The sequence below is a fragment of the Micromonospora sp. NPDC049900 genome (genome assembly GCF_044461025.1).
Classification (GTDB): domain Bacteria; phylum Actinomycetota; class Actinomycetes; order Mycobacteriales; family Micromonosporaceae; genus Micromonospora.
This window is the reverse complement of sequence record NZ_JBITKM010000002.1, coordinates 282106-337251: the sequence shown is the minus strand read 5'-3', so window position 1 is coordinate 337251 and position 55146 is coordinate 282106. Positions and strand designations below refer to the sequence as shown.

The 55146-nt window shown below is 71.5% G+C and carries 54 protein-coding genes and 1 tRNA gene (2 of these 55 cut by a window edge); 27 read left to right on the top strand and 28 right to left on the bottom strand.

Annotation, left to right across the window (positions count from 1 at the left end):
- Positions 1-275, bottom strand: partial view of a glycoside hydrolase family 43 protein gene (locus ACIBMZ_RS06020; RefSeq protein WP_396691474.1) — the beginning only. 1348 nt of this gene lie to the left of the window's left edge; 275 of the gene's 1623 nt are visible here — the first part of the coding sequence; it begins with the start codon at positions 273-275; its stop codon lies beyond the left edge, outside the window.
- Between the two features lie 253 nt (positions 276-528).
- Here ACIBMZ_RS06020 and ACIBMZ_RS06015 point away from each other — a divergent pair, with 253 nt between their 5' ends.
- From ACIBMZ_RS06015 to ACIBMZ_RS06000, 4 genes are all read left to right on the top strand, one after another.
- Complete coding sequence (locus tag ACIBMZ_RS06015) at positions 529-1824, top strand: extracellular solute-binding protein (RefSeq protein ID WP_396691473.1); 1296 nt, start codon at positions 529-531, stop codon at positions 1822-1824.
- Positions 1825-1870: 46 nt separating this feature from the next.
- A complete protein-coding gene (locus ACIBMZ_RS06010) occupies positions 1871-2890 on the top strand; it encodes a LacI family DNA-binding transcriptional regulator (protein WP_396691472.1) in 1020 nt (339 codons plus the stop codon).
- 124 nt (positions 2891-3014) lie between these two features.
- Positions 3015-4040: a LacI family DNA-binding transcriptional regulator gene (locus tag ACIBMZ_RS06005; protein ID WP_396691471.1), complete on the top strand. Its 1026-nt coding sequence runs from the start codon at positions 3015-3017 to the stop codon at positions 4038-4040.
- Positions 4041-4288: 248 nt separating this feature from the next.
- Positions 4289-5314: an NAD-dependent epimerase/dehydratase family protein gene (locus ACIBMZ_RS06000; RefSeq protein WP_396691470.1), complete on the top strand. Its 1026-nt coding sequence runs from the start codon at positions 4289-4291 to the stop codon at positions 5312-5314.
- A gap of 30 nt (positions 5315-5344) precedes the next feature.
- Here ACIBMZ_RS06000 and ACIBMZ_RS05995 read toward each other — a convergent pair whose 3' ends face one another.
- Positions 5345-6319, bottom strand: coding sequence for an Acg family FMN-binding oxidoreductase (locus ACIBMZ_RS05995; protein ID WP_396691469.1), 975 nt, complete (start codon positions 6317-6319; stop codon positions 5345-5347).
- 208 nt (positions 6320-6527) lie between these two features.
- Between ACIBMZ_RS05995 and ACIBMZ_RS05990 the strand changes: the two genes are divergently transcribed.
- Complete coding sequence (locus ACIBMZ_RS05990) at positions 6528-7166, top strand: response regulator transcription factor (RefSeq protein ID WP_117226524.1); 639 nt, start codon at positions 6528-6530, stop codon at positions 7164-7166.
- Between the two features lie 22 nt (positions 7167-7188).
- Here the strand turns inward: ACIBMZ_RS05990 and ACIBMZ_RS05985 are convergent, their stop codons facing one another.
- Both ACIBMZ_RS05985 and ACIBMZ_RS05980 read right to left on the bottom strand, forming a co-directional pair.
- Positions 7189-8817, bottom strand: a complete 1629-nt coding sequence (locus ACIBMZ_RS05985) for a GAF domain-containing protein (protein WP_396691885.1) — start codon at positions 8815-8817, stop codon at positions 7189-7191.
- Positions 8818-8942: 125 nt separating this feature from the next.
- Positions 8943-9950: an Acg family FMN-binding oxidoreductase gene (locus ACIBMZ_RS05980; protein WP_396691468.1), complete on the bottom strand. Its 1008-nt coding sequence runs from the start codon at positions 9948-9950 to the stop codon at positions 8943-8945.
- Between the two features lie 187 nt (positions 9951-10137).
- On the opposite strand from ACIBMZ_RS05980, the gene ACIBMZ_RS05975 reads away from it, so the two are divergent.
- Entirely contained in the window at positions 10138-12048 is a 1911-nt protein-coding gene (locus ACIBMZ_RS05975) for a heavy metal translocating P-type ATPase (RefSeq protein WP_396691467.1), read from the top strand.
- 21 nt (positions 12049-12069) lie between these two features.
- Here ACIBMZ_RS05975 and ACIBMZ_RS05970 read toward each other — a convergent pair whose 3' ends face one another.
- The 3 genes from ACIBMZ_RS05970 to ACIBMZ_RS05960 form a co-directional block, all read right to left on the bottom strand.
- Positions 12070-12957 carry a universal stress protein gene (locus ACIBMZ_RS05970; protein WP_396691466.1) on the bottom strand — a complete coding sequence of 296 codons (888 nt, stop codon included), beginning with the start codon at positions 12955-12957 and terminating at the stop codon, positions 12070-12072.
- A gap of 13 nt (positions 12958-12970) precedes the next feature.
- A complete protein-coding gene (locus tag ACIBMZ_RS05965) occupies positions 12971-15364 on the bottom strand; it encodes a phosphoketolase (RefSeq protein WP_396691465.1) in 2394 nt (797 codons plus the stop codon).
- Between the two features lie 87 nt (positions 15365-15451).
- Entirely contained in the window at positions 15452-16312 is an 861-nt protein-coding gene (locus tag ACIBMZ_RS05960) for a universal stress protein (RefSeq protein WP_396691464.1), read from the bottom strand.
- A gap of 202 nt (positions 16313-16514) precedes the next feature.
- Between ACIBMZ_RS05960 and ACIBMZ_RS05955 the strand changes: the two genes are divergently transcribed.
- From ACIBMZ_RS05955 to ACIBMZ_RS05925, 7 genes are all read left to right on the top strand, one after another.
- Positions 16515-16751 (top strand): HTH domain-containing protein, encoded by a 237-nt coding sequence (locus tag ACIBMZ_RS05955; protein ID WP_357212447.1) that lies wholly within the window; start codon positions 16515-16517, stop codon positions 16749-16751.
- A complete protein-coding gene (locus ACIBMZ_RS05950; RefSeq protein ID WP_396691463.1) occupies positions 16751-17332 on the top strand; it encodes a Clp protease N-terminal domain-containing protein in 582 nt (193 codons plus the stop codon). The genes ACIBMZ_RS05955 and ACIBMZ_RS05950 overlap by 1 nt, the downstream gene beginning before the upstream one ends.
- Before the next feature lie 99 nt (positions 17333-17431).
- Positions 17432-18418, top strand: coding sequence for a diacylglycerol/lipid kinase family protein (locus ACIBMZ_RS05945; protein ID WP_396691462.1), 987 nt, complete (start codon positions 17432-17434; stop codon positions 18416-18418).
- Positions 18411-19421 (top strand): YihY/virulence factor BrkB family protein, encoded by a 1011-nt coding sequence (locus tag ACIBMZ_RS05940; RefSeq protein WP_396691461.1) that lies wholly within the window; start codon positions 18411-18413, stop codon positions 19419-19421. Before ACIBMZ_RS05945 ends, ACIBMZ_RS05940 begins: the two co-directional genes overlap by 8 nt.
- A gap of 101 nt (positions 19422-19522) precedes the next feature.
- A complete protein-coding gene (locus ACIBMZ_RS05935; RefSeq protein ID WP_396691460.1) occupies positions 19523-21013 on the top strand; it encodes a phosphatase PAP2 family protein in 1491 nt (496 codons plus the stop codon).
- Position 21014: 1 nt separating this feature from the next.
- Positions 21015-21863 (top strand): endonuclease/exonuclease/phosphatase family protein, encoded by an 849-nt coding sequence (locus tag ACIBMZ_RS05930; protein ID WP_396691459.1) that lies wholly within the window; start codon positions 21015-21017, stop codon positions 21861-21863.
- A gap of 170 nt (positions 21864-22033) precedes the next feature.
- Positions 22034-22315, top strand: a complete 282-nt coding sequence (locus ACIBMZ_RS05925; RefSeq protein ID WP_396691458.1) for a hypothetical protein — start codon at positions 22034-22036, stop codon at positions 22313-22315.
- A gap of 284 nt (positions 22316-22599) precedes the next feature.
- Here the strand turns inward: ACIBMZ_RS05925 and ACIBMZ_RS05920 are convergent, their stop codons facing one another.
- Positions 22600-23562: a TIGR03557 family F420-dependent LLM class oxidoreductase gene (locus tag ACIBMZ_RS05920; protein WP_396691457.1), complete on the bottom strand. Its 963-nt coding sequence runs from the start codon at positions 23560-23562 to the stop codon at positions 22600-22602.
- Between the two features lie 365 nt (positions 23563-23927).
- Between ACIBMZ_RS05920 and ACIBMZ_RS05915 the strand changes: the two genes are divergently transcribed.
- Positions 23928-25319 carry a cellulase family glycosylhydrolase gene (locus ACIBMZ_RS05915; RefSeq protein ID WP_396691456.1) on the top strand — a complete coding sequence of 464 codons (1392 nt, stop codon included), beginning with the start codon at positions 23928-23930 and terminating at the stop codon, positions 25317-25319.
- 120 nt (positions 25320-25439) lie between these two features.
- Here the strand turns inward: ACIBMZ_RS05915 and ACIBMZ_RS05910 are convergent, their stop codons facing one another.
- A complete protein-coding gene (locus ACIBMZ_RS05910) occupies positions 25440-26645 on the bottom strand; it encodes an RNA polymerase sigma factor (RefSeq protein ID WP_396691455.1) in 1206 nt (401 codons plus the stop codon).
- Positions 26642-27034 (bottom strand): YciI family protein, encoded by a 393-nt coding sequence (locus ACIBMZ_RS05905; RefSeq protein ID WP_396691884.1) that lies wholly within the window; start codon positions 27032-27034, stop codon positions 26642-26644. Before ACIBMZ_RS05905 ends, ACIBMZ_RS05910 begins: the two co-directional genes overlap by 4 nt.
- Before the next feature lie 209 nt (positions 27035-27243).
- Here ACIBMZ_RS05905 and ACIBMZ_RS05900 point away from each other — a divergent pair, with 209 nt between their 5' ends.
- Positions 27244-28341 carry a sporulation protein gene (locus ACIBMZ_RS05900; RefSeq protein ID WP_396691454.1) on the top strand — a complete coding sequence of 366 codons (1098 nt, stop codon included), beginning with the start codon at positions 27244-27246 and terminating at the stop codon, positions 28339-28341.
- Positions 28342-28434: 93 nt separating this feature from the next.
- Here ACIBMZ_RS05900 and ACIBMZ_RS05895 read toward each other — a convergent pair whose 3' ends face one another.
- Positions 28435-28818: a hypothetical protein gene (locus ACIBMZ_RS05895; protein WP_396691453.1), complete on the bottom strand. Its 384-nt coding sequence runs from the start codon at positions 28816-28818 to the stop codon at positions 28435-28437.
- A 382-nt stretch (positions 28819-29200) separates the two neighbouring features.
- On the opposite strand from ACIBMZ_RS05895, the gene ACIBMZ_RS05890 reads away from it, so the two are divergent.
- Complete coding sequence (locus ACIBMZ_RS05890) at positions 29201-29602, top strand: hypothetical protein (protein ID WP_396691452.1); 402 nt, start codon at positions 29201-29203, stop codon at positions 29600-29602.
- A gap of 61 nt (positions 29603-29663) precedes the next feature.
- On the opposite strand, the gene ACIBMZ_RS05885 is transcribed toward ACIBMZ_RS05890, so the two are convergent.
- The 3 genes from ACIBMZ_RS05885 to ACIBMZ_RS05875 form a co-directional block, all read right to left on the bottom strand.
- A complete protein-coding gene (locus ACIBMZ_RS05885; protein WP_396691883.1) occupies positions 29664-31886 on the bottom strand; it encodes a HelD family protein in 2223 nt (740 codons plus the stop codon).
- A gap of 231 nt (positions 31887-32117) precedes the next feature.
- Positions 32118-34277 (bottom strand): tetratricopeptide repeat protein, encoded by a 2160-nt coding sequence (locus ACIBMZ_RS05880; protein ID WP_396691451.1) that lies wholly within the window; start codon positions 34275-34277, stop codon positions 32118-32120.
- 68 nt (positions 34278-34345) lie between these two features.
- Complete coding sequence (locus ACIBMZ_RS05875) at positions 34346-34807, bottom strand: MarR family winged helix-turn-helix transcriptional regulator (protein ID WP_396691450.1); 462 nt, start codon at positions 34805-34807, stop codon at positions 34346-34348.
- Positions 34808-34857: 50 nt separating this feature from the next.
- Between ACIBMZ_RS05875 and ACIBMZ_RS05870 the strand changes: the two genes are divergently transcribed.
- Positions 34858-35391, top strand: coding sequence for a VOC family protein (locus tag ACIBMZ_RS05870; RefSeq protein ID WP_396691449.1), 534 nt, complete (start codon positions 34858-34860; stop codon positions 35389-35391).
- Between the two features lie 63 nt (positions 35392-35454).
- Positions 35455-36267 (top strand): hypothetical protein, encoded by an 813-nt coding sequence (locus ACIBMZ_RS05865; RefSeq protein ID WP_396691448.1) that lies wholly within the window; start codon positions 35455-35457, stop codon positions 36265-36267.
- A 72-nt stretch (positions 36268-36339) separates the two neighbouring features.
- On the opposite strand, the gene ACIBMZ_RS05860 is transcribed toward ACIBMZ_RS05865, so the two are convergent.
- On the bottom strand, positions 36340-36519 hold the full coding sequence (locus tag ACIBMZ_RS05860; RefSeq protein ID WP_131056659.1) for a DUF4236 domain-containing protein: 180 nt from the start codon (positions 36517-36519) through the stop codon (positions 36340-36342).
- 315 nt (positions 36520-36834) lie between these two features.
- Between ACIBMZ_RS05860 and ACIBMZ_RS05855 the strand changes: the two genes are divergently transcribed.
- Complete coding sequence (locus tag ACIBMZ_RS05855) at positions 36835-37383, top strand: flavin reductase family protein (protein ID WP_396691447.1); 549 nt, start codon at positions 36835-36837, stop codon at positions 37381-37383.
- Positions 37384-37411: 28 nt separating this feature from the next.
- Here the strand turns inward: ACIBMZ_RS05855 and ACIBMZ_RS05850 are convergent, their stop codons facing one another.
- Positions 37412-37867 carry an Rrf2 family transcriptional regulator gene (locus tag ACIBMZ_RS05850; RefSeq protein ID WP_131056663.1) on the bottom strand — a complete coding sequence of 152 codons (456 nt, stop codon included), beginning with the start codon at positions 37865-37867 and terminating at the stop codon, positions 37412-37414.
- Positions 37868-37940: 73 nt separating this feature from the next.
- A complete protein-coding gene (locus ACIBMZ_RS05845) occupies positions 37941-38864 on the bottom strand; it encodes a helix-turn-helix transcriptional regulator (RefSeq protein WP_396691446.1) in 924 nt (307 codons plus the stop codon).
- Positions 38865-39091: 227 nt separating this feature from the next.
- On the opposite strand from ACIBMZ_RS05845, the gene ACIBMZ_RS05840 reads away from it, so the two are divergent.
- The gene (locus tag ACIBMZ_RS05840; RefSeq protein ID WP_396691445.1) at positions 39092-39868 is read left to right on the top strand and encodes an SDR family oxidoreductase; all 777 of its coding nucleotides are present in this window, start codon (positions 39092-39094) and stop codon (positions 39866-39868) included.
- A gap of 153 nt (positions 39869-40021) precedes the next feature.
- On the opposite strand, the gene ACIBMZ_RS05835 is transcribed toward ACIBMZ_RS05840, so the two are convergent.
- The gene (locus ACIBMZ_RS05835; protein ID WP_007457244.1) at positions 40022-40453 is read right to left on the bottom strand and encodes an SsgA family sporulation/cell division regulator; all 432 of its coding nucleotides are present in this window, start codon (positions 40451-40453) and stop codon (positions 40022-40024) included.
- Between the two features lie 499 nt (positions 40454-40952).
- Between ACIBMZ_RS05835 and ACIBMZ_RS05830 the strand changes: the two genes are divergently transcribed.
- Positions 40953-41417, top strand: a complete 465-nt coding sequence (locus ACIBMZ_RS05830; protein WP_396691444.1) for a TIGR02611 family protein — start codon at positions 40953-40955, stop codon at positions 41415-41417.
- A gap of 50 nt (positions 41418-41467) precedes the next feature.
- Positions 41468-41539: transfer RNA gene (locus ACIBMZ_RS05825), tRNA-Val, on the top strand.
- 446 nt (positions 41540-41985) lie between these two features.
- Here ACIBMZ_RS05825 and ACIBMZ_RS05820 read toward each other — a convergent pair.
- The 5 genes from ACIBMZ_RS05820 to ACIBMZ_RS05800 all read right to left on the bottom strand — a co-directional run bounded on the left by ACIBMZ_RS05820 (position 41986) and on the right by ACIBMZ_RS05800 (position 46866).
- Entirely contained in the window at positions 41986-43110 is a 1125-nt protein-coding gene (locus tag ACIBMZ_RS05820; RefSeq protein ID WP_396691443.1) for a hypothetical protein, read from the bottom strand.
- A 242-nt stretch (positions 43111-43352) separates the two neighbouring features.
- Complete coding sequence (locus ACIBMZ_RS05815; RefSeq protein ID WP_396691442.1) at positions 43353-44240, bottom strand: hypothetical protein; 888 nt, start codon at positions 44238-44240, stop codon at positions 43353-43355.
- A gap of 144 nt (positions 44241-44384) precedes the next feature.
- The gene (locus ACIBMZ_RS05810) at positions 44385-44978 is read right to left on the bottom strand and encodes a hypothetical protein (RefSeq protein WP_396691441.1); all 594 of its coding nucleotides are present in this window, start codon (positions 44976-44978) and stop codon (positions 44385-44387) included.
- 179 nt (positions 44979-45157) lie between these two features.
- A complete protein-coding gene (locus ACIBMZ_RS05805) occupies positions 45158-45739 on the bottom strand; it encodes an HD family hydrolase (protein WP_396691440.1) in 582 nt (193 codons plus the stop codon).
- Entirely contained in the window at positions 45736-46866 is a 1131-nt protein-coding gene (locus ACIBMZ_RS05800; protein ID WP_396691439.1) for a helix-turn-helix domain-containing protein, read from the bottom strand. Before ACIBMZ_RS05800 ends, ACIBMZ_RS05805 begins: the two co-directional genes overlap by 4 nt.
- Before the next feature lie 259 nt (positions 46867-47125).
- Here ACIBMZ_RS05800 and ACIBMZ_RS05795 point away from each other — a divergent pair, with 259 nt between their 5' ends.
- On the top strand, positions 47126-48334 hold the full coding sequence (locus ACIBMZ_RS05795) for a helix-turn-helix domain-containing protein (protein WP_396691882.1): 1209 nt from the start codon (positions 47126-47128) through the stop codon (positions 48332-48334).
- 449 nt (positions 48335-48783) lie between these two features.
- On the opposite strand, the gene ACIBMZ_RS05790 is transcribed toward ACIBMZ_RS05795, so the two are convergent.
- Positions 48784-49833 (bottom strand): aldo/keto reductase, encoded by a 1050-nt coding sequence (locus ACIBMZ_RS05790; RefSeq protein WP_396691438.1) that lies wholly within the window; start codon positions 49831-49833, stop codon positions 48784-48786.
- A gap of 110 nt (positions 49834-49943) precedes the next feature.
- Here ACIBMZ_RS05790 and ACIBMZ_RS05785 point away from each other — a divergent pair, with 110 nt between their 5' ends.
- Both ACIBMZ_RS05785 and ACIBMZ_RS05780 read left to right on the top strand, forming a co-directional pair.
- Positions 49944-50363 carry a MerR family transcriptional regulator gene (locus ACIBMZ_RS05785; RefSeq protein ID WP_396691437.1) on the top strand — a complete coding sequence of 140 codons (420 nt, stop codon included), beginning with the start codon at positions 49944-49946 and terminating at the stop codon, positions 50361-50363.
- Between the two features lie 152 nt (positions 50364-50515).
- Entirely contained in the window at positions 50516-50695 is a 180-nt protein-coding gene (locus ACIBMZ_RS05780) for a hypothetical protein (protein ID WP_396691436.1), read from the top strand.
- A 98-nt stretch (positions 50696-50793) separates the two neighbouring features.
- On the opposite strand, the gene ACIBMZ_RS05775 is transcribed toward ACIBMZ_RS05780, so the two are convergent.
- A complete protein-coding gene (locus ACIBMZ_RS05775) occupies positions 50794-51363 on the bottom strand; it encodes a TetR/AcrR family transcriptional regulator (RefSeq protein ID WP_396691435.1) in 570 nt (189 codons plus the stop codon).
- 84 nt (positions 51364-51447) lie between these two features.
- On the opposite strand from ACIBMZ_RS05775, the gene ACIBMZ_RS05770 reads away from it, so the two are divergent.
- On the top strand, positions 51448-52401 hold the full coding sequence (locus tag ACIBMZ_RS05770) for a ketopantoate reductase family protein (RefSeq protein ID WP_396691434.1): 954 nt from the start codon (positions 51448-51450) through the stop codon (positions 52399-52401).
- A 105-nt stretch (positions 52402-52506) separates the two neighbouring features.
- Here ACIBMZ_RS05770 and ACIBMZ_RS05765 read toward each other — a convergent pair whose 3' ends face one another.
- A complete protein-coding gene (locus tag ACIBMZ_RS05765) occupies positions 52507-53226 on the bottom strand; it encodes a hypothetical protein (RefSeq protein ID WP_396691433.1) in 720 nt (239 codons plus the stop codon).
- Positions 53227-53260: 34 nt separating this feature from the next.
- The gene (locus ACIBMZ_RS05760; RefSeq protein WP_396691432.1) at positions 53261-53926 is read right to left on the bottom strand and encodes a TetR/AcrR family transcriptional regulator; all 666 of its coding nucleotides are present in this window, start codon (positions 53924-53926) and stop codon (positions 53261-53263) included.
- 110 nt (positions 53927-54036) lie between these two features.
- Between ACIBMZ_RS05760 and ACIBMZ_RS05755 the strand changes: the two genes are divergently transcribed.
- Complete coding sequence (locus ACIBMZ_RS05755) at positions 54037-54981, top strand: SDR family NAD(P)-dependent oxidoreductase (RefSeq protein ID WP_396691431.1); 945 nt, start codon at positions 54037-54039, stop codon at positions 54979-54981.
- A 16-nt stretch (positions 54982-54997) separates the two neighbouring features.
- Here the strand turns inward: ACIBMZ_RS05755 and ACIBMZ_RS05750 are convergent, their stop codons facing one another.
- A protein-coding gene (locus ACIBMZ_RS05750; RefSeq protein WP_396691430.1) for an AAA family ATPase crosses the window boundary here: on the bottom strand, positions 54998-55146 show its 3' portion. Its footprint extends 2329 nt past the window's final position; only the last 149 of its 2478 coding nucleotides appear in the window; its start codon lies beyond the right edge, outside the window — the gene reads right to left on this strand; it ends in the stop codon at positions 54998-55000.

Below are 55146 nucleotides of genomic sequence, written 5' to 3'. Positions count from 1 at the left end.
TCGTGGTAGGTCAGGTCGGGCGCCCAGATCCCGGCGGCGTCGTCGCAGCCACGCAGGTCGAGCAGGCGGCGGTCGGTGACGATCCCGCCCAGGTCACGCCAGTGCACCAGGTCCGTGGAATGGTGCACGCGCACGCCCGGATACCACTCGAAGGTCGAGGTGGCCAGGTAGTAGTCGTCGCCGACACGCAGGATGGACGGATCGGGGTGGAAGCCGGCGAGGACCGGGTTCCGGATCGACCGGGTGGTGTCCACGTCCGCGGTCTCGGCCGACATGCGCTGCTCCTTCAGGCTTCGATCCCGGTGGATTTCCGGAAGTGGGCTGCGGGAACCCCTCGAGATTCGGATCACCGTAGCGGGTAGTGTCTGCTTGCGACAGCCTCTTGACCGGGTACGTCGACGCGTCGTAACGTGCCGGCCATCACGTCGAAAATGCCGGCAACGGGTTGAAACTTTCGAACTGCCATTCGCGGCCTGTCGCCGATCGCGGTGCCCTATGCGTACGTCACCGGTTGTCGAAGGGATACAGATGACAGCGCCCGTCTCCCGCAGGTCACTGCTCGGCCTGGCCGGCCTCGGCGCCGGTTCCTTCCTGCTCGGAGGATGTGGTGGGGGCGAGTCCGAGAGCCCCGGCGCGCCGCAGACGATCAAGTGGTGGCACATCCAGAACACCGAGCCGATGCTTCCGGTCTGGGCCGACCTGGCGCGGGTGTACTCGGGCCGGCACCCGAACGTGACGTTCGAGATCGAGCCGCTGGAGAACGAGATCTTCAAGGGCGAGCTGGCCGAGATCACCAAGAAGGGCACGCCACCGGACCTGTTCCAGTCGTGGGGCGGCGGCCTGTTGCAGCAGCAGGTGGAAGCGGGCCTGGTCAAGGACATCACCGCCGAGGTGGAACCGTGGATCGGGCAGTTGCTCCCGGCGGCGTTGCAGCCCTACACGATCAACGGACGGATCTACGGCATCCCGTTCGACGTGGGCATGACCGGCTTCTGGTACAACCGCGACCACTTCTCCGACGCCGGCATCACCTCGCCGCCGACCACCTGGGCCGGGCTGCTGGAGGCGGTCGGCAAGCTCAAGGCGCGCGGCATCACCCCCATCGCCCTCGCCGGCAAGGACAAGTGGCCGGGGCACTTCTACTGGGCGTACCTGGCGATGCGCGTCGGTGGTGTGGACGCCCTGCGCCGCGCGGGCGAGACCGGGAACTTCGACACCCCGGAGTTCGTGGCCGCCGGTGAGCGCCTGAAGGAACTGGTCGATCTCAAGCCGTTCCAGCGCAACTGGCGCTCCGCCGAGTACGGCACGGCGGACGGCCAGGGCGCGACGATGGGCAACGGTGAGGCCGCCATGGAGCTGATGGGCCAGTGGGCGCCCTCGATCCAGGCGTCGTCGTCGAACAGCAAGCGCGGCATCGGCAACCAGCTCGGGTTCTTCACCTTCCCGACGGTGGAGGGCGGCAAGGGCGCGGCCACCGACGCGTTCGGCGGCGGCAACGGTTTCGCGGTGGGCCGCGACGCACCGCCCGCGACGGTGGACTTCCTGCGCCTGCTGCTGCGGTCGGAGAACCAGCGCCGGGCGGCCGAGACCGGGGCCGTGCTCCCCACCAACCTGGCCGCCGTCGGGCGGATCAAGGACCCGAACAACCAGGTGGTGGCGGCGCACCTGGCTGTCGCGACCGGTTTCCAGCTCTACCTCGACCAGGCGTACCCGCCGGCGGTCGGTCAGCAGGTCAACGACAGCGTCGCCGAGCTGATGATCGGTCGTAAGCGGCCGGATCAGATCCTCAAGGACATCACCGCGGTGGCGAAGAGCCAGCAGTGACGTCCCCGTCGGCGGCGTCCCTCGAGCGAGGAGATGGAGGCGCCGCGTGGCTGCCAACGACAACCGCACAGTGACCATCGCGGCGATCGCCCGACTGGCCGGCGTGTCCGTGCCGACGGTCTCTCGGGTGATCAACGGGCGTTCGGACGTGGCTCCCCAGACGCGTCAGCGGGTGGAGGAGTTACTGACCCGGCACGGGTATCGACGGCGTCCGCCGAGTATGCGGGCGAGTTCGGGGTTGGTGGACCTGGTCTTCAACGACCTGGACAGCCCGTGGGCGGTGGAGATCATCCGGGGTGTGGAGGACGTGGCGCACGCCGCCGGGGTGGGCACCGTGGTCTCCGCCATCCACCGCCGCACCTCCTCGGCCAAGCAGTGGCTGGACAACATCCGCACCCGCTCCACCGAGGGCGTCATCTTCGTCACCTCGACGCTGGAGGGGCCGCAGCAGGCCGAGCTGCGTCGTCTCAACATCCCGGTGGTGATCGTCGACCCGGCCGGCGTACCCGCCCAGGACGCGCCGACGATCGGTGCCACCAACTGGGCCGGCAGCCTGCGGGCCACCGAGTACCTGATCGGGCTGGGACACCGGCGGATCGGGTTCATCGCCGGACTACCGCAGTTGATGTGCAGCCGGGCCCGGATGGACGGTTACCGGGCGGCGCTGGAGACGGCCGGCATCCCCATCGACGACCGGCTGATCCAGGTCGGCAACTTCTATCACGAGGCCGGCTTCTCCGGCGGTGTGCGGTTGCTCGGGTTGGCCGATCCGCCGACGGCGATCTTCGCGTCGAGTGACCAGATGGCGTTGGGGGTGTACGAGGCGGTCCGGCAGCGGGGTCTGCGGGTGCCCGACGACGTCAGCGTGGTGGGCTTCGACGACCTGCCGGAGGTCCGCTGGTCCTCGCCCCCGTTGACGACGGTGCGTCAGCCGTTGGCCGAGATGGGCATGTTGGCGGCGCGGACGGTGCTGCGGCTGGCCAAGGGGGAGAAGGTGGAGAGCCCCCGGATCGAGTTGGCCACCGAATTGGTCATCCGGGACAGCGCGGCGGCGCCGAGGAGCTGACCGCCCGACGGGCCGAGGGATCTGCCCCACCTCCCGGTATGCGCGTGAAATTTCCGGCACTAGGGTGGGTGTTGTCGGCTGCCTCGCCGGGTGGGTCGCCGTACCGGGTTGGGTGGGTGGAGCTGTGGTTGCCAGAGAGACCCGCAGGGTCACGATTTCGGCGATCGCCGATCTGGCCGGCGTTTCCGTGCCGACCGTGTCGCGGGTGATCAACGGGCGTTCGGACGTGGCTCCCCAGACGCGTCAGCGGGTGGAGGAGCTGTTGACCCGGTACGGGTACCAGCGCCGTCCGCCGAGTATGCGGGCGAGTTCGGGGTTGGTGGACCTGGTCTTCAACGACCTGGACAGCCCGTGGGCGGTGGAGATCATCCGGGGTGTGGAGGACGTGGCGCACGCCGCCGGGGTGGGCACCGTGGTCTCCGCCATCCACCGGCAGACCGCCCCCGCCGAGCAGTGGTTGACCGGCCTGCGCGGGCGGGGCACCGAGGGCGTCATCTTCGTGACGTCCATGGTCGAGGCGCCCATGCGGGCCGAGTTGCGCCGGATGGACGTCCCGGTGGTGATCGTGGACGCCGACGGTCTGCCGCCGCAGGACGCGCCGACGGTCGGCGCGACCAACTGGGCGGGGGGCCTGCGGGCCACCGAGTATCTGATCGGGCTGGGGCACCGGCGGATCGGGTTCATCGCCGGTCCGCCGCAGTTGATGTGCAGCCGGGCCCGGATGGACGGCTACCGGGCCGCGCTGGAGGCCGCCGGGCTGGGCTTCGACGACTCGCTGGTCTGCCCGGGCGACTTCTATCACGAGTCCGGGTTCGTGGGCGGCACCCGCCTGCTGGGGTTGGCCGATCCGCCGACGGCGATCTTCGCGTCGAGTGACCAGATGGCGTTGGGGGTGTACGAGGCGGTCCGGCAGCGGGGTCTGCGGGTGCCCGACGACGTCAGCGTGGTGGGCTTCGACGACCTGCCGGAGGTCCGCTGGTCCTCGCCGCCGATGACGACGGTGCGTCAGCCGTTGGCCGAGATGGGCATGTTGGCGGCGCGGACGGTGCTGCGGCTGGCCAAGGGGGAGAAGGTGGAGAGCCCCCGGATCGAGTTGGCCACCGAACTGGTGGTCCGGGACAGCGCCGCCGCCCGGTCGACCACCGGTTGAACTACCGATAATTTCCGGAAGTTGTTGACGCCCGTCTCGGTCGAGACGACGATTTAGCGTGCCAACCTTCGATGAAGGAGCCGGCCAGGAGTGCCCGCCGTGCCCGCGGCACCGCCCTGCCGAAGCCCGTGCCCGGCGCACGCCTGAGGCGTCCGCCGGGCACGGCACTCAGCGCTTCTGCCGAGGGCAGATCCGCTGACGGTGAACGAGGTGCCTCGCCGAGCCCGACACGCGGCAGGGTGGACCGCATGAGAATGCTCATGCTGGGCGGTAGCGGATTCGTGGGCCGGGCGACCGTCGCCGAGGGCGTCCGTCGTGGATGGACGGTGGCGGTGTTCAACCGGGGGCGGCACGGGGCTCCTCCGGACGGCGTACGGCAGTTGGTCGGCGACCGCACCACCTCGGACGGGCTGGCCGCACTGGCCGACGGCGAGTGGGACGTGGTGGTCGACACCTGGGACGGCGCGCCCCGGGACGCCCTGGCCGGTGCGCGGATGCTCGCCGGGCGGGTCGGGCACTACGTCTACGTCTCCTCCGGTTCGGTCTACGCGCCGCCGGTGCCCGCCGGGGTGACCGAGGACGGCGCCGTGGTCGACGCCGACCCGGCCGCCGCCGACGGCGACTACCCGACGCTCAAGCGCGGTAGCGAACGGGCGGTGCAGGCGGTCCTCGGCGACCGGGTGCTGCTGGCCCGGGCCGGGCTGATCCTCGGCCCAGGCGAGGACATCGGCCGGCTGCCGTGGTGGCTGACGCGCATCGCCCGGGGTGGGGACGTGCTCGCACCCGGCCCCGCCGACCTTCCGTTGCAGTACGTCGACGTGCGCGACCTGGCTGTCTTCCTGCTCGACGCCGGGGTCTCCGGGCTCGGCGGCGCCGTCAACGTGATCGGCCGTCCCGGGCACGCCACCATGGGTGACCTGCTCGCCGCCGCGGTCGCGGCGACCGGCGCCGACGCCTCGTTGCGCTGGATCGCGCCGGACCGGCTGCTCGACGCGGGCGTGGCCCCGTGGAGCGAGGTGCCGATCTGGCTGCCGCCCGGCCACGAGTACCGCTGGATGCAGCAGGTCGACGTCGCCCGGGCGCACGCAGCCGGGCTGGTCGGCCGACCGGTGGCCGACACCGTCGCCGACACCTGGGAGTGGTTGCGCCGGGTCGGCACGGTGCCGGGCCGGGCGGGCCGCCCGGCCCGGGAGCCGGTGGGTCTCGACCCGGCCCGCGAGGCCGCCCTGCTCGCCGAGCTGGCCACCGGTGACCCGGTCCCGGCGGCCCGCTGAGCGCCACCCCGGCCCACCCGGCCTCGCCGGTCAGCCGAGGCGCACCGGCAGGTCCAGCGTCTCCTCGACCGGGCGGCGCGGGGTGGGCCGACCGGGGCCGCCGAAACCGATCCGCATCACCATCTGCGGGGTGCCGAACCGGCCCAACGACATCCGGAGCTGATCCCGGGCCGAGGGCACCTCGATCGGCTGGGACAGCATCGACACCGACAGCCCGGAGTCGGTGGCGGTGAGCAGTACCCGCTGCAACGCCTGACCGGCGACGACCTGGTCGACGGCGGTGTTGCCGGCCGAACCGAGCACCGCCACCAGCGGCTCCGGCTCGAAGTCGCGGCCGGGTGCGCGTCGGGCGGCACCGAAGCCGCGCGACGGCAGCAGGTCCTGCGGTTCGGCCTGCGGTCCACCGGCCGTGGTCGGCACCCCGTCGGGCGCGGGCTCGGCGCGTACCCAGGTGAGGCGTTCGGCGCGGTAGGCCGGGTCGCGTTCGAGGACGCGGTGCGCGCCGCGGGCGATCTCGGCGAACGCGGTGACCGCACTCACCCCGATCAGCAGTTCCAGCCAGCAGTGTTCGGCGCGCGCCGCCTCGCCGAGGCGCCAGCGGGTGTCGGCGGGTACCGGATCCGGCCAGAACGGTGCGCGGTTGCTGAACCGGCGGCGGATCGCCCCGTGCAGGCTCTGCTCGGCCGGAGTCGGTCGGCGCGGCAGGTCCGGCACCAACCGGGCCAGCACGGTCGGTTCCGCCGGGTACGGCCGCAGCCGGACGGTGGCCGGGGCGCCCGCCACCGCCAGCGCCAGCCGCAGGTTGAACAGCGCCGCGCCACCGGCGACCCGGGCGCCCCAACCGCTCGGGTCGGTGGCGGGCAGCCGCCGCTGCGGGTCGAGCAGCACCTCGATCCCGCCCTCACGCAGCCGGAACCGCCAGGGCTGGACGTTGTGCAGGGACGGCGCGCGGATCGCGTCGGCCGCGGCGACCCGAAGCTGCTCGACGGTGTAGCCGGTCTCCATGGTCCTGCCCCCTCACGCTCGCCGGTACCTCCCCACGGTGCGCCTCGGGGACCCCCGTCGAGCAGGGCCACACGTCCCGAACCACCGGGACACCCCGCCCCTGCCCGGGCCCCGCCGACGTCGGACCGCGCGTCCGATCGGGCGACGGGTGGTGGGACGGGACCTTCGGCCCGTGCACGCGGCGGGGGAGAACGGGTAGAAACGAGGGATGATCCGGGTGTTCCTGCTCGACGACCACGAGGTCGTCCGTCGTGGCCTTGCCGACCTGCTCCAGGCCAGCGGCGACATAGAGGTGGTCGGCGAGTCCGGCTCCGCGCCGGAGGCCGCCCGCCGGATCCCGGCCCTGCGCCCCGACGTGGCGATCCTCGACGCTCGGCTGCCCGACGGCAACGGCATCGACGTGTGCCGGGACGTGCGGGCCGTGGACTCCTCGATCAAGGGCCTCATCCTCACCTCGTACGAGGACGACGAGGCGTTGTTCGCCGCGATCATGGCTGGTGCCTCGGGATACGTGCTCAAGCAGATCCGCGGCACCGACCTGGTCGACGCGGTACGTCGGGTGGCGGCCGGGCAGTCGCTGCTCGACCCGGCGATCACCACCCGGGTGCTGGACCGCATCCGCAGCGGGGTGGAGCAGCCGCGCGAGTTGCAGTCCCTCACCGAGCAGGAGCGGCGGATCCTGGAGTACGTCGCCGAGGGCCTGACCAACCGGGAGATCGCCGGCAAGATGTTCCTGGCCGAGAAGACGGTCAAGAACTACGTCTCCAGCGTGCTCGCCAAGCTCGGTCTGGAACGGCGTACCCAGGCCGCCGTGCTGGCCACCCGGCTGCTCGGCAAGCCCCGCTGACCGTACGCCGACACCCGGCCGCTCAGTCCCGTAGCGGGATCGACCAGCACAGCTCGGTGCCGCGCGGTCGGGCCGGGCGCACCTCGAAGGTGCCGTCGTGGCGTTCCGCGCGTTCGCGCAGGTTCACCAGCCCGCCCCGGGCGGCGGCCGGGTCGCAGCCCACCCCGTCGTCGGTCACCAGCACGGTCACCCGACCGCCGTCGACGCGCACCGACACCGTCACCGCCGACGCCTCGGCGTGGCGTACCGCGTTGGACAGGGCCTCCCGGAGCACGGCGGTGAGATCGGGACGGACCGCGTCCGGGACGGCGCTGTCGACCGGACCGGTCAGTTCCAGCCGGGGCCGGAAGCCCAACGACCCGGCGGCCACCTCCACCGCCTCGCGGATCTCGGTGCGCAGCGCCGCGCTCACCGGACTGCGCAGCTCGAAGATGGTGCGGCGGATGTCGGAGATGGTGGCGTCGAGGTCGTCGACGGCCGCGTTGATCCGTTTGGTCAGTTCGGGCCGTGCGGCCAGCGGCACCGCGCTCTGCAGGTGCAGGCCGGTGGCGAACAGCCGCTGGATGACCACGTCGTGCAGGTCCCGGGCGATCCGCTCGCGGTCCTCCAGGACCACCAACTGCTCGCGCTCCTCCTGGCCGCGTGCGCGTTCCATGGCCAGCGCGGCCTGCCCGGCGAAGCTGCCGAGCAGCGCCACGTCCTCGTCGGTGGCGCCACCGTGCTCCGTGGCGTGCGCGATCACCAGGACGCCGTGCAGGGTGTCGGCGGTGGCCAGCGGCGAGATCACCGCCGGCCCGGTGTGCAGCACCGCCGGCCAGGGCGCGGCGTGGGCGAGGTCGTCCACCGAGTCGTGCCGGCGCTGCGCGACGGGCCCGGCGAAACTGGTGTCCGCCGCCGGCAGCACCGTGCCGACCAACGCGCGTGCCTGAGCGCCGGCACCGTCGACGACCTCGACCGTGAAGTGGTCGGCCTCGTCGTCGTAGAGCAGCACCAGGGCCAGTTCGGCCTCGGCGACCTCACGGGCACGCCGTGCCACCAGCGTCAGCGCGTCGGTGCGGCGTACCTCGCCGAGCAGCAGCGAGGTGATCTCGGCGGTGGCCGCGAGCCAGCGTTCCCGCCGGTGCGCCAGCGCGTACAGCCGGGCGTTCTCGATCGCCACCCCGGCCGCCGCGGCGAGCGCGACGACGATCTCCTCGTCGTCCTCGGTGAACTGCGTGCCGCCCTGCTTCTCGGCCAGATAGAGGTTGCCGAAGACCTGGTCACGGATGCGGACCGGCACGCCGAGGAAGGTGTGCATCGGCGGATGGTTCGGCGGGAACCCGTACGAGCGCGGATGCTGGGTGATGTCCGGCATCCGCAGCGGCTTCGGCTCGTCGATCAGCAGACCGAGCACGCCCCGGCCGTGCGGCAGGTCACCGATCCTGGCGTGCAGCTCGGGGGAGATGCCGTGGGTGATGAAGTCGTGCAGCGTCCGGTCGGTGCCGATCACGCCGAGCGCGCCGTACCGGGCACCGGCCAGGTCGCAGGCGGACTGCACGATCCGTTGCAGGGTGCTGCGCAGGTCCAGGTCGGTGCCGATGCCGACCACCGCGTCGAGCAGGGCCCGGAGCCGTTCCCGGCTGGTCATCACCTCCCCGACGCGGTCCAGCATCTCCTGGAGCAGCTCGTCCAGGTGGACACGGGAGAGCGGACTGAGCCCGAGGGACGGTGGCCCGTGCCGGGGGTGGGGATCGCCGACGGTCACCCGGCGATGCTAACCGGCCGCCGGCCGCCGGCTCATCCCGCTGTTCCGTCCACCGCGGAGGTGTCCACCACCTCGGCGCGGTCCCGTCGCGGCGTGTGCGGCGGGCCGGCGTGCGTCGGGTCCGCGACTCCGAGACGCAGGACGAGGTACGGGTGGCCGAGCCCGGCCAGCACCCCGCGCAGGACCTGCCGGGTCGCCGGCACCTCCACCACCCCGCTCAGCGGCACCACCGAGACACCCAGTCGGGTGGCGGTCAGCCAGGCGGCCGAGAGCGCCTCACCGGCGCGCAGCCAGTCCACCGGCTCGTCCTGGTCGCCGTAGAGCACCGCGTACGACGCGGCCCGGTCGTGCCCGGGCCCCACCGGCAGCGTCCCGGGGCGGCCGAAGTCCCGGCCCGGCACGGTGGTCTGCGGGGCCTGCTCGGGCAGCACCTCGGCGGTCAGCCCGGTCCCGGCGGCCCGACTGGTCCAGTAGGCCAACTCCTCGCGCAGCCGGGAGTCGTCGGCCTCGACGGTGGCGGCGTGCGAGGCGGCGGCGGCCAACTCCAGCACCTGGTCGCGGTCGAGGATCTCCAACCGGGCGCCCTCCCGGCGGGCGGCCGTGCCGACCGCGTCCAGTCGTTCGCCGCCGACCGGCTCGTCGCTGACCGGTCGACGGTCGGTGTGCCGGACCTGCATGCACTGGACGGTCCGCATGGCGTCCGGGTCGGCCCCGCCGGGCCGCAGTTCGGTCAGCCGGGCGAGCAGGTCCGGCTCCGCCGGGTCGGGCATCCGCCGTACGGTCCCCGTCCAGCCCTCGGCGGCCAACGCCAGCCGGGCGTGGTGCAGCGCCGCGCCGCAGCTCAACCGGGCCAGCTCGCCCTCCGGGTCGGTGGCCGCCAACTGCGGGTCGTGCACCATCCGCAGCTCCAGCGCGTCGGGCAGGACCCGCCAGCGCCACGGCTGCGCGTTGTGCACCGAGGGCGCCCGACCGGCCATCGTGGCGGCCTCCGCGAGCGCGGTGGGCAGCGGGCGGTGCGTGGCCGGCGTCTGGTGGCTCATCGTCACGACCTTTCGTCTCTGCTCATCGTGCCGCACCTCGGTACGGCCGTGGGCCGGGTCTGGTCCATCCTGCGGCATCCGCCGGGGGACCCGCAGGGGCCCAGGGACCCGGCGTCGACGGGTAGTTCGGCCCGGAATCTGGCCCGAGTGCCCGACGGTGGGACACGGTGCCTGCGACGATCCGCGCATGGCGGAACCGACGTCGGACGCGCCGGACCACGGTCCCCGCGAGTGCCTGCCGCCGCGCCCCGCGCCGTCGGGTGGACCACGCTGGTGGTGGCTGTGGGCGCCGCTGACCGCACTGACCGCGCTGGTCCTGGCCGGAGCGGCGGCACGACTGGCCGGACGGGCCGGGATCGCCGACGTGGTGTGGGCGGCGGCGACCCTCGTCGCGTTGCTGCCGGCGACCGCCTCGATGCTGCGTGAGCTGTGGCGACGACGCTTCGGCGTGGACGTGATCGCCGTCCTTGCGTTGGCCGGGGCGCTCGTCGTCGGCGAGTACCTGGCCGGTGCCGTGGTCGCGCTGATGTTGGCGACCGGCCGGACCCTGGAGGCGTACGCGCACCGACGGGCGACCCGTGACCTGCGATCCCTGCTCGCCCGCGCCCCGCGTACCGCCCGTCGGCGTACCGCCGACGGTGACATCGAGGTGGTGCCGGTGGACCGGGTGACGGTCGGGGATCGGCTGCTGGTGGGCCCCGGTGACGTGGTCGCCGTCGACGGCGTCGTGGAGTCTGCGGCGACCCTCGACGAGTCGGTGGTGACCGGGGAGTCCCGGCTGGTCGAGCGGGCGGCGGGGGAGCGGGTGGCCAGTGGCGTGGTCAACGCCGGGGCGGGCTTCGGGCTGCGGGCCACCGAGAGCGCCGCCCGCAGCACGTACGCGGGGATCGTCCGGTTGGCCGAGGAGGCGACCGCCCGCAAGGCCCCGACCGTGCGGCTGGCCGACCGCTATGCCGTCGCGTTCGTGCCGTTCACCCTCGTGCTGGCCGGTCTGGGCTGGACGCTGTCCGGGGAGTTCCTGCGGGCGGTGGCGGTGCTGGTGGTGGCGACCCCGTGCCCGCTGCTGCTGGCCACCCCGATCGCCATCGTCAGCGGGCTGTCCCGGGTGGCCCGGCGGGGGATGCTGGTCCGCGACGGCGGGTCGCTGGAGGTGCTCGGTCGCGCCCGCACCCTGCTGGTCGACAAGACCGGCACGCTCACCCTGGGCCGACCACGGGTGGCCGACCTGGTGGTGGCCCCCGGCGGCGACGCCGACGAGATGCTGCGCTCGGCCGCCTCGGTGGAACAACTCTCCCCGCACGTGTTGGCGGCGGCGCTGGTCCGGGATGCCCGAGGGCGCGGGATGCGTCTGGTGGCGCCGACGGAGGTGACCGAGGAGGCGGGCCGGGGAGTGCGCGGGCGGGTGGGTGGACGTCGGATCCGCGTCGGTCAGCTCGATGCCGACCCGCCGCCGTGGGCGGTGCCGGTCCGTACCCGCGCCGAGCAGGCCGGACACAGCGTGGTGTGGGTGTCCGACGAGACCGGGCCGTTCGGCGCGGTGGTGCTGGAGGACCCGGTACGCCCGGACGCCCGCCAGGTGGTGGACCGGCTGCGGACGGCCGGGATGACCCGGATCGTGATGGTCACCGGAGACCGGCCGGAGACGGCGCGCCGGGTGGCGCGCGCCGTCGGCGTGGACGACGTGCTGGCCCGGTGCACCCCGCAGGAGAAGGCCGCCCGGGTCCGCGCCGAGGCGGGGCGGGCGGTCACCGTGATGGTCGGCGACGGCGTCAACGACGCGCCCGCCCTGGCCGAGGCGCACGTCGGGGTGGCGATGGGTGCCACCGGGGCGACCGCCTCCGCCGACGTCGCCGACGCCGTACTGAGCGTCGACCGGCTCGACCCGCTCGCCGACGCGGTGGAGGTGGCGCGCCGGGCCCGGCGGATCGCGGTGCAGAGCGCCACGGTGGGGATGGGGTTGGCGGTCGTCGCGATGGGGTTCGCGGCGGCCGGGAAGCTGCCGCCGGTGGCCGGTGCGTTCCTTCAGGAGGGCATCGACGTGCTGGTGATCCTCAACGCCCTGCGGGCGCTCGGTGGCGGGCCGCGCCGACCGGCCTGACGCCGGTCGGCGCGGATCGGATCAGCGTTCCCGGACGACCGCCACCGGGCAGTGCGCGTGCTGGATGAGCTGCTGGCTGACCGAGCCGAGCAGCATGCCGCGCAGGCCGCCCCGGCCCCGGGTGCCGACCACCACCAGTTGCGACTGGCGGCTGGACTCGATCAACAGCCCGGCCGGTGCGGCGGTGCCCGTCTCGACGCTCACCTCGACGTCGGGGAACGTCTCCCGCCAGCGGCGCAGCACCTCGTCCAGCTCCGCGCGGTCCTCGGCCAGGGCCGCGTCGCGGCCCTGCTCACCGGTGAGGTTCCACTGGTCGCCCTTGGGCTGCCAGGCGCGCAGCACCCGCAGCGGCACCCGGCGCAGGGCGGCCTGCTCGACCGCGTAGCCGAGGGCCACCAGGGAGGGTTCGGAGCCGTCCACCCCCACGGTGACGTGCCCGGTCCGTGCCGTGTCGGCGGTGTCGCGGCGGACCACCACCACCGGGCAGTGCGCGTGCGCGGTGACGCTGACCGCCGTGGATCCGGCGAGCAGGCCGGCGAAGCCGCCGTGTCCCCGGCCGCCCAGCACCACCAGGTCGGCCTCCGCCGAGCTCTCCTCCAGCACCAGGGCCGGCGGGCCGTCGCGGACCTCGCCGCGTACGGTCAGCTCGGGGTTGGCCGCACCGGCCTCCTTCGCGGCCCTGCCCACCAACTCCTCGACCTGCTGACGGGCCTGCTCGTCGGGCCACATGCCGGGCGTGACGCCGGGTCCGACCCAGCCGGCCACGGTGAGCCACTCGAAGACGTACACCAGCCGGACCGCGCGGCCGTCACGGCGGGCCTGTTCCAGCGCCCAGTCCAGGGCCGCCGCCGCGTCCGGTGAGCCGTCGTAGCCCACCACGATCTCCGCGCCGCTCGTACTCCTGGTCATGGCTGCTTCCTCCTCAGGGGTTGGTGGGGTCGGTCTCGCGGACCCAGCGCCACTCGGCGACCCGGGGGTCGTCCTCGCCGTACCGGCGGGTGTGGTCGCGGGCCGCGTCGCGCGCGTCGCTCATCTCCTGCCGCAGGTACGCCACCCGGTCGCCGAGCCCGGGTACCCGGTCGATCACGTCGATGACGAGGTGGAACCGGTCCAGGTCGTTGAGCATCACCATGTCGAAGGGCGTCGTGGTGGTGCCCTCCTCCTTGTACCCGCGTACGTGCAGGTTGTGGTGGTTGGTGCGGCGGTAGGTGAGCCGGTGGATCAGCCACGGGTAGCCGTGGTAGGCGAAGATGATCGGCTTGTCGCGGGTGAACAGCGTGTCGAACTCGTTGTCCGGCAGGCCGTGCGGGTGCTCGCTGGACGGCTGGAGTCGCATCAGGTCCACCACGTTGATCACCCGGACCTTGAGGTCGGGCAGGTGCCGGCGCAGCAGGTCCGCCGCCGCCAGCGTCTCCAGGGTCGGTACGTCACCGGCGCAGGCGAGCACCACGTCCGGCTCGCTGCCGCCGTCCGTACCGGCCCAGTCCCAGATGCCCACCCCGCGTCGGCAGTGCTGCACGGCCTCGTCCATGGTCAGCCAGTTCGGCGCGGGCTGCTTGCCGGCCACCACCACGTTGACGTAGTGCCGGCTGCGCAGGCAGTGGTCCATGGTGGAGAGCAGGGTGTTCGCGTCCGGCGGCAGATAGACCCGGACGACCTCGGCCTTCTTGTTCATCACGTGGTCGATGAAGCCCGGGTCCTGGTGCGAGAAGCCGTTGTGGTCCTGCCGCCAGACGTGGCTGGAGAGCAGGTAGTTCAGCGACGCCACCGGCATCCGCCAGGGGATGTCCCGGGTCACCTTGAGCCATTTCGCGTGCTGGTTGACCATCGAGTCGACGATGTGGATGAACGCCTCGTAGCTGGTGAAGACGCCGTGTCGGCCGGTCAGCAGGTAGCCCTCCAGCCAGCCCTGGCACAGGTGCTCGGAGAGCACCTCCATCACCCGCCCGTCGGGGGAGAGGTGGTCGTCGCCCGGCACCGTGGTGCCCATCCAGGCCCGGTCGGTGACCTCGAAGGCCGCCTGGAGCCGGTTGGAGGCCACCTCGTCCGGCCCGAACAGCCGGAACGTCTGCGGGTTCGCGGCGATCACGTCGCGGATCCACCGGCCCAGCTCGCCGGTGGCGCCGGTGGCCGTGGCACCGGGACTCGGCACGTCCACCGCGTAGTCGCGGAAGTCCGGTAGGTCCAGGTCGCGCAGCACCGATCCGCCGTTGGTGACCGGGTTGGCGCTCATCCGCCGGTCCCCGGTGGGCGGCAGGGCGGCCAGCTCGGCGACGGGGGCACCGGTGGCGTCGAACAGTTCCTCCGGGCGGTAGCTGCGCAGCCAACGCTCCAGCTCGGCCAGGTGCTCCGGGTTGCTGCGGACGTTCGACAACGGCACCTGGTGGGCGTGGAACGTGCCCTCGACCTGCTTGCCGTCGACCTCGCGCGGGCCGGTCCAGCCCTTCGGCGTACGCAGGATGATCATCGGCCAGCGGGGACGCTCGGTGGTGGCACCGGATCGGGCCCGACGCTGGATCTCGGCGATCTCGTCCAGCGCCCGGTCGAGGGTGGCGGCGAGCGTCTCGTGCACGGCGGCGGGCTCGTTACCGGCCACCACGTACGGCTGGTAGCCGTAGCCGCGCATCATGGCGAGCAGGTCGGACTCGGGGATCCGGTCCAGCACCGTCGGGTTGGCGATCTTGTAGCCGTTCAGGTGCAGGATGGGCAGCACCGCGCCGTCCCGGGCGGGATTGAGGAACACGGTCGACAGCCAGCTCCCGGCCAACGGGCCGGTCTCCGCCTCGCCGTCCCCGATGACACAGGCCACCAGCAGGTCGGGATTGTCGAACGCGGCACCGTAGGCGTGGCTGAGCGCGTACCCCAACTCGCCGCCCTCGTGGATCGAGCCCGGCACCTCCGCGGCCACGTGGCTGGGGATGCCACCGGGGAAGGAGAACTGGCGGAACAGCCGGGCCATCCCGGCCTCGTCGCGGCCGACGCCCGGGTACCGCTCGCTCCAGGTGCCCTCCAGCCAGGTGTTCGCGACGACCGCCGGACCGCCGTGGCCGGGACCGGTGACGAAGAGAGCCGACAGGTCGCGGGCGACGATCACCCGGTTGAGGTGGGCGTAGATCAGGTTCAGGCCGGGCGAGGTGCCCCAGTGTCCCAACAGCCGGGGCTTGACGTGTTCGGCTGTCAGCGGTTCGCGGAGCAGCGGATTGTCGAGCAGATAGATCTGCCCGACGCTGAGGTAGTTCGCCGCCCGCCAGTAGGCGTCCAGGCGGCGCAGGTCCTCGTCGGTCAGGGTGCTCGGGATGTCCACGGCCGTGTCCATACTGCTTGAGCCTCTCGCGGGTCGGTGGATTCTGCATCCGCAGCGCGGGTTTCCTGCCTCCAGCTTCGCGGTATCGGCGGGCGTGGATCAGGGCCGTTGGTCCCGCCCACCCGGGTGTCCCGGCCCGTCGTCGTCGGGCGGCCCGGTGACACCGCGGACCACCAGCACCGGGGCCGGGGCGTGGTAGAGCAGCGACTGGCTGACCGCGCCGAGCATGCCGCGCCACGGTTCGTCGCCGCGCGCGGCGACCACCACCAACTGCGCGGTGCGCGACTGCTCGACCAGCACGTCACCCGGTTCGCCCCGGAGGACCCGGCACTCCACCGCGACGTCGGGATGCCCGGCGCCGTGCCGGGCCACCAGTGCGGCGAGCCGGTCGGTGGCCTCGCCCACCGCCGCGTCGGACTCGACCACCCACACCGCCAGCAGGGGCGAGCGGTGCCGACCGGAACAGGCGTACGCCCAGGTCAGGGCGATCTCGGCGGAGGTCGAGCCGTCCACCCCGACCAGCACCGGCCCGGCCGGTGGAGGTTCCTGACGGGCGACCAGCACCGGACATTCGGCGCGGGCGGCCACCTGGACGGCCGGACTGTCGGCCGGGATACAGCGGTCGCAGTGGGCCATGCCGCCGTCCCCGACGGCCACCAGGAAGGCCGACTCGGACTTGCGGACCAGCGTCGACACCGCCGAACCCTCGATCACCTCGGCGCTGACCGGGACGTCCGGCTCGCTCTGGTTGGCCGCCACGGTGGCCTCGGCGAGCAGCTCCTCGGCGTGCGAGCGGGACGCGGTGACCGCGGGCGCCTCCAGCGCGGCCCAGTTGAACGCGTGCATCAGGTGCAGCGCGCGGCCGTGGGCGGCGGCCACCCGAGCGGCGGTACGGGCCACCGGCAGCGCGCCGTCCGGACCGACGCCGACCAGCACCGGCGTCTCGCCGCCTGGGGCCATCCGCGATCACCCCCGCGCTGCGCTCGGCCTGCTGTTGAGGCTAGTCGCGCCGATGCGTCGCCGGGGCGTGATCGCCGGACGCCCGCCCTGGTCAGGGCGTTGAACGTACCCGGAGCACGACCGCGCTGGCGGGTGGCGGCGGGCCGACGCCGGGTGTCAACCGGGGTTGACAGGGTCGGGTGTGTCAATGTAGGTTGACGGCATGAGTCAGGCGACGGAACTCGCGGCTGCGGCCGGCAGCACCGACCCCCGGGTCGGCCTGCGCGCGGTCCGCGCCCTGCGCCGGCTGCTCGAACGGCTCGAGGTGGTCCAGGTCGACAACGCCCGACGACAGGGCTGGTCGTGGCAGGAGATCGCCGACGCGCTCGAGGTCAGTCGGCAGGCGGTCCACAAGAAGCACGCCGGGCGACCGGCGGTCGGGTCCTCCCGGGAGGCGTGATGTTCGAACGGTTCACCGACCGCGCCCGCGCCGTGGTGCGGCACGCACGCGACGAGGCGCGGGCCGAGGGGCGAGGACCCGTCGGCACCGAGCACCTGCTGCTCGGCCTCCTCGCCGACGGCGACGCGCTGGCCGCCCGGGTGCTCCGCGACGTCGGAGTCACCGGTGACGACCTGCGGGAGCGGGTGCGCCGGCACACCGTACGCGGTGCGGACGGGCTCGCCGAGGCCGACGCCGCCGCGCTGCGGGAGATCGGTATCGACCTGGCCGCGATCGTGGCCCGGATCGAGGAGTCCTTCGGCCCCGACGCGCTGCGTGAGGCCGTCCCGGCACCGCGTCGCCGCTGGGGTCGGCTGCGGCGGCAACCGGGCGGGCCGTTCTCCGCCCGGGCCAGGAAGGTGCTGGAGCTGGCCCTGCGCGAGGCGATGCGGCTGCGCCACCGGCACATCGGCACCGAGCACATCCTGCTGGGGCTGCTGCGCGAGGGCAACGGGCTGGCCGCGCTGGTGCTCACCGAGGCCGGAGTGGACCTGGCCGACGTGCGCCACCGGGTGGAGAGCGCCCTGCGGGCCGCCGCCTGAGCCGCCACGCCGCAGGTCGGCGTCACACCTTCCGGCCGGGTGAACCTGGTCACCCGGCGTCGGGTCGCCGAACCGTCGACCGTGCCGCACACTGACGCCGTGGAAGCTGGACGGCACGGACAGGCCCTACGCAGTGCGGTCGTGGTCAACCCGGTCAAGGTGGACGACATCGATACGTTCCGCCGCACCGTCGTCGACGCGCTCGCCGCCGCCGGCTGGCCCGAGCCGCTGTGGCTGGAGACCACCGTCGAGGACCCCGGTCGTGGCCAGACCGAGCAGGCCCTGGCCAAGGGCGTGGACGTGGTCTTCGCCTGCGGCGGCGACGGCACCGTGATGGCCTGCGTGAGCGCCCTGGTCGGCACCGACGTCGCCCTCGCCGTGCTTCCGCAGGGCACCGGTAACCTGCTCGCCGCCAACCTGGGACTCTCCAACGACCTGGCCGCCGGCATCGAGGTGGCCCTTGAGCGCGGACGGCGACTGCTCGACGTCGGCGAGGTCGACGGACAGCACTTCGCGGTGATGGCCGGCATGGGCTTCGACGCCCAGATGCTGGCCGCCACCAACGAGACGACGAAACGGCGGATCGGCTGGCCGGCGTACGTCGTGGGCGCCGCCCGCCACCTGCGGGACCGCCCGATGCGGGTGTCCGTCTCGCTGGACGACCAGCCGCCGCTGCGTCGCCGCGCCCGCTCGGTGCTGGTCGCCAACGTCGGCCGCCTCCAGGGCGGGGTACGCCTGCTCACCGAGGCCGAACCCGACGACGGCTACCTCGACGTCGCCGTGCTCACCCCGCACCGGTTGCGGCACTGGCTCTCGCTCGGTTGGGCGGTGGTACGCCGCCGTGACCGGGTGCCCCGGATGGAGGTCTTCCGGGCCCGTCGGGTGACCATCACCAGCAACCGCGCACAACCGCGCGAGCTGGACGGCGATCTGATCGAGCCCGGCCGTGAGCTGAGCGTGCAGATCCGTCGACGGGCCCTGTGGCTGTGCGTACCGCAGCCGGACCGCACACCCGACCTGGCCGAGGACGCGTCCGGCGCCGCCGAGCGGGGTGAGCGGCTCATCGAGGAGGGTCGGGGTGAGTAGCACCAAGATGGTGCCGGAGACCCGGCTGATGTCCGACGAGCAGCTCTGCGCCGACCACGCCTGGCAGACGCTGCGCCGTGAGGGCGGCTGGCACCTGCTCCACGACGCCTTCGTCCGGTTCCGCTACGGCGACGGGTTCAGCCACGCCCGTGCCTTCGCCTTCCAGCTCTGCCTCGCCGTGGTGCCGTTCCTGATCGCGCTGACCGGGCTCATCGCGGAGCTCGGGGCGGCCGAGGGCGGCGAGGTGGTGGCCGACACCGTGCTGGCGCTCACCCCCGGCGCCAGCGAGGCGGTCGTCGCCGAACTGCTCGGCGAGGGTGCGGGCGGCGAACGCGTCGAGGACATCGGGGAGGTGGCGCTGGCTCTCGGCCTGGGCACCGGGCTGGTCGCGCTGACCAGCACGATGGCGCAGATCGAGCGGGGCGCCAACCGCATCTACGGCGTCGAGCGCGACCGCCCCGCCCTGCGCAAGTACCTGCGCGCCGCGGCGCTCGCCGTCCTCGCCGGCATCCCGGCGCTGACCGGGTTCCTCATCCTGGTCGGCGGCGGCCCGATGGGCGACTCGGTGGAACGCCACTACGCCTGGGGTGAACTGGCCGCCACCGTCTGGGACGTGGTGCGCTGGCCACTCAGCCTCGGGCTGACCGTGCTGGCCGTGGCGGTGCTGTTCCGGTACGCCCCGCGTCGCCGCCAACCCGGCCTGTCCTGGCTGTTCTTCGGCGCCGGCATCGCCACCGTGCTGTGGTGGCTGGCCAGTCTGCTGCTCGCCGGCTACGTGGCGTTCAGTGCGGACTTCGGCCAGACGTACGGCGCGCTGACCGGCATGATGGCGTTGTTGCTCTGGGCCAACCTCACCGGCATGGCGCTGTTCGGCGGGCTGGCCTTCGCCGCCCAACTGGAGGCGGTCCGCATCGGCGTGTCCGAGCCCGCCAAGCCGGACCTGTGGAAGCCGAACGCGCCCCGCGCCGGTCTGCTCGACACCGGCGAGATGACCGCGCTGTAGCGCCCCGCCGCCCGGACGGGTGTACGCAGGCATCGACGCGGGTACAGCGCCACGCCAGAAGGCGTCGCCGTCGGTCGGCGCCACCTGAGGAGGAGGCTGCCGTGGGCGCGGTCCGGGACGTACTGCGACGACCGCTCGGTCACTTCACCGAACGGACCCTCGCCGGGCTGCTGCTCGTCCTCGGTGCCGGGGTCGGGTTCGGGCTGCTGCTGGTGCTGGTCCGCGTCCAGTGGGCCCCGCTGTACGACGTGGACCACGGCGTGGCGCAGTGGCTCAACGAGCAGATCTCACCCATCGGTCCGCTGGTGACGGTGCTCAACGCGATCACCGACCTCGGCGGCCGACCGGTGATCGTCTGGCTGGTCACCGTGGCCGTGGTCGGGCTGCTGATCCGTCGGCAGGGCCGGCTCGCGGTCTTCCTGATCGTCACCGGCGCCGGGGCGCTGATCCTCGACCCGTCGCTCAAGACGCTCGTCGACCGGCTGCGCCCCGAGGTGGACGTGCCCATCGGCACGTACGCCGGGCAGAGCTTCCCCAGCGGGCACGCGCTCGGGTCGATGGTCGCCTACGGCGCGCTGCTGCTGGTGTTCCTGCCGGCCATGGCGCCCCGCTGGCGCAAACCGGCGATCGCCCTGGTCGCCACCGTGGTGGTCCTGATCGGATTCACCCGGGTCGCGCTCGGCGTGCACTTCCTCTCCGACGTGCTCGGCGCCTGGCTGCTCGGCGCGGCCTGGCTCGGCGTCACCGCGTACGCCTTCCGGCTGTGGCGGTTGGAACGCGGCCGACCGGCCGCTCCGCTGACCGACGGACTGGAACCCGAGGCGGCGCACGAGGTGGCCCTGGCACCGGACGAGGAGAAGCTGCTGCCGCACGCCCGCGCCGGCATCGCCGAGATCGTGGTCGGCTGGGTGCTGGTCTTCGGCGCCCTCTACGGCTTCGGCATGTTCGTCAGCTACCACGCCGACGGCACCTTCCTGGCCCGGCTCGACGAGACCGTGCCGCGCTGGTTCGCCGAGCACGGCACCCCGTTCCTGGACGACGTGAGCTGGTGGTGGAGCAAGGTCGGCGACACCCACGCCATCCTGCTCATCTCGATGGTCTTCTGCCCGCTGGTGCTGGCGATCTGGGGACGCTGGCGGCCGGTGCTCTTCGTGGCGCTGACCATGTTCGGTGAGCTGACGCTGTTCCTCGCCTCCGCCGCCGCCGTGGACCGGCCGCGCCCGCCGGTGGAGAACCTGGACGGTCCGATGCCGACCTCCTCCTTCCCGTCCGGCCACATCGCCGCCACACTCTGCCTGTGGGTGGCGATCGCGGTGGTGGTGTTCCCGCGTACCGACCGGTGGTGGCGCTGGCTGTTCGCGGCGGCGGCGGTGATCATGCCGGTCGGCGTGGCCATCTCCCGGATGTACCGGGGCATGCACCACCCGACCGACTTCATGGGCGCGATCATGCTGACCGCGCTCTGGATCGGGTTGCTCTACTGGGTGGTACGCCCCAACGAGGACGTGCGGGCGGGCAACCGACCCGAGATCGAGTCGGAGGACGTGGATACCTTGGACGACGAGCTGGCCAAGGCCGGCCAGCCGGGCTGAGGTGACCGTGCTGCGGGTGATGACCTGGAACATCCGCAACGGTGGACGGGACCGGGGCGGCCCGGACCGGCGTATCCTGCTGGCCCGGGTCGTCGCCGCGTACCGGCCGGACGTCCTCGCCCTCCAGGAACTGCGCGGCCTCGACGTGGCCCGCTTCGCCGCAGACGCCGGTCTGACGCCCCACCTGGCCCGGTCACCCTTCGGCCAGCCGGTCGCGATCCTCGTGCACCCGCGCTGGCCGACCGTGGCGACCGGGCCGGTCCGCCGCCCGTTCCACCACGCGGCGCAGCGCGTGACACTGTCCACCGACGCCGGGCCGCTGGCCGTCCTGAGCACCCATTTCTATCCGTACCGTGGCGGTCGCCGTCTGGTCGAGGCCCGTTGGGCGGCCACCGCGCTGCGCCGGGCCCGCGCCGACCTCGCCCTGCTCGCCGGGGACCTGAACACCCTCGACCCGTACGCCGAACCCACCGACCACGCCGGTGACCTCGTCCAGACAGGTGGCGGCGCCCATGCCCGGAGCCTGGCCCGGCTGGCCCCCGCGTACCGCCGTCGGCACCTGCGGCGCGACGGACGGACCGTGGACACCCGGGCGGTGGCCCGCCTGCTCGCCGCCGGCCTGGTCGACCTGGCCGCCACCGCCGGCCCGACCGTGCCCACCGGCTACGGACACACCCCGGAGTTCGCCGAGATGCGCCTGGACTACCTGCTGGCCACCCCCGCCCTGGCCGCCCGCCTGGTCGACGCCCGGGTGATCCGCAGCCCCGACACCCACCAAGCCTCCGACCACCACCCCCTAACCGCCACCTTCACCCTCACCCCACCCCACCCCACCGCCCCCACCTCCTGAGTTGATCAAGAGGTTTCAGCCACGGAAGGCGGAGGCGGAGGACGCAAACTCCTTGGTCAACTCCTTGGCCTGGCTGGTGCGGGTCCTCGTGCTGGTGCCGTCGTACTACCTGGTGTGGCTGCCGCTGGCGTGGACCGTACGCGTGCTCACCCCGCCCGACTGCTGGGCTGATGCTCGCGGCGCTGGCCGTGCTGGGCTGGGCCTGGCGTACGGCGGGGCGCATCCTCCGCTGGTGCTGGGTGTGGACGCTGCGCCCGGTGTTCCGGGCCGGGCTGTGGGTGTGGACGCACCTGCTGCTGCCCGTCTGCCGAGCCGTCGGTGCGGTCTGGCAGGCGACGGTCGGCTGGCTTCGTCGCGCCCTTCTGGAGCCGATCGGCCACGCCACCCGCGAGGTTCTCGTCGGCCTCGGCCTACGCCGCCGACCGCGCAGGCGGACCGGCAACGCCGCGTGATCATGCGCTCGGCGGCACCTGGATGTAAGGAGGGGACCCTTCCTATACACGAGGCGTTATCAGGGGACCCTTCCTTGCATCCACGCCCTTCCTTTACAACCACGCCCTTCCTTGCATCCGCGTTCGTGCTGCTACGCCGACGGTCAGAGCACCAGGTTGAGCAGGACGGTCAGCACGATCGAGGCGACGATCGAGAAGAGGATCATCAGTAGGCAGCCGAGGCCGCCGCCGGCCGGTCGGATCTCCGTGTTGCCGATACGCATGGTCGAGTCATCTCCTGCCGGTCACAGTTCGCGTAGCCGGGGCAGCAACTGCTCCTGCGCCCAGTCCAGGAACATCGGTTGGTTGTCGCCGCCGACCTGCACCAGCGCCACGTGGGTGAACCCGGCGTCGACGAACCTCTTGAACGCGTCCACGTGCCTGTCCACGTCCGGGCCGCAGGAGATGCCGGCGGCCACGTCCTCCTCGCGTACCGACTGCGCGGCGGCCTCGAACGCGTCGGTGTCGGGCAGTTCGGCGTTGACCTTCCAGCCGAGCCCGAACCAGCGGAACTGGTCGTGCGCGATCTTGCGGCATTCCGTCTCGTCCGGGCCGTAACAGATGGCCACCTGACCATAGCGGGGTCGTCCGGCGCCACCGGCCTCCTCGTACATCTCCACCAGGTGCGCCTGCGGCTCGGTGGCGATCATGCCGTCGGCGTACTCGGCGGCGAGGGTGGCCGACTGCCGTCCGGACGCGGCCACCGCCATCGGCACCGGCGTGTCGGGCCGGTCCCACAGGTACGCGTCGGGCACGTCGTAGTGGTTGCCGGAGAAGGTGAGCGTCTCGCCGTTGAGCAGCGGCCGGATGATCTGTAGGGCCTCCTCGAACATCTCGTGCCGTTGCTGCACGTGCGGCCAGGCGCCGACCACGTGTTCGTTGAGGTTCTCCCCGGCGCCCAGGCCGAGGGTGAACCGTCCGTCGGAGAGGAGCCCGACGGTGGCGGCCTTCTGCGCCACCACGGCCGGGTGGTAGCGGCGGATCGGGCAGGTCACGAACGACATCAGCTCCGCCCGGGAGGTGGCGTGGGCGACCGCGCCCAGGACCGACCAGGCGTACGGCGAGTGGCCCTGCGACTCCAGCCAGGGGTAGTAGTGGTCGGACATGACGAGCTGGTCGAAACCGGCGGCCTCGGCGCGTACCGCATAGTCGACGAGTTCCTTGGGGCCTGCCTGTTCGCACATCAACGTGTATCCGATGCTGACCATGCTGTCTCCTTCGCTCCCCGGCGGTCCGTTTGCGGATACCCGGGCCCGGATGGGTCAACCCTGGTCGACGCTTGACGGGCTCTCCGGCGGCTGCCTACCGTTGCCTGAACCGGTTCAGCGCCGGCCTGGAGCCCATCCTGTGGTGGGGATGGTCCGCCCGTGACGGCCCACCAGAAACCGGGCCGCCACGGGTCGCCGGCCGTCGGCCGCTCTACTGAACCGGTTGCTTCCGAGGCTCCATCGGCCTACGCTGATGCCTGCCTCGCCGGGCCTCTCGCCGTGCGGCTGCCGGGCACAGCCGCCGCACCTGCCACTCACCGCACTCCCTCCTGGGCACGGAGGGAGAGAACTCCTGCGAGGAATCGATGAAGAGACTGTTCGGGGCCGTCGGCGCCGTGCTGCTGGCGACCGTCGCCGCAGTGTTCGCCTTCGGCCCGTCGGCGCACGCCGCCACCGGTTTCACGGTCAGCGGCGGCAAGCTGTACGACGCCAGCGGCAACGAGTTCATCATGCGCGGCGTCAACCACGCGCACACCTGGTACGCGAACCAGACCAGCTCCTTCGCCAACATCAAGGCGCTCGGCGCGAACACCGTCCGGGTGGTGCTGTCCAGCGGGGACCGGTGGACCCGCAACAGCGCCGAGGACGTGTCGAACGTGATCCAGCTCTGCAAGACCAACCGGCTGATCTGCGTCCTGGAGGTGCACGACACCACCGGCTACGGCGAGCAGAGCGGCGCGGCCACCCTGGACCGGGCGGTCGACTACTGGCTGAGCATCGCCAGCGCGCTCACCGGCCAGGAGCGGTACGTGATCGTCAACATCGGCAACGAGCCGTACGGCAACCAGAACTACTCGTCCTGGGCCACCGACACGTCGAACGCGATCCGGCGGCTGCGTACCGCGGGTTTCGCGCACACCATCATGGTGGACGGCCCGAACTGGGGCCAGGACTGGTCCTTCACGATGCGAGACAGCGCGCCGACGGTGTTCGACGCGGACCCGGCCCGCAACACGGTCTTCTCGATCCACATGTACGGCGTCTTCGACACCGCCGCCGAGATCAGTGACTACCTGGGCCGCTTCCGCAGCCGTGGTCTGCCGATCGTGGTCGGCGAGTTCGGTCACTACCACTCCGACGGCGACCCGGACGAGGACGCCATCCTCTCCTACACGCAGGCCAACGGCATCGGCTGGCTGGGCTGGTCGTGGAGCGGCAACGGGGGTGGCGTGGAGTACCTCGACATGGCCACCTCGTTCAACCCGAACCAGCTCACCACGTGGGGCCAGCGTCTGTTCAACGGCACCAACGGCATCCGGCAGACCGCCCGGGAGGCCAGTGTCTTCGGCGGCATCCCGCCGCCGACCACGCCTCCGCCGACCACGCCACCGCCGACGACGCCACCGCCGACGACGCCTCCGCCCACGACGCCTCCGCCGACCACCCCGCCGCCGGGGGCCGGCTGCACGGCGACGTACTCGATCACCGGGCAGTGGCAGGGCGGCTTCCAGGGCGACGTCCGGGTGACCGCCGGCAGCAGCGCCATCACGGGCTGGACGGTGCGGTGGACCCTCGCCGGTGGCCAGTCGGTCAGCCAGTCCTGGAACGCCACGGTCACCAGCAGCGGTACCACGGTGACCGCACGCAACGTCTCCTACAACGGTCAACTCGGCGCCGGTGCCAGCACCAGCTTCGGCTTCCTCGGAAGTTGGAGCGGCAGCAACCCGGCTCCTGCGGTGACCTGCACCGCGAGCTGACGACTGCCACCCTGACGGTGGCCGGGCCCGACCTGGGCCCGGCCACCCGGTCACCGCCGGTGCCGAGCTCCACCGAGGCGGACGGCGCGGACGAGAGGCGGACGAGCAGGCGGTCCGGGCTCAGGCCAGACGGGCGGCGCGCATCAGCAGGTAGCGCTGCTCCGGCAGACTGGCGGTCAGGCCGGCTGCGCACCGGTACTGGTCCACCGCGCGTTCGTGGTCACCGGCCATCTCGTACAGGTGGGCGCGGGCGGCGGGAAGACGGTGGTGACCGGCCAGACGGGCCTCGCCGTCCAGCGCGGCCAGGGCGGACAGCCCGGCTTGCGGGCCGTGCACCATCGCGGTGGCCACGGCCCGGTTGAGCGCCACCACGGGACTGGCCGACACCTGCTCCAGCACCTGATAGAGCGCGAGGATCTGCGGCCAGTCCGTCTGCGCGGCGGTCGGCGCCTCGTCGTGGAGCGCGGCGATGGCGGCCTGCACCTGGTACGGGCCGACCGGACCCCGGGGCAGCGCCCGGGTGACCAGCGCGACGCCCTCCGCGATCGCCGCCGGGTCCCAGCGGGCGCGGTCCTGTTCGGCCAGCGGGATCAACTCGCCGGACGGGCCGGTGCGCGCCGCCGCCCGCGCCTCGGTGAGCAGCATCAACGCCAGCAACCCGGTCACCTCGCTGTCGCCCGGCAACCGGGTGTGCAACATCCGGGTGAGTCGGATCGCCTCCTGCGCCAGGTCCACCCGGTGCAGGGTGTCCCCGGCGCTGGCCACGTGTCCCTCGGTGAAGACCAGGTAGAGCACGTGCCGGACCGAGGTCAGCCGGGCCGGCAACTCCGCCGGCGCAGGCAGCCGCAACGGCGTACCGGACTCGCGGATGCGCTGCTTGGCCCGACTGATCCGCTGGGCCATGGTGGACTCGGGCACCAGGAACGCGCGGGCCGTCTCGGCGGTGGTCAGGCCGCCGACCGCCCGCAGCGTCAGCGCGATCGCCGAGGCGGACGACAACGCCGGATGGCAGCAGAGCAGGAACAGCTCCAGGGTGTCGTCACGGTCCGCGTCCCTCGGCTCGCGCCGGGCGACCAGGTCCTCCCGCGCCCGCCGGGCCTGCTCGGCGCGGATCAGCTCGACCATCCGCCGGTACGCGACCTGGATCAACCACCCACGTGGATTGTCCGGCACACCCGCCCCGGGCCAACCCGTCGCGGCGGCCAGCAGCGCCTCCTGCACGGCGTCCTCGGCGGTGGCGAAGTCACCGAACCTGCGGACCAGAACGCCGAGGACCTGCGGCGCCAGCTCGCGCAGCAGGTCCTCGGTCCGTCGATCGTCCGTCACAGGTCCTCTGGTGGCGCGGACAGCACCGGGTGCACCTCGATCGGCATGTTCAGCGGCGCACCGCCGGGGCCGGGGGCGGTGGAGATCCAGGCGGCGATCTCGACAGCCCGCTCCGGGGTGTCGGTGTCGACGATCCAGTACCCGGCGAGGAACTCCTTCGTCTCGGCGAACGGCCCCTCGGTCACCACCGGCGCGCCGCTGGACCCGGCCCGTACGATCTTCGCCTGCGCCGGCCCGGCGAGGCCCTGCCCGTCGACCAACTCGCCGTCGGCGGCCAGCTTCGCGCCCACCTCGCCCATGAAGCCGATGTGCGCCCCGAGCTCCTCCGGAGCCCAGGTGTGGATCGGCGGGAAGTCCATCCCGGCGACGCTGGACTGCATGAGCAACATGTACTTCACGACTGTCTCCTCACGGCCTCGGGCACCATTGTCGGTGCCCGCACCCTCTGGTCGAAGCCGCCGGGCCGGATCTCGACATCCGTCCGACAGGAATTCCGCGACCGGCTTCCCAGCGACCTTTCAGGGCCGCCCGATACGGTGCCGCCGTCAGCGTCCGTTCCTAAAGGGAGCCCGGGCACCAGACCCCGCAGGAGAACTGAATGGTCTTCAAGAAGATGTTGAGCGCGTTGGGCGTGGGCGGTCCGAGTGTGGACACCGTCCTGGCCAACCCGAACACCAGACCCGGGCTGGCCCTCGACGGTCAGGTCAACCTGCTCGGCGGGGAGGCGGCGGCGAGCATCGAGCAGATCGTGATCGGCCTGGTCACCCGGGTCGAGGTCGGCGAGCAGGCCGGGGTGATGGAGTTCCACCGGCAGGTCGTCAGCGGCCCGCTCCAGCTCGCCGCGAAGCAGGCGCTGTCCATCCCGTTCCAGCTTCCGGTGCCGTGGGAGACCCCCATCACCGGGCTGTACGGCCAGCGGCTGCACGGCATGTCGATGGGTCTGCGTACCGAGCTGGCGATCGCCAAGGCCGTCGACAAGGGCGACCTGGACGAGATCAACGTGCACCCGCTGCCGGTGCAGGAGCGGATCCTGGAGGCGTTCCTCCAGCTCGGCTTCCGCTTCAAGAAGGCCGACCTGGAGCGCGGCATGATCCAGGGCGTACGTCAGACGCTGCCGTTCTACCAGGAGATCGAGTTCTTCGCCGCGCCGCAGTACGCGCAGACCGTCAACGAACTCGAAGTGACGTTCGTGGCCAACCCGCACGGCGTGGACGTGGTGCTCGAGTGCGACAAGCGGGGCGGCTTCCTCGCGCCCGGCCAGGACGTGTTCGGCCGGTACCAGGTGGCCCACTCCGACGCCGAGCGGTCCGACTGGGTGGAGACGGTCGACGGCTGGATCCAGGAGACCATCGGGCGGTTCGGCGCGCTGCGCGCCCAGGCGTTCGGCCCGCAGGGCTACGGCGCTCCGCAGGGCTACGGCGCGCCCGGCTACGGGCCGCAGGGCTACGGCCCCCAGGGGTACGGGCCGCAGGGCTACGGTGCGCCGCACAAGTACGGCCCGCCGCAGCGGCGGGGCGGGGTCGGCATGGGTGGCGTGGTCGCCGGTGCGGCGCTCGGCGCGGCCGGTGGCATGCTCGCCGGTCACATGATCGGCAACGCCTTCGACGGTGCCGAGGAGGAGGTCACCGAGGCGGCCGGCGACTTCGGCGGTGACTTCGACGGCGGCGGTGACTTCGGCGGCTTCGAGGAGTTCTAGGAGACGATGCCGCACCCCCGCTCGGCGGGGGCGTGACCAGACAGGACGGTGGCCCTCCGGGAGACTTCCCGGAGGGCCACCGCACGCAAGGGGTCAGCGCCGCCCGCGCTGCTTGCGCTCCGCGGCCGAACGCCGCTGGCTACCGGCCTTGGCCAGACCACGGCTACCCAGGTAACCGATGGTCAGCAGCGTGATGAAGAACCACGCCTGACCGGGGTTGTTCAGGTTCAGGCCGTTCGCGGTGGTCCCGCGCCAGAAGGCAGAGATCACCACGAGGGTGACGGCTGCCGCGTAGATCCAGAACTCCGTCGTCAGGAACGACTGCTTGGTCTCCGTACCCGGAGACGGCATCTCCCCCCGGTGCCCGTCGTGCATCATCGGCATCGGGTGGGTGGCGGCCTCCTGCATGGCCTGCCGGTTCTGGGCGTCCTGCGCCGGACGGTTCATCGGCCTGGTGGATGCAGCCTGCGTGCTCATCTGTCCTCCTCAGGATTTGATGAGTCGTCACCTGCGGCCCTCGCCCCGCTACCGCGTGTCGGCCACGGCACGGTTCGCGCACATGGCGGGGGCACCCGCCGTCTACCCCGCCGCCGGGGGGCAGTAACACCCCGCCACCCGGCCGAATCCGTCCGGCGCGGGGATACCTGCCCGGCCTGGCGAAAACCACCCGAGCCCGCCCGATGTCCCGTTCCGACCGTGCCCCGCACCACCACCTGCGGCCACGGCTCTCCGCACCACCTGCGGCCGGCTGCACGCGCGACCGGAGGCCGGCGCGGGCCTGGTGGACCGGTGGACCGGGTTTGCCGGGGCGGTCACCGGGCACGCCATCAGGACCGACGCTTCTGCGAGGTGATGGATCGTGCGTGAGGACGACATGCGACAGGACGCCGCCCGCCGGGCCGAGGAACGGATCGCCGGCGGCGTGTACGGCGAGGGCGCCGTGGACGAGGTGACCGTACCGCCCACCGATGTGGAGAGTGCCATCCAGCGCGACGACCGGGACGATCCGGCGCACGTGCCGATCGACCCCACCGTGCTGCGCGACGGCGGTCCCACCCGGGGGCAGGGCGCGCTCACCACGACGGGCGGTACGGCCGGACCGGCCAGCGCCCGACGGGTGGCCCGCCAGCCGGAACGGCACCGGGGCAAGGTGGCACCGACCACCACCGGCGACGCCACCACCGGCGGGATGAGCACCCCGGCCGGCGGCAGCACCAGCGACCAGTCCACTCCGGCCACCCACGTGGGCAGCTTCGAGTGACCCACCCAACCACCGGCCCGGCCCCACCTGGGGCCGGGCCGTCGCCACATCCTGGTGCGGGTCAGGGGGTGGGGGTGAGGGTGGTGAGGCGTTGGGTGGCGCGGGTCAGCGCGACGTAGAGGTCGCTGCGCCCACGGGGCGACTCGGCGACGATGCGGTCCGGGTCGACCACGATCACCGAGTCGAACTCCAGGCCCTTGGCCTCGGCGACGGTCAGCACCACCACCCGGCTCTCCAGGTCGGGCTGCTCGCCGACGGTCGCCTCGGGCAGCGCGGTGGTCAGGGCGGTACCGAGGCCGTCGACGCGACCGGCCGGCACGATCACCCCGAGCCGTCCGTCGGTGAGCCCGGCCGCCTCGTCGGTGGCGACCCCGATCAGCTCCGCCGTCAGCCGGTCCGCCGGTACGTCCCGCGCGGCGGGCGGGAAACCGCTGGCGCGTACGGCGCGGGGCGGGCGCAGGGCCGGGTCGATCTCGGCCAGTACGCGGCCGGCCACCTCCATGATCTCGGCGGGGGTGCGGTAGCTGACGGTCAACTCGGTGAGCCGCCACCGGTCGGCCACGTACGGTGCCAGCGCCTCGGACCAGGACGGGGTGCCGGCCAGCGCCCCGGTCTGGGCCACGTCGCCGACGATCGTCATGGAGCGGCTCGGGCAGCGACGCATCAGCAGCCGCCAGGCCATCGGGGACAGTTCCTGCGCCTCGTCGACGATCACGTGGCCGAACGCCCAGGACCGGTCGGCGGCGGCGCGCTGGGCGGTGGTCAGCCGGTCGGCCTCCTCCTGCCGTTCCAGCAGCCGGTCGGCGTCGAGCAGGTCGGTCACGCCGAGGATCTCACCGCCGTCGGCCTCGTCCTCGACGTCGATGGACCGGGAGCCCCGGGCGATCTCCAGCACGCCCTCGGCGTACTCGCGTTCCAGGGCGCGGATGCGGTCCCGGCGGGCGGCGGCGGCCCGGTCGTCCTCGCCGAGCAGTTCCGCCGCCTCGTCCAGCAGCGGCACGTCGGCGGGGGTCCAACCGCCGGGCTCGCGGTGCAGGGCGGCCCGCTCGTCGGCGGTGAGCATCGGCGCGGCGGCGGCGATGCGGTCGGTCGAGGCGTACAGGTCGGCGAGCAGGCGTTGCGGGGTGAGGACCGGCCACAGCTCGTCCAGTGCGGCGGTGATCTCCGGTTCCTCGCGCAGTTCCCGGCGGATCTCGGCACGGTCGGCCTCTTCGAGCAGGTTCTCCCCGCCCAGCGGGTCGGCGCCGATCCGTTCGGCGACCTGGTCGGCCAGGGCGTGGATGATCTCGACGTCGAAGAGGGCACGGGCCAGGTTGTGCGGGCGGTCGCTGTGGCGGGCGCGGTCCCGGGCGGCCCGGACGGTCGCCGGGTCGAGGACCAGGATCTCCTGCTGCGGCAACTCGATCTCGACCGGCTCGTCGGGCACCTGCTGCCGGTCGCGGACCGCGTTGGCCAGCACCTCGGTCATGACCGACCGTCCCTTGAGCGCCGCGGTGGTGGCCGGTTCCGCGCGTCTGGCGCTGACGCCGGGGAAGAGGTCCCCCTGGGTACGCAGTAGCACGCCGGTCTCGGCCAGCGCGGGCAGCACCTGCGAGATGTAGCGCAGGAAGGTGATGTTCGGGCCGACCAGCAGTACGCCCCGGGTGGAGAGTTCCCGGCGGTGGGTGTAGAGCAGGTACGCGGCCCGGTGCAGCGCCACCGCGGTCTTGCCGGTGCCGGGGCCACCCTGCACCACCAGCACACCGGACAGGTCGGAGCGGATGATCCGGTCCTGTTCGGCCTGGATGGTCTCGACGATGTCGCGCATCCGGCCGGTACGCCCGGCGTTGAGCGCGGCCAGCAGCGACGCCTCGCCGGTCAGTTCCTCGTGGGCGGTGGGGGAGGCGGTGTTCAGGTCCAGCACCTCGTCGTTGAGGGCGACCACCTTGCGCTGCCGGGTACGCAGGTGACGCCGCCGCCGGATGCCCTGCGGGTTGGCGGCGGTGGCGAGGTAGAAGGCGCGGGCGGCCGGGGCCCGCCAGTCCATCAGCAGCGGGTCGTAGTCGCCGTCGGTGTCGAAGATGCCGATCCGGCCGATGTAGCGGCGCTCGTCGTCGTCGGTGTCGAGCCGACCGAAGCAGAGGCCGTTCTCCACCGCCGCGAACTGCTCGACCTGTTCGGCGTACATGCGGACCGCGCTGTCGCGTTGGGAGCGGGCCTGGAGTGTGCCGCCCGCCGTCCGCAACTCCTCGGTCAGCCGCCGTGACGCCTGGTCCCGCAGGTCGTCGAGGCGGTGGTAGAGCATCGAGACGTACTCCTGCTCGCGGCCGATCTCGTCGTCGGACGGCGAACCGCCGGAGTGCCTTGACAATCCGTCTCCCGGTGGGTTAGAGTTCGATTAGGAACGGCTTTTCGAGCCGTTCTTTTTGTTTCCTGAACTGCCGAAGATACCGCGCGACGACCGCCGGAGCCAAGGCGGTCGAGCCCCGTCACACCCCCGGGTGCGACGTCCGCGTCCCAACTCCGGGCGGTGCGGTCAGCGGCGTTCGGTGCAGACCTCGTCGGATCGCGCGACCGTGTCCGTGGACCAGGCGACCGCGACGGTGAAGCAGTAGTCGAGGCTGCGATTGAGGCCGTAGACCACGAAACTGTCGGTGCCGGCGGGCAGATCGGCGAAGGGGTTCTTCGGCTGCCCGGTCCGACCACCCGAGATGATCACCGGTCCCTCCGCCCCCGCCGGGTACGTCCAGTTCAACGTGACGCTGTCCCGGTTGTCGCGCAGCGAGAGCTCGCTGGGCGGCGCGCCGGGGGAGGCCGGTGGGGCCTCCGGTGCCGACGCGGACGGGGGAGCCGCCCCGCTCGGGGTCCCCCCGGCGGTCGGGGCGGCGGGTTCGCCCGAGTCCCCGACCCTCGACACTCCGGCGATCACCGCGGCGGCACCCAGCAGCACCACGACCACGCCCGCCACGATGATCGGCACCAGCCGGTTCGGTCCGGGGGAGGGCGCGGCGGGCGTGCGGCGTACCGGCACCGGCAGCAGCCGCGACGACGGGCCGGTGCGTTCCGGTTCCAGCCGCCGCAGCCGGTACACCCCGGGTGCCTGCGGCGCCGGACCGGTCAGGCCCATCACGCTCGGCGGTACGGCCGCTCCGCTCGACTCGGCCGACGGGGTGGGAGTGGGCCGGTGCGGAGGGGCGGGATCGGGCGAGGGCGGGTCGGTCGGTTGTCCGGTCCACCAGTCCTGCGGTGGCCCGGCCGGACCGTCCACCGGCTGCCGTGGGGTTGGCACCGGCGACGCGGCCCCGGCGGGCGGCTGACCGCCCGGGTGGCCCTGACCGGGGTGGTAGCCCTCGGGCGGGTGCTGCTCCTCGGCGTACCGGGGATCCGTCGGGTCGCCCGCCGCCGGCCAGCCCGTCTGGTCGGGCGCGTCCACGGGCCAGCGCGGGTCCCCGGCGGTCTCCGCCGGCCAGCTCGGCTGACCCGGGGCGTCCGTGGGCCAGCCCGACTGACCGTCGGTGTCGGCGGGCCAGGACGCCTGACCGGGGGTGTCCGTGGGCCAGGTCCGCCCGTCGCCGGTCCCGGCCCACCCGGCGTCGTCGGCGGTCGACGCCGTCCAATCCGGGGTGGCAGCCGCCGCCGGGACTCCCGTCGGCGCGGACCAGTCCCGGTCGGCGTCGTCCGGGTCGGGCCACCCGGCTGCGCCCGACCCCGCCGGACCGAACCCCGCCCAGGTCGGCGTGGTCCCGGCTGCCGGGGCCGAGGATTCCGCCCAGGTCTGGGTGCCCCCGGCCTCGGCAGCCGGGGACTCCGGCCAGGTCGGGTCGGTCCCGTCGCGGTCCGCTCCGGGGTCGTCCGGCTGGTCGCCGGTGTCGTGGTCGGGCCAGGCGGGCGGTACGGCGGCGGCCTGGGCGGTCCAGTCGCCGCTGGGCGGGGCGTCGCCCTGTGCCGGGGTCCGCGCGGCCGGTACGACGGGGCCCTCCGCGCCCACCGGCGGGGTGTCGGCGCAGACGTGGTCGGGGTTGGCGGGGGCCCGGGACAACGAGGCCACCTGGGCGGTCAGCGGGTCGTCCGGGGCGAGGTGTCGACGGGCGAGTTCCCGGGCGAGCGCGAGGTGGTCCTGCGCCTCGGTGAACTGCCCGCAGTCGCGTTGCATCGAGCCGAGTCGGGCGAGCATCTTGATGCCGCTGGGCTGTCCGTCGCCGTACACCTCGCGGTGCAGCTCCCAGGCGTCCTGGAGTCGGTCGCGGGCCACCTGGCACTGGCCCCGGGCGTACTCCACGGTGGCCAGGTCGGCGTGCGCGGCGAGCACCCGCAGGGACTCCGGCCCGTCCGAGGCGGTCAGCTCGATGATGACCTCCTGGTACAGCCGAGCGGCCCGGGACCAACTGCCCACCCGGTGCAGCACCGCGGCGAGGGTGGCCGCGGCGGCGACCGTACGCGGGTCGGAGCGGCCGTGCAGGCGGCTGGTGGCCGCGTACGCGTACGCGGCCCAGCCTCGTGCCGAGTGCGGTTCGCCGAGGGCGACCAGCACCCGCGCGTGCAGGCCGGCCGCCTCGGCGATCTCGGGTGTCGCGTTGGCCGGGCGCGGGTCGGCGCCGGTCAGCGCGTCGGCGAGGAGCCGCTGGGCACCGGCGAGGTCGCCGGAGGAGACCAGGTCGTGCGCCTGATCAGTCAGTTCACCGAAGCCGGAGGGCACGCCCCATCGTGCTCATCCGACGACGTTATGTACAAGCCCCGCGCCGGAGTGGTTCGGTCAGGATCCGGTCAGGGGCGGGTCAGGCGATCGGCCACTGCCTCGCTGATCCGGCGTAACTGGTCTACCTGGGCGGGGCTGAGCGCGTCGAAGAGGTGACGGCGTACCCCCTCGACGTGGCCGGGCGCGGCGGCCTCCAGTGCGGCGAAGCCGTCGTCGGTGAGCAGGGCGATCTGCCCGCGCCGGTCGGTCGGACAGTCCTCCCGGCGGACCCAGCCGGCCGCCTCCAGGCGGGCCACCGCGTGCGAGAGGCGGCTCCGGGAGGAGCCGCTGGCCTCGGCGAGGTCGCTCATCCGCAGTCGACGCTCCGGCGCCTCGGAGAGCCGGACCAGGATCTCGTAGTAGGCGTGCGGCATCCCGGCGTCGCGTTGGAGTTCGCGGTCGAGCGTCTCCATCAACGCCCGGGAGGCGGTCAGGAACGCGCGCCAGGTGCGCTGCTCGTCCGGGTCCAGCCAGCGGGTCATGACCGCCATCATAGCGACATTAGTTGAGCGCTCAACTAGAACGCGCTAGCCTCGGTGGCATGGGAATCCATCGCCTCAACCACGCCGTCCTCTACGTCAGTGACCTGGAGCGCAGCGTCGCCTTCTACCGCGACGTGCTCGGCTTCCGCCGGGTGCCGATGACCCCGGAGGGGTTCCGGGGCGCGGCCTTCCTCCAGGCCCCCGACTCCACCAACGACCACGACCTCGGCCTCTTCGAGATCGGCGCGGGAGCCGGCCCGTCGGCCGCCGGTCGGGCCACCGTCGGCCTCTACCACCTCGCCTGGGAGGTGGACACGCTCGACGAGCTGGCCGCCACCGCCCGTCGGCTGGCCGGGGCCGGTGCGCTGGTCGGCACCTCCGACCACGGCACCACCAAGAGCCTCTACGGGCAGGACCCGGACGGGCTGGAGTTCGAGGTGGTCTGGCTGGTGCCGGCCGACCGGCTGGACGACGCCGCGCTCGACGCCCGTACCCGGATCGGCCGTCTCGACCTGGCCGCCGAGATCAGCAGGTACGGCGGCGACACCCGGGGTGGCATCGGCATCTCCGTCCCGGCCGGCTCGTCGCACTGACCCGCGCCGCCGGACTGCCGAGGGTGCCCGCGGCGCGGCCGGGCGGTGCGGTACAACGGCAGGGTGGCAGACGAGGTGGGGCGGCAGGTGGTGCTCCGGCACCTGAGGTTCTGGGTGCCGGGGGCGTTGCGGCGTGCCCGCCGGGCGACGGTGGTTCTCGGGTACGACGGACGCGACCCCGCCCTGGCCGAGGAGATTGTCCGGGTGGCCGGCGAGTGCGCCGGGGACGTACGCGGGGCTCGGCTGACCGTGCTGGTGCTGGCCGGCGGCACCGAGGAGCTGCCGGCCCGGCTGGGTGCCGCCGAGGCGGGACTGCCGGCCGAGGTCACCGTGCACCTGATGCCCGGCCCGACGGCCCTGCTGCCGGTGGCGCTGCGCGCGGCCGGGGCGTCCGGTGCGCCGGTGCTGTCCTACCTGGAGGTGGACGGTGCCGTCGATCCGGTGGCGCTCTCCGCCGCCGCCTCCGGCCGACCCGGTGAGGTGCTGGTGCCGGCCGGTCCGGACACCCCGCTGCGGGCGGCGCTGGTCGACGCCGGGTTCCCGCTGGTCGCCGAGGTCGAGTCGCCCTCCGGTCGACGGATCGGCTTCGGCACCGCCTCGGACCGCAGCCTGGAGTCGTTCAAGGAGAGTCTCTGGGACTCGGGTGCCGCTCAACCGGACCCGGCGCCGCTGGGTCGAGCGCTGCTCGCCGAGCTGTCCCGCTCCGGCCCGCGTACGGTGACCGAGCTGCGCCGGTACGCGGTGACCGACACGGCGTACCGGGCCGTGGACGCGGTGCGGGCCCTGGACGCGCTGCTCGACACGGGCGCGGTGCGGCGTGACCCGGAGCAGGGCCGGCTCGGCGGGGACGTGCTGATCACGGCCGCCGCCCGCTGACCGTTCGCGCACCGGGGACGCGCATGCGAACGGGGCGCCGGATTGCTCCGACGCCCCGCGCGACTCACGGGCTCACGCCCGGGACTTGTCCTGCTTCCAGGAGAGCGGGCCGGGCAGGTCGACGCGGTGCGCCTTGGCCCGCGAGTTCCACGACCAGCGACCGATCTTGATGCTCCAGGACGAGAAACCGTTCTCGGTGAAGTTCAGGATCAGCGGCCCGTACTTCTTGCGTTTGCGGAACATCAGACCCATCGTGGGCCTCCCTTCGTCATCCCCGCGCGGCATCGAAGATTCCCGTATCGGAGATCCGTCAAACCACGCGGTGCACAGTGGAGATCAGAGGTCCGCAGTGGCCCGAATATCCTATTCATCAGATGGGTGTTGTCGGACTCAAGATCCTGGTTGAATCAGGGGTGCGTGGAGTGAAAGTGCGTTCATCTCACCTCATGGGAAGGGCGTGCTGAGTCACCGGCTCCACCTGGCGTTTCGGAGAGGACCCCGCATGCACCGCACCCCTCACCCCATCGCACCGGCCACGCCGCCCCGCCTCTGCCCGTCGGTGACGGCATGACCACCGCGCAGCACAGCCGCACCGACGAGCTGCGGCCGGTGGACCCGGACCTGTTCCGTACGCTGCTGCGCCGTCAGGCCAGCACGGTCACCGTGGTCACCGCCGTGGCCCGGGGGACCCGACCCGCCTGCCTCGGTGACGTCGGCGCGCCCCTGCGGGCCGGGTTCACCGCGACGTCGTTCACCTCCGTGTCGCTGGACCCGCCGCTGGTGTCGTTCTGCGTCGGTGCGACCTCGTCCAGCGCCTCGGTGCTCGATCGGGCCGAGCACGTCGCCGTGCACCTGCTCGCCGAGAACCAGACCGAGGCCGCCCGGATCTTCGCCGCCAGGGGCGTCGACCGCTTCGCCGCGTACCCCTACTGGGAGGCCGGGCCGTTCGGGCTGCCGCTGCTGACCGGGGTGCTGGCGCGGCTGCTCTGCCGGGTGGTGCACCGGGTGCCGGCCGGCGACCACGCGCTGGTGATCGCCGAGCCGCTGGCGCTCGCCGAGGGAGTGGACGGCCCGCCGCTGCTGCACCACCGGGGCGGATACACCACGGCCGCGTGACCGTGTCCACCCGTGACGGGCGGGTGGGTCAGCGAGGTTCCCAGGCGTCGGGCGCGGTGGTCAGTCGACGGACGTGGGCGGGCAGCCGTCCGCCTACCACGTCGGCCAGGCTCACCTCGTCGACCACCCGGCGCAGCGAGGCGCGTACCGCCACCCACAACCCGGGCAGGTGCTGCGCCACCCCGTCGTAGCTGGTCTCCTCCGGACGAAGCCCGCGTACGCCGGCCAGCGGTCCCTCCACCGCGCGCAGCACCGCCCCGATGGTCACCTCCCGGGGCGGCCGGGCCAGGGCGTACCCGCCCTCGGCACCGCGCTGGGCGCGGACCAGGCCGGACCGGCGCAGGTCGGCCAGGACCGCCTCCAGGAATTTGCGAGGCATGTCCTGCTCCGCGGAGATGGTCTGGGTGGACAGCAATGACGGGTACGCGGCGGCCAAACTCAGCGCCGCTCGTACCGCGTAGTCGCCACGCGCGGAGATCTGCACCCTGCCATCATGCCCAACCGCCCCGGGTCTGGGCGTCGCCGGGCTGACGGAGTGACCGACCGGACCGGCCGGGTCACGCCCGGCGGGCCTCGATCGACGGACGGGACCGCAGCATCGGGGCCGGTTCGGCGGGCGGCCGGGGCCGGACGACCGGGCTCGGTCCGGGCTGCTCGCGGGCGGCCCGGAAGGCACCGGGGCTGACCCCGACCTCGCGGGTGAAGAACCGGCCGAAGTTGGTCGGCTCGGTGAAGCCGAGCAGCCGACCGATCCGGGCGATGGGCTCGTCGGTGGCGGCGAGCAAGCGGCTGGCCTGGAGCGCGACCCGCTCGTCCACCACCTGCTTGGCGCTGCGCCCGGTCACCGCCAGGCAGGCCCGGGTGAGGGTACGTACCGAGCAACCCAGCCGCTCGGCGTAGTCCTCGACCCGGCGGGTGCGCTGGTAGCCGCGCTCCACCTCACGGCACAACCGGCGGAAGGTCTCCTCCTCGGGGCGGCCGGCCCGGCGCAGCTCGGACGGCAGCATGCTCAGACGCAGCAGCAGCACGGTGAGCTGGTAGCGCAGCAGGCTGCGGCCGGCGGGCACGTCCTGGTGCCGACGAACGTCCACGGTCAACTGGCTGACCTCGCTGATGACCGCGTCCTCGTCCTCACCGGCGAGCTGCACCCGGGTGGGTACGTCGTGCACGTCGACGTCGAGCCCACGTAACGCGTCCGGATGCCAGCGGACCACGGTGGCGTCGAGACGGGGCAGCGGACAGCGCAGCACCTGCCCGGCGCGTACGCGCAGTAACGTGCCGGGGCGGCAGGGCTGGGCGCGGAAGTCCACCTCGGCGACGCCGTGGCCGCCGGTGCCGAGCACGATCAGCTCGCGGTCCAGCAGGACCGGGCGGCGCCACGCGGTGTCGGGCGTCAGATCGCACAGCGTGATCGTGTCGATCTCGGCCGGGCCGGAGGCAGCGTCGGGCAGAACCCTGTCGAGGTGACCGGAAGGGACCATCACCTGCGACGTTAGCCCGCGACCGGCCGGTACGCACCTCTGGTGACGGGCGCGTCGCCGAGCCGGCGCCGTCGGCGTCCACGCCTCGATCGACCGTGCTCTTGTCGGCGTACCGCCCGGCGGTTACGTTACCGGGCGGTAGTCATCTGGTCGCCGGGGCGGGCGGACGGTCCGCGTCGGCGGCCCGACCGCCCGGGGAGCCACGGCCGGCTCGCGAGGGGATGGGCATGCAGGATCTGTTCTCGGTCGACGGCAAGAATGTCCTGGTGACCGGCGGTTCGCGGGGGATCGGGCTGATGATCGCCCGAGGGTTCGTGGCGGCCGGCGCGCACGTCGTCATCTCCTCCCGCAAGGCGGCCGTCTGCGCGGCGGTCGCCGAGGAACTGTCCGCGCTCGGCCACTGCACCGCGATCCCCGCCGACCTCGGCAGCGACGACGGGGCACGGCAGTTGGCCGCCGCCGTGCGGGACCGGGTCGACCGGCTCGACGTCCTGGTCAACAACGCGGGCGCGACCTGGGGCGCACCACTCGCGGAGTATCCGGAGAGCGCCTTCGACAAGCTCTGGGCGGTCAACGTCAAGGCCGTCTTCCGGCTCACCACCGAGCTGCTGCCGGTGCTGCGCGCCGCCGCCAGTGCCGACGACCCGGCCCGCGTGATCAACATCGGCTCCGTCGACGGACTCCGGGTCCCGGCCATGGAGGTGTACGCCTACTCGGCGACGAAGGCGGCACTGCACATGCTGACCCGCAGCCTGGCGCACCAACTCGTCGGCGAGCGGATCACCGTCAACGCGGTCGCCCCGGGGCCGTTCGAGAGCAAGATGATGGCGTTCGTCCTGGACGACCCGGAGGCGCGGGCCGCCGTCGAGGCGCAGGTGCCACTCGGTCGGATCGGTCGACCGGAGGACATGGCCGGCGTCGCGATCTTCCTGGCGTCGCGGGCCGGCGCGTACCTGACCGGCGCGGTGATCCCGGTCGACGGGGGCATGACCACGCACGGCTGACCGTCCGTGGGACGCCCTGACGTGCCGGGGCCGGGTGCGGCCCGGCACCGGGCCGGGCGCGTGGCACGGGTGGTGCGGGTGGTGTGCGTACCGCCGGACAAGCCGGGGCCGCGCGGACTCGGCAGATCCGCGCGGCCCCGCCTGGGTCGGTGGTCAGCGACCGGCGAGCAGCCGGTTCACCGCCGTGTCGACGTCCAGGTGCTCGGCCTCCCGGCCGCGCGGGACGACGACGTAGGTCCGCCGCAGGAAGCGCACCAGCACGCTGCGCGGCACCTCGAACAGGGCGTTGCCGTCGGGCGACGACAGCGCCAGCGCGACGAAGTCGCCGCGCGGGGTGGCCCACGGCCAGACCCGGACATCGCCGATGCCGGCCGGTTCGTCGAGCCCGGTGACCAGCAGCTCGCGAGCGAACGACCAGCTCACCGCCTCGCCACCGGCCGATTCGGCGTGGAACAGGACATGGACCGCATACGGGTCAGCAGGGTCGTAGCGCAGACTGGCGCGCACCGGCAATGCGGTGGCGTCAGGCGCGACTAGCCTTAGCGACGTCTCGACCTCAACGGTCGTCGGTCGGATGACACTCATGGACGTTCTCCCCCCGGCACCGCGTGCGGAACGCGCGTGTCCCGCTTTTCCCATACTCAGGCGCTACCTCTGCCTACGCTCCGCCATACGCTGACTTCACCCAGTGGTGGGAGAGGGTTCGGAAAGGCCGCGAGAATGTGAAAATTCATCTAGGATTTCCGGTTCTGCCCAGTGCCTTGATCCCGCCCGATCATCGGGTAGCTCAGTCGTCGACTTACTCCGGTAACGTCCAGTCGGCCGTTGCAGTGACGGTCCCGCGCCACACTGGGCGTGAAATGATCGGTGAGCGATCCTCAGTGGATCAGCTGGCGAGGCGGGACCCGTCGAACGGCGCGGCCCGCAGAGCCGAACAGCGGGGGTGCGGGTGCCGAACGAACAGCACGACCGACACGGTCGGTCAGTGGTCGACCACGAACCGGCCGACAATCGCCGAACCGGCCGCAACGAACGAGGCTTCACCGACGGGAATAGCCCCGCCGGACGGGGAAACCCTCACCGCATGCGGAACGAGCGAATCGAGGCCGACCGGGCCGACGACGGACCGGACGCCACCGCCGTGGCCGGGCGGCCCCGCTGGCGGCAGCGCGTCTCCACCACCCTCGCGCTGGTCCGCGCCAACCCCACCGGCCGCCTGGCCCTGCGCGTCGTCATCGGCGTCCTCGGTGCCCTCGTGGTCACCATCGGCATCGTGCTCATCCCGCTACCCGGCCCCGGCTGGCTCCTGGTGATCGCCGGCCTCGGCATCTGGGCCGTCGAGTTCCACTGGGCCAAACGCCTGCTCGCCTTCACCCGCCGCCACGTCCACGGCTGGACGGCCTGGGTCAAGCGACAGTCACTGGTGCTGCGCCTGGTCATCGGCTCGGTCGGCCTCGTCTTCGTCGCCACCGTCGCCCTGCTCTCGATCAAGTACAGCCTCGGCATCGACGTGATCGCCCAGGTCCTGCGCTACCTCGCCACGAACTGACCCCGGGTTCGCGGGTCGGCCGCACGATCGGGTAGAGTCATCCGCGCTGAGGGCGATTAGCTCAGCGGGAGAGCGCTTCGTTCACACCGAAGAGGTCACTGGTTCGATCCCAGTATCGCCCACAAGTCCCCAGGTGCCCCCTGTCCGCAGAATGCGCGGACCAGGGGGCCTTGTCATTTCTGCTCCGGGGGCCGAGCCCCCGATGCCCCGCGGTGCGGTGGGTGCGGTGCGTTGGTCCGCGCGGGGGCCGCGAGTTGATTTGCGTGGGTGCTGCGCGTTGGTTTGCGCGGGTGTGTCGGGCGTTGTGGACGGTGATCGGCTTCGTTGCCGCCTTGTCGCAGCGGGTCTGCCAGGAGCGCTGGAAGTTGCGCGGCTCGATGGGCGTGCCATGGCGGGTGGTGAAGACCAGGTCGTTGTCGTGCCACGCCTTACCGGCCGTCGCGCGCGCCTCGTCGCGCTTCATGTAGGTCAGTCACAAGAGCAGTGCCCCCGGTGGGGCGCTCGGGCGCTCTGGGATGGCTAGAGGCACAGGTGGGCGATAGTAATCGGAAAGCAGAATCAGGGCTTTCTAGCCACCCGGCTCCTCCTCAGAGTCTTTGGATTGACCAGTTTCAGCATTTTCGGGTGCAGCCGCCGCTACTGCCGCTGCCACTGCCGGATCATCGGCGGACCACCATGCGGGCGGCCACCCCGGCATTGGCGGAGCTGTTCCAAAGTGGCTCGCAATAAGCCAACGGCCCCCATCCAAGCGAACGACAAAGGTCAAGGCATCCGGGAGTATGGTCGCAGATGTTACAAAGTAGCCGCCGGTGTCGCCGATCGAAGTCACAATTACGCGCGCGAAGTTGACAGCTATTCTGCGCTCCCTGCTTGCAACCCCGAGTTTGGCGGGATCAATAGAACCCCATTCTTGGCGGAACTGCTCGCTTTCTGTCGCAACGAACCCTTGCCATACCTCGGTAGGCTCACGTGAGGCAGAGAGTGACGCCGCCAGATGGTCGAGTACTGTCTCGTCTGACCCGAAGGTGTTACGGTTGTTGTACAGCCAGGACTGCACCCTGCAATAGAGCCAGTTGGAATCGGCTAATTCAATGCCTTCTTCAAAGTGCCCCTCGCGCATTAGCTTGAAGAAGCGAAGGACCACTCCGGCCTGTCCCCATTCAGAGAATCGATCTCCCGCTCCTGGTTCAGTTGCTAGGGCGACTGATGTCGTTATTCGCTCGCTTGCCGAATCGGTGCGGATTGGAGTCGCCCCTGGGGGGAGGTGGCTCTGTTCTGGAGGCAGTTGGCGATTCAGGAGCATGCCGAATACGGAGACTGCGAGTAGGAAGGCCGCAAGCGCAGGAAAGATCGAGTACCAGATGAACCCGTCTCTGTTCAGAAGGTAGGTCCACCCTGCAAACATGATGACAAAGACGGAGGTGAAAAAGACTGATGTTTTCGGGATCGGCTTTTTCGGCGTTCCTAATGATTGCCCGGTCAGCCTCGCTACGTCTAGGGCAATCCTTCCGTGCATCCACACAGATACGGGCGTGTGTTCTCGTAGGATGTTGTTCTGGTCTAGCTCGCCTGCCAAAGCAAGATTATCGCGAATCTCAGCCCGTAAGCGTCTCTTGCGACTTGACAAGCCTGCGATCGCGGCTGCGGGTGCTGCGATCGCTGTGGCTGCTTGAACTACCGTCTCGATGTTCAACGGGTGCTCCAACCGGGGGCCGGTGCTTGCCCAAGCTTGTCGGGGAAGCGCTACGAGTAACGAGCAGTCTCTCATGGGTCTGTCAGAAGGAGGCGTAGCAGGGGATCTGTGCGCGTTGTCTGCCGTGGCGATCGCCAGGCAGGCAGCAAGATCGTTGGGTGCAGATCCGGTACAACCGAGAGCAGCCAACGCGGCAGACGCGATGACAGGAGGGGGGCTCTTGCGTCTCGTCGGCTCACTCGTTATTCGTAATTCACATCGCCTAGTCGGTGCAGGATCCCTTTCAGGCGGCGCGAAACCCGCCGGGCCTCATAACTCCCCTCACGATCAGAGTTCTCCATATAAGAGGAAAGGAGGGCGATTGCACTTCGCCTGTATGACGGATGCTTCAAGGCAATTCGCTCGATCGCGAGGATTCCCGCAGTTTGCACAACCCGAGACTCGCTAGACATCTTGTCGGCCGCATTGTCAAATTGACTGTTGAGCCGATCCGTCTCCGAGTTGAAGTGACTCCGAAAGGAGAGCAAAAGCGCCCCTGCGCCAGCAGTTCCGGCAAATAGCGTGATCCCTGTCTTGACCGCGTCGAATCTAAGCTGTGCCGCACTTTCCGCCGGGGCGTTGGACGCCTCTCTAAACATCAGCCATGTGGCCATGAAAGTGAACCCGAGAGCAGTAAGTACCGTCAGTGTGATGAGCATCCACGGCACAGGCTTTATCCCTCTGCGGATCTGAATTCGACGCCATATCTGATATGTGAGAACGATTGCTACTCCCGCCAGGGCTGCCATCTGTTGCGCCGGGGTTAGTATTTCGTCGACGCGCTCTTTGGTCTCACTGAACCACAGGAGTATCCTCTCGCCGTACTTATTGAGCAGATCATAGGCGCAGCACAGAATGAGGATGCCAAGCGCGAAAACCGCCACACCTCTTCGTACGTCCCGACTTCGCTCATCGAGCGACCAGTCGATCAATCTGTTTATCGCCAACTCAATCGGATGGGGCGGCTGCCCGACCTCAGCGTCTTCGCCTTCGTCTCGGTCATGGTCGGATTCCGAACCCGAATCACCGAGGCTTCCTGTCGGGAAATCGTCGCGACCTGATTGCCCATGACCCTCGTTCTGGCTTGTCACTCCGATAGTGAGTGGGCTTCGAACGAGAAAACCAAGCGCTTTGACGGAAAGGCTACCGACCTATTGACTTTTGAGCACCGCACGAGGATGCAGGGAAGTTATGGTCGGCGCACTTGACAGCGCCGGATGACAGGCGCCAACCCGTTACCCGTGTTCGCTCATGCTCCAAGGGGGCGTCCAGTCGACCCGCCGACACACTTCTTCGAATGGCTCGCGAACGGCCCAGAGCAAGCCGTCGGAGGCGTAGATGTCGGTGATGCGGACACCAAGAACATCTTCGGCCGTTGTTGTGGTATCCGAACGGCCAATGTCACGCCGAGCAGTCAGCACGAACTCGGCGTACAGCCGCAGAAGGATGGGAGCTGGAGAGCCGGCGAAGGAGGCTTGCATGAGGTTGCGGAATGCCCGGAACGCCTCGTCTGAAGCGTAGATGCTTGCCCAGGTCGCGAACTCACGGAGGCGATCGGGGATGGTGTCCCCCAGCTCTGCCACCTTCCGGCTGTCCAACATGTCACCGATCAGAATGATCATTGGCCTGTAAGTCTCATACTTGCGATCCGCGATCCGAGACTCAAGATCCCGAACGCGCTGCGCCTCGTGCTCGCTTACCTTCGATGACCGGGCGTACAGGCCAGCGATGACGGCAGCGATGACGGCAGCGAGCCCAGGAACAGACGCGACGGCGAATACTTGCCAGAGCGGCTGTCCCGATGGTTCTGACGCGGCAGTGAGAAGCATGCGAACGACGATAGATAACCGGCGCTACTGCGAAGGCACGGCGGCGACCTGTCGCAGCACCGCGCCAAGACGGACTCGACGGCCGACATAAGTCTTGATCTTTGCAAGGCAGGGGCACTGCCGATGCGGCGAAGAGATCTCCTATCGGGCGCAGAGCGCAACGCTTTGCAAACGAGGGGTTAGTTCGCCTGGTCCGGTGGTGGGGTGAGCCAGGCGAGGGGTTGGCCGGTGAGTGCGGCGTCGGCGAGGTGGTGGGCGGAGGTGGTTTTGAGGGCGGCGCGGCTGCTGTCGATCCAGCGTTGGACGTTGTCGATGCCTTGGTGGCGGTATTCGATGGCTTGGATGAGGCATTCGAGTTTGTCGGCGTCTCGGGCGACGGTGGCTTCGAGGGTGTCGCCGGTCTCGTATTCGGTGACGGCGGCGGTGATGGTGTCGATGACGGCGGGTGGGCAGTCGGTGACCTGGTCTGCGGTGATGGCGGTGTTCGGGGCGGCGGTCAGGTAGCGCTTGGCGATGTGGGGTAGGTCGGTGGTGCGGGTTTCCTGGGTGTCGTGCAGGACGCAGAGCATGGTGACGCGGGCGGGATCGGCTCCTTCCATGGCGGCGAGGATCATGCCGATCAGGGCGGTGCGGTGGGAGTGTTCGGCGATGGTCTCGGGGTGTTTGACTCCGGCGAACCACCAGCCGGTGCGGGCGGCGCGTTTGAGGACGCCGGCCTCGAAGATGTATCTCATCGTGGCGGCGTGCTGGTCCTGGCTCATCTGTCCGTCCCTGTGCCGGTGATGCCCTCGGTGCGCAGGCTGTAGACGATCGAGGTTAGTTCCTGACGGGACTGTGTCGAGATCCGGTCGCTGTCGAGGATCGCGACGGCTTGGGCGGCGAGGTGCTGTCCGGTGGCGGGGTGGTCGTGGGCGAGTGCGCGTCGGGCGGTGAGCAGTGCCCAGAGGTTGTGGATGTTGAGGTCGATGAACGGGTGGTCGATGGTGAGGCGTTCGACCAGGTGCCGCAGCAGCCGGGTGCCGCGCCATTCGGTGATGGTGGTGGGCATGAAGGAGTCGTCGGGCTGGCGGTAGGGGATTTCGCCGACCCAGTAGGCGGAGTAGTTGAGCGCTGCGCGTTGGCAGGCGTCGTCGGGGTGCGCGCGAGCGATGAAATCCCGCAGCGGTTCGGGGTCTCCCTGGTTGGCGAGGGACGTGACCACGGAGCGGGCGTCGGGCCACAGGGGTGACCAGGTATGGAAGGTGGTCATCCGGTGGGTCTTACGGACGGTGTCGTGGGCCAGCCAGGCGGCGGACGATCCGGTGGGGTCCATCCCGGCGAGGAAGCACGCCTGCCGGTGCAGCAGCACGTTCGGCTGCCGTTGGCCTGCGGCGCGTTCGGCCAGGACGTGCAGGTTGTCAAAGAAGATTCGCTGCTCCTCAGCCCGCAGGGCCGGGCCGGTGGCGACCGGGCCGCGTCGACGGTGGGCGGTCGATATGCCTCGGATGAAGGTGGGTGTCTGGCCGAGGACCGCCCAGAGGATCAGATCGGCGAGGCGGTGGGTCAGGACGACGCAGCCGAGCGGTTGTCCGGTGATGTCGGCCTGTTCGATCCTCGGGGCGAGTAGGGCGGTGAGGATGGTGTCTGCCTCGACGGCGTCTCCGACGGCGTCGAGGAGCAGTGGGTTCGCTCCGAGTCTCCCGAGCCGGTGTCGGATGCTGATGGCGTGACCGAACGGGACGGCGATGAACGGACGCCGTCCGGTTTCCCAGCTCTGGATGGTCGCGCGGTCGACGCCGAGTGTCGCGCCGAGTTGTTCCTGGGTGAGGGGAATGGACTCGCGAATCAGCTTCAGCAGGTAGCCGGTCACGTCGCCGCGCGCGGGGGCGGATCGTCCGAGCGGTGCCATCAACATCCCTACGGTGACTGGCAGTCGACGTTTCCGGGCGAAGGACAGCGGCGGGGGATGGCCCCTGGCCAGCTCATTCGTACTGCCGGTGAGTTCACAGTGCCTCGCCGTGATCGTAGCGTCACGGTAACTGAACGTGCCAGGTCTGATCTGCGAGCGAGGACCGGCCTTCGCTGAGGTAAGGGTGATGCCCGGTGATCACGCACGAATCCGCCTTCTCGCCGCGCGTACACGACCACTCTTGTCGTGGGTGGATCGGATGACGGCCGGGCCGTTGGAGACGCTGCCGGTGGGGCGGCGGGTGGCGTACTGGCGGGGGCGGCGGAAGCTGTCACAGCAGGTGTTCGCCGACCGGTTGGGGAAGTCGAAGAGTTGGGTGGACAAGGTCGAGCGGGGAGTCCGCTCGCTGGACAAGGTGTCCACGCTCCAGGAAGTGGCCACGGTCCTGCGCATCGACTCGGCGGTGCTGCTCGGCCGGGACGTCCAGCCGACGGATGTGTCCGACCGGACCGCAGACGTCGAACGGATCCGCGCGGCCTTGTCCCGGTACGCGATTCCTCTCGGCCGACCTCTGGGCAATCGTCCGCTGCCCTCCGGCGCGCAGGTGGACCGGCAGGTCGCCTACGTGTGGACGACTTTCCAACACGCCCGCTACGACCGGGTGGCCGACCGACTGCCGGAGTTGCTCGCCCACGTCGAGCACGCTCACGCGGCGGACCCGGTGGCAGGTCGGGGGCCGCTGGTGGAGGCGTACCGGATAACTGCGTCGCTGTTGATGAAGATGGGTGAACCGGACCTGGCGTGGCTGGCGGTCGATCGGGCCATGACCGCCGCCACCGGGGACCGCATCCTGGTCGCTGCGGCAGCGGTGCAACTCGGTCAGGTGCTGCGCGGGTGTGGGCAGGTGCGGGCGGCCAGGTCGGCCATGTTGGCCGCCGCCTACCGGATCGTGCCGCCGACCATCGAGGACGGCGCACCTGAGGAACTGTCACTGGGCGGGACCCTGCTGGTGCAGGCGGCGTTGGCTGCCGCCCGATCAGGCGACGAGACGGCGGTGGCTGATCTGCTTGACGAGGCGGCAGCACTGGCCGCTCAGGTCGGTGACGGGCATGACCACCACCGCACCGGGTTCGGGCCGACGGCGGTGCAGACGGCCAGGGTGACCGCAGCCGTGGAGTTGGGCGACGGCGGCGACGCCGTGGCCTGGCACGAGAAGGCGACCGACCGCGACGGCTGGCGGTGGCTGCCCGTCGAGTACCGCGCCGCGCACCTGATCGACGCCGCCCGCGCGTACCTGCACACCGACGATTCGATCAACGCCGGCCGGACGCTTATGGAGGCCGACCGTCTCGCGCCAGCCGAGATCCGGCACCGTCCGGCGGGCCGGAACGTACTCGCTCAGATCGTCCGCGACCCCACCGCCCCGACCACGCTCGTGCACCTCGCCGCCACCATCGGGGTGGGCTGAGGATGACCGCGCCGTTCCTGTCCCTCGCCCAGATCCGCAACCGACTGATCCTGACCGCCCGCTGGGTGCTCCGCGACCACCGACCCGGCCCCGACGGCTGCTGCCCGATCTGCCGAGCGGCTGACTGCCCGGTAGCTGCCGCAGCCCGAGACGTCCTCCGTGTAGCCAAGGAAGTACAACTGTGGAGTGCAGCAACCGTGCCACCCGCACCGGACCGGAACGAGCGCCACCAGCCCGGACGACCTCGTACGACACCTGATCCGACCGGCCTGCCGTGAGTTGACAGCGAAGAGATCAGTGGTCCGATTCACGTGTTGGACGCCGTCCGGTGACTGCCTCGGCGAGATCGAACCAACGCCGTGCGCGGAAGTGTCTGGTGTCCCGAGAGAAAGACGTGAGGGCGACCGCCGTCGGAGAGCTGGAGGCGCAGGCCGGTTGTGGATTACTGGTCAGGCTGCTGCGCGGTCGGCGATCGGGCGACGGCGGAGCGCCGGGTCGGTCAGCGCCGGTGGGCGCCAGGCACCGTCGGCCTGGTACAGGTTGGTGCCCGGCGGGACGATCTCGTCGATCCGGTCAAGTACGGCATCGCCCAGGGTGAGCGCGGCGCCCTTCAACGCGGCGTCGAGCTGCTCCATGGTGCGCGGCCCGATGATCACCGAGGTGACCCCGGGATGCGCCACCGGGAAGGCCAGCGCCAGTTCCGGCAGCGTGCAGCCGATCTCCGACGCCAGCTTGACGAGTTGCTCCACCACGTCCAGCTTGCGCACGTTCTCCTCGATCGCCGGGTCGAACCGGGCGGGGGTGAGCGCGGCCCGGCCGGTGGACAGGTCCACCGGCTGCCCCTTGCGGTAGCGGCCGGTCAGGAAGCCGGAGGCAAGCGGACTCCAGGTCAGTACGCCCATGCCGTAGCGCTGGGTGACTGGGAGCAGGTCGGTCTCGATCCCCCGGGCGAGCAGCGAGTACGGTGGCTGCTCGGTCCGGAACCGGTGCAGCCCGCGCCGCTCCGCGACGTGGTGCGCCTCGACGATCTGCTCGGCCGGGAAGGTCGAGCAGCCGAAGGCGCGAATCTTCCCCTGGCGTACCAGGTCGGTCAGGACCGACAGGGTTTCTTCGATGTCGGTGGTGGGGTCCGGCCGGTGCACCTGATAGAGGTCGATCCAGTCGGTGCTCAGCCGGCGCAGGCTCTCCTCGACCTCCCGGACGATCCAGCGCCGCGAGTTGCCGCCCCGGTTCCGTCCCTCACCCATCGGGAAGTGCACCTTGGTGGCGAGCACCACGTCGTCCCGGCGGCCTCGCAGCGCCTTGCCGACGATCTCCTCGGACTCGCCGGCGGAGTACATGTCCGCGGTGTCCACGAAGTTGATCCCCTGGTCGAGGGCGGCGTGGATGATTCGCGCGCAATCGTCGTGGTCGGGATTGCCCACGTAGCCGAACATCATGGTGCCGAGGCAGTGGACGCTCACCTCGATGCCGGTACGGCCGAGGACGCGGTAACGCATGGTGGTGCTCCTTGTGGTCGTCGCGTGCCGGGCGGTCGGCCCGGCCGGCTCTGCGTGCGAGCACCCTAGGAGCTGGAGTCGACTCTAGGTCAACCCGTACGCTGGGCGTCATGTCCGAAGTCGTCCCGGGCCTGAGTATCGGCGAGGTCGCCGAGCGCACTGGGCTGAGCGTGCACACGCTGCGGTTCTACGAGCGGGAAGGCATCCTGGCCGACCCGATCCGGCGCGATCCCGGCGGGCGTCGCGTCTACCACGAGAACGATGTGGACTGGCTCCACCTCTGCATGATCCTGCGCGCATCCGGCATGCCGCTGCCGGCTATCCGGCGCTACACCGAACTGGTCCGCGCGGGCGACGGCACCGAGGCGGAACGGCTGGTGCTACTGAGGAAGCACCGAGAATGGGTGCTGGACCAGATGGACCAGCTTCGGAAGTGTCTGGACCTGGTCAACTTCAAGGTCGGGGTGTACGAGGATGCGCTGGACCGAGTCGCCGTCTCGTCCGCCACCGGTACCGATGCCCGCCGGTGATCCAACGGCCCGGCCGCGACCGGCACTGCCGTGATGGAGATGGCTCACCGGTATGCGCGACGCCCGCGCGCCGTTGGCTGACGGGAGCGCCCGCCATCAGAGCCACCCGGCGCACTTGCTGGGCGTGCACTCTCGGGCTCGCCACCATGCGGATGCAGGCGACGCGGAACGGCCTGCCGACCGACGGCGAGGTTCGTTCCAGCACCCGCATCACGCCGACCACGCCGTACTCGACGGTGCGCGTGGTCATCCGGAAGTGGGACAGCAGCGCGCCCGCCTGCTGGGCCATGGGCGCGCCGGAGCCGATGGCGTGGAAGCCGACGTCCTCGTAGCGGCCGATGAGCCCGTTGGGGTTGATCTCCACGATCCACGGCCCGCCCTGGCTGTAGCCGACCGCGAGCAGGTACGCCGACAGGCTGGCCGGCGTCACTCAGCGCGCGGTGTGGCGGAGTCCGGCGAGCACGAGGGTGACGACCTGGTCGGCGTTGGTGCGGAAGCTCGGGTGCTCGTAGGCCGCGCAGATGCCGTTAATGGCGATCATGACGGCGTCGGCGCCCACGTCGTCGCGGACGGTGCCGGCCTCGGCGGCGTCGGTCAGCAGGTCGGCGATGACCTGGTGTAGGGCCTGGGCGCCCTCGGCCATGGTGTCCGAGCGGGTGGCCATGAGCGTGGCGAGGGTGCGGGCGAGCCCCTCGTGGGCGTGCAGATGGGCGACGAAGCCGCGCAGGAAGGACTCCAGCGCCTCGTCGGCGGGGAGGGTGGCGTGCAGCTCGCGGGCGCGGTCGCACAGCGCGGCGAGTTCCTCGCGGTAGACCGCCTCGGCCAGGGCCTCCCGGGTGGGGAAGTGGCGGTAGAGCGTGCCGGTGCCCACGCCGGCCAGCTTGGCGAAGTCGTCGAAGCGCAGGTTGAAGCAGTTCTTGGCGAAGAGTTCGCGGGCCTTGGCGATCAGGGCTTCGCGGTTGCGGCGGGCGTCGGCGCGGAGCGGCTTGGCATCGGTCACGTGAGGTCCCAGATTGACAAGTGGAGACTGTCTCCATATTTTGAAAGTGGAGGCTGTCTCCAATTATAGGGTACGAGGTGGCGCGTGAAGATCTTGATGTTCGGTCGGGGCGTGATCGGTGCGGCGTACGGGTGGGCCCTGGAGCGGGCCGGGCACCACGTCGAGTTCTACGTCCGGCCGGGGCGCGCGGCGGCGTACGGAGATGCGATCGACCTTGATCTGCTCGATGCGCGACGGCGGCCCTGGGGGAAGCGTCTCGCGGAGAAGTGGCCGGTGCGCCTGCGCGAGTCGCTGGAGCCGGACCACGATTTCGACCTGATCGTGCTGAGCGTGCAGCACTACGGCTTCGCGGAGGCTGCCGCCTTCCTGGGGCCGCGCGTGGGCGGGGCCACCGTGCTCGTCTTCAACAACCTGTGGGTCGAGCCGCTGACCGCGATCGAACACCTTCCCACCGAGCAGGTGGCCTGGGGTTTCCCCGGAGCCGGCGGCGGTTTCGGCGACGACGGGGTGCTGCGCGCCTCGCTGCTCCCGGTGGTCTTCCTCGGCACTCTCGACCGGCCACCGACCGAGCGCGAGCGGGCCGTGCGCGAGGTGTTTCGCGGGGCCGGGTTCCGGATCCAGGAGAACTCCGACTTCCGGGGCTGGTTGGCGCTCCACTTCGTCCAGAACGCGGGTCTGCACACGCAGAGCCTGCGTCGGGGCTCCCTGTCCGCGCTGACGCGCGGTGACATACGCGAGGCGATCCTGGCCATCCGCGAGCTGCTGCCGCTGGTCGAGGCGCGGGGCGTCGACCTGCGGCGGCATCGGTCCTCGCTGCTGCCGTTCACCGGGCCCGTCTGGCTGGCCGCACCGGTACTCGCCTGGATGTTCGCCCATTTCCCGCCGGCGCGCAGGGTGACGACGGCGCACGCCAACCCTGAGGAGTTGCGCGCGGTCTGCCGCGACACGCTCGCGGAAGCGCGTCGCCTGGGGGTGCGGGTGCCCCGGCTGGAGGCGGCCGAGCCGTACTTCGCGGACGCGACTGCGGCCGGGGTGTAGGGCTGTTGTGGTGAAAGGAGGGGTCCCCTGCTAACGCCTGGTGCATAGCAGGGGACCCCTCCTTACATAACAGCCGACACCGCGCACTGCCGAACCTGGAGCCGCCTACGTCGCCGGGTTCGGCGCGGGCTGGAACGCCACGTCGGTCACGTCGGCGACCAGTTCGGTGTAGTCGGTGCCGTACGCGGCCGGCTCGATGATGCGCAGCACCAGCGCGAACGGTCGGTCGGCACCATAGGTGCGGGCGAGTTCCGGGTGGTGCCTGGCCAGGTAGCGGGCGGCGGCGAGGTTGCTGCCCGCCGTCAGGCCGCCGATGAAGAACACCGGGCGTCCACCGACCGGCCCCCAGAACCGGGCGAGCAGGACGTAGCTGATCTCCGGGCTGAAGACGTACTCGGTGCCGCCGACCGTGAACGACCTTCGACGCTTCTCCTCGTCGAAGGTCTCGTACGTCACGCCGCGAAGGATCGCGCGTACGTGGGTGACGCTGCGCGGGCTCGCGCCACCGGGGCCGCCGACGCAGAACTCGGTCAGCCGGCCGATCTCCCCGGTCGGCTGGTCCTCGCCGACCCGGTCGGCGTGCGCGCCGCACTCCCGGGCGATGGTCGCCAACTCCACCAGCGCGGCGACATCGCGGCGGTGGACGCTGAACTCGCGGGGCGACGACGCGTGCCGGGACACCACCAGGAGACAACTCGTGCCGGCGGTCAGGCCGAAGAAGGCGCGGGCCCGGTTCAGCTTGCGCCGACGTAACAGAAACCCCGAGAGCCAGACGGCCGTACCGGCGATGACGCTCGCCAGCAGATTGATCACAAGGTCACCCACGCCTCGATCATGTCCGATGCCGTCACGCCGGGCGTCAGCGGCGGGGTAGCACGCCCAGGAGGGTCGCGGTCAGGGCCAGCCTCAGGGAGTCCCGCAGCTCCATGTGGAAGCGCGCCAGGTCGGGTTCGGCCTGGTAGGCCGCCTCCAGGCTGGGTGGCGGTGTGCTGTACGCCGACAGCGCGCCGGCCATGACCATGGTCTGCAGGCTGAACAGCGTGGCGGTCTCGCCCAACTCCGGCAGGTGCTTCTCGATCAGGGCGGTCATGGTGGCCAGGTGCGCCTTCGAGGCGCGCTTGTGGCGCAGGGCGACCTCGACGGAGACGTTGTGTTCCAGCACGGCGACCTGTGCGCCGAAGAGGTCGCAGAGCACCACTCGGGCGGCCAGTGAGCGGCTGAGAACCTCGGCCACCGCCGTCGCCCGCTCGACCATGGGCAGGTCGTCGTCGACGGAGTCGGCCAACTCGTCGGCCAGGTCGGTGAGCCACTCCTGGAGGTGGCGGTCCAGCAGTTCGAGCAGCACCGCCTCGCGGGACTCGAAGTAGCGCAGCACGTTCGGCTTCGCCAGACCCACCCGGCGACTCAGCTCGTTCAGGGTGACCGAGGCCACGGGCATCTCGTCGAGCATCGCCGACGCCGCGTCGAGGATCGCCCGTCGGCGGATCTCGCGCTGTTCCTCGGTCCGGGCCCGCTGGAAGGTCACGATCGCCAGCCTAGCTTAAGTACCTTCGGTACGTTGACAACGTACCGCGAGTACTTTAGCGTTGTCGTTACAAAATACCTCCGGTACTTAAGTCGATGGGGAGCTCTGGCATGAGCGAGAAGTGGACGACGGCGAACATCCCGGACCAGCGCGGGCGGGTCGCCGTGGTGACCGGCGCCAACACCGGACTGGGGTACGAGACCGCGAAGGCCCTCGCCGCACGCGGCGCGTCCGTGGTGCTCGCCGTACGCGACGTCGACAAGGGCGCGCAGGCCGCCGCCCGGATGACCGGCGACGTGACCGTGCAGGCGTTGGACCTGACCTCGCTCGACTCCGTCCGGGCCGCAGCGGGACAGTTGCGGTCCCGGTTCGACCGGCTCGACCTGCTGATCAACAACGCCGGGGTGATGTACACCCCGAAGCAGACCACCCGCGACGGCTTCGAGCTGCAGTTCGGCACCAACCACCTCGGGCACTTCGCGCTCACCGGGCTGCTGCTGGACCTGATGCGGCCGGTGCCCGGCTCACGGGTGGTGACGGTCAGCAGTGTCGGCCACCGCATCCGGGCCGACATCCACTTCGACGACCTGCACTGGGAGCGGTCGTACGGCCGGGTCGCCGCCTACGGCCAGTCCAAGCTGGCCAACCTCATGTTCACCTACGAGTTGCAGCGCCGCCTCGCCCCGCACGGCACCACCGTCGCGGTGGCCGCGCACCCCGGCATGTCCAGCACCGAACTCGCCCGCAACAGTCCGGCGGCACTCCGACTCCCGCTCACCTGGCTCGCCCCGCTGATCACCCAGACCCCGGCGATGGGCGCGCTGCCGACCCTGCGCGCCGCCACCGACCCCGCCGTGCTCGGCGGCCAGTACTACGGCCCCGGCGGGCGCAACGAGGTCATGGGTCACCCCCGGCTGGTCACCTCCAGCCCCCAGTCGTACGAGGTGGCCGTCCAGAAGCGACTCTGGGCCGTCTCCGAAGACCTCACCGGCGTAACGTTCCCGACCGTTCAACCCACGCGAGACCCGACCGTCGCCGGTCGACGCGCTGCCTGATCGCCCGTCCGGCCGGTCAGGAATCGCGCGAGGCGTCGAGCGTCGGGGTGCGGATCCGGTCGCAGGCGGCGAGCAGCGTGCCGAGACGGCGACGCGCGTCAGCCGCCAGCGGATCTCCGTCGCGGCGCAGCACGCGTACCGCCGTCGCGGCGGCCTCGGCCGCCC

What these genes read in the sequence shown, in the direction of transcription:
- ACIBMZ_RS06015 (WP_396691473.1), top strand. Translation starts at nt 529, where the DNA reads ATGACAGCGCCCGTCTCCCGCAGGTCACTGCTCGGCCTGGCCGGCCTC.
- ACIBMZ_RS06000 (WP_396691470.1), top strand. Translation starts at nt 4,289, where the DNA reads ATGAGAATGCTCATGCTGGGCGGTAGCGGATTCGTGGGCCGGGCGACC.
- ACIBMZ_RS05995 (WP_396691469.1), bottom strand. Translation starts at nt 6,319, where the DNA reads ATGGAGACCGGCTACACCGTCGAGCAGCTTCGGGTCGCCGCGGCCGAC.
- ACIBMZ_RS05990 (WP_117226524.1), top strand. Translation starts at nt 6,528, where the DNA reads ATGATCCGGGTGTTCCTGCTCGACGACCACGAGGTCGTCCGTCGTGGC.
- ACIBMZ_RS05985 (WP_396691885.1), bottom strand. Translation starts at nt 8,817, where the DNA reads ATGCTGGACCGCGTCGGGGAGGTGATGACCAGCCGGGAACGGCTCCGG.
- ACIBMZ_RS05980 (WP_396691468.1), bottom strand. Translation starts at nt 9,950, where the DNA reads ATGAGCCACCAGACGCCGGCCACGCACCGCCCGCTGCCCACCGCGCTC.
- ACIBMZ_RS05975 (WP_396691467.1), top strand. Translation starts at nt 10,138, where the DNA reads ATGGCGGAACCGACGTCGGACGCGCCGGACCACGGTCCCCGCGAGTGC.
- ACIBMZ_RS05970 (WP_396691466.1), bottom strand. Translation starts at nt 12,957, where the DNA reads ATGACCAGGAGTACGAGCGGCGCGGAGATCGTGGTGGGCTACGACGGC.
- ACIBMZ_RS05965 (WP_396691465.1), bottom strand. Translation starts at nt 15,364, where the DNA reads ATGGACACGGCCGTGGACATCCCGAGCACCCTGACCGACGAGGACCTG.
- ACIBMZ_RS05960 (WP_396691464.1), bottom strand. Translation starts at nt 16,312, where the DNA reads ATGGCCCCAGGCGGCGAGACGCCGGTGCTGGTCGGCGTCGGTCCGGAC.
- ACIBMZ_RS05955 (WP_357212447.1), top strand. Translation starts at nt 16,515, where the DNA reads ATGAGTCAGGCGACGGAACTCGCGGCTGCGGCCGGCAGCACCGACCCC.
- ACIBMZ_RS05950 (WP_396691463.1), top strand. Translation starts at nt 16,751, where the DNA reads ATGTTCGAACGGTTCACCGACCGCGCCCGCGCCGTGGTGCGGCACGCA.
- ACIBMZ_RS05925 (WP_396691458.1), top strand. Translation starts at nt 22,034, where the DNA reads ATGCTCGCGGCGCTGGCCGTGCTGGGCTGGGCCTGGCGTACGGCGGGG.
- ACIBMZ_RS05920 (WP_396691457.1), bottom strand. Translation starts at nt 23,562, where the DNA reads ATGGTCAGCATCGGATACACGTTGATGTGCGAACAGGCAGGCCCCAAG.
- ACIBMZ_RS05915 (WP_396691456.1), top strand. Translation starts at nt 23,928, where the DNA reads ATGAAGAGACTGTTCGGGGCCGTCGGCGCCGTGCTGCTGGCGACCGTC.
- ACIBMZ_RS05905 (WP_396691884.1), bottom strand. Translation starts at nt 27,034, where the DNA reads ATGTTGCTCATGCAGTCCAGCGTCGCCGGGATGGACTTCCCGCCGATC.
- ACIBMZ_RS05900 (WP_396691454.1), top strand. Translation starts at nt 27,244, where the DNA reads ATGGTCTTCAAGAAGATGTTGAGCGCGTTGGGCGTGGGCGGTCCGAGT.
- ACIBMZ_RS05895 (WP_396691453.1), bottom strand. Translation starts at nt 28,818, where the DNA reads ATGAGCACGCAGGCTGCATCCACCAGGCCGATGAACCGTCCGGCGCAG.
- ACIBMZ_RS05885 (WP_396691883.1), bottom strand. Translation starts at nt 31,886, where the DNA reads ATGCTCTACCACCGCCTCGACGACCTGCGGGACCAGGCGTCACGGCGG.
- ACIBMZ_RS05875 (WP_396691450.1), bottom strand. Translation starts at nt 34,807, where the DNA reads ATGGCGGTCATGACCCGCTGGCTGGACCCGGACGAGCAGCGCACCTGG.
- ACIBMZ_RS05870 (WP_396691449.1), top strand. Translation starts at nt 34,858, where the DNA reads ATGGGAATCCATCGCCTCAACCACGCCGTCCTCTACGTCAGTGACCTG.
- ACIBMZ_RS05860 (WP_131056659.1), bottom strand. Translation starts at nt 36,519, where the DNA reads ATGGGTCTGATGTTCCGCAAACGCAAGAAGTACGGGCCGCTGATCCTG.
- ACIBMZ_RS05855 (WP_396691447.1), top strand. Translation starts at nt 36,835, where the DNA reads ATGACCACCGCGCAGCACAGCCGCACCGACGAGCTGCGGCCGGTGGAC.
- ACIBMZ_RS05845 (WP_396691446.1), bottom strand. Translation starts at nt 38,864, where the DNA reads ATGGTCCCTTCCGGTCACCTCGACAGGGTTCTGCCCGACGCTGCCTCC.
- ACIBMZ_RS05840 (WP_396691445.1), top strand. Translation starts at nt 39,092, where the DNA reads ATGCAGGATCTGTTCTCGGTCGACGGCAAGAATGTCCTGGTGACCGGC.
- ACIBMZ_RS05835 (WP_007457244.1), bottom strand. Translation starts at nt 40,453, where the DNA reads ATGAGTGTCATCCGACCGACGACCGTTGAGGTCGAGACGTCGCTAAGG.
- ACIBMZ_RS05830 (WP_396691444.1), top strand. Translation starts at nt 40,953, where the DNA reads ATGCGGAACGAGCGAATCGAGGCCGACCGGGCCGACGACGGACCGGAC.
- ACIBMZ_RS05810 (WP_396691441.1), bottom strand. Translation starts at nt 44,978, where the DNA reads ATGCTTCTCACTGCCGCGTCAGAACCATCGGGACAGCCGCTCTGGCAA.
- ACIBMZ_RS05805 (WP_396691440.1), bottom strand. Translation starts at nt 45,739, where the DNA reads ATGAGCCAGGACCAGCACGCCGCCACGATGAGATACATCTTCGAGGCC.
- ACIBMZ_RS05800 (WP_396691439.1), bottom strand. Translation starts at nt 46,866, where the DNA reads ATGGCACCGCTCGGACGATCCGCCCCCGCGCGCGGCGACGTGACCGGC.
- ACIBMZ_RS05795 (WP_396691882.1), top strand. Translation starts at nt 47,126, where the DNA reads ATGACGGCCGGGCCGTTGGAGACGCTGCCGGTGGGGCGGCGGGTGGCG.
- ACIBMZ_RS05790 (WP_396691438.1), bottom strand. Translation starts at nt 49,833, where the DNA reads ATGCGTTACCGCGTCCTCGGCCGTACCGGCATCGAGGTGAGCGTCCAC.
- ACIBMZ_RS05785 (WP_396691437.1), top strand. Translation starts at nt 49,944, where the DNA reads ATGTCCGAAGTCGTCCCGGGCCTGAGTATCGGCGAGGTCGCCGAGCGC.
- ACIBMZ_RS05780 (WP_396691436.1), top strand. Translation starts at nt 50,516, where the DNA reads ATGCAGGCGACGCGGAACGGCCTGCCGACCGACGGCGAGGTTCGTTCC.
- ACIBMZ_RS05755 (WP_396691431.1), top strand. Translation starts at nt 54,037, where the DNA reads ATGAGCGAGAAGTGGACGACGGCGAACATCCCGGACCAGCGCGGGCGG.